At 60.3% G+C, this 55719-nt stretch carries 61 protein-coding genes and 1 pseudogene (1 of these 62 only partly in view); 22 read left to right on the top strand and 40 right to left on the bottom strand.

The window, feature by feature from the left end; translation table 11 throughout:
• The 3 genes from DSHI_RS18490 to DSHI_RS18480 form a co-directional block, all read left to right on the top strand.
• On the top strand, positions 1-359 hold the 3' portion of the coding sequence (locus DSHI_RS18490; protein WP_012187148.1) for a type IV secretory system conjugative DNA transfer family protein. The gene continues 1645 nt to the left of window position 1, outside the view; the window shows 359 of its 2004 coding nt (coding positions 1646-2004); its start codon lies off the left edge, out of view; its stop codon occupies positions 357-359.
• Positions 360-620: 261 nt separating this feature from the next.
• Positions 621-2321: an RNA-directed DNA polymerase gene (locus tag DSHI_RS18485; RefSeq protein ID WP_012187149.1), complete on the top strand. Its 1701-nt coding sequence runs from the start codon at positions 621-623 to the stop codon at positions 2319-2321.
• The gene (locus DSHI_RS18480) at positions 2314-3864 is read left to right on the top strand and encodes a DNA polymerase (RefSeq protein WP_012187150.1); all 1551 of its coding nucleotides are present in this window, start codon (positions 2314-2316) and stop codon (positions 3862-3864) included. Before DSHI_RS18485 ends, DSHI_RS18480 begins: the two co-directional genes overlap by 8 nt.
• Before the next feature lie 315 nt (positions 3865-4179).
• On the opposite strand, the gene DSHI_RS18475 is transcribed toward DSHI_RS18480, so the two are convergent.
• From DSHI_RS18475 to DSHI_RS18405, 16 genes are all read right to left on the bottom strand, one after another.
• Positions 4180-5097: a pPIWI-associating nuclease domain-containing protein gene (locus DSHI_RS18475; protein ID WP_012187151.1), complete on the bottom strand. Its 918-nt coding sequence runs from the start codon at positions 5095-5097 to the stop codon at positions 4180-4182.
• A 360-nt stretch (positions 5098-5457) separates the two neighbouring features.
• On the bottom strand, positions 5458-6534 hold the full coding sequence (locus tag DSHI_RS18470; RefSeq protein WP_012187152.1) for a TrbL/VirB6 family protein: 1077 nt from the start codon (positions 6532-6534) through the stop codon (positions 5458-5460).
• A 12-nt stretch (positions 6535-6546) separates the two neighbouring features.
• Positions 6547-6957 carry a hypothetical protein gene (locus DSHI_RS18465; protein WP_012187153.1) on the bottom strand — a complete coding sequence of 137 codons (411 nt, stop codon included), beginning with the start codon at positions 6955-6957 and terminating at the stop codon, positions 6547-6549.
• Positions 6954-7148 (bottom strand): DUF4177 domain-containing protein, encoded by a 195-nt coding sequence (locus DSHI_RS18460; protein ID WP_012187154.1) that lies wholly within the window; start codon positions 7146-7148, stop codon positions 6954-6956. The genes DSHI_RS18465 and DSHI_RS18460 overlap by 4 nt, the downstream gene beginning before the upstream one ends.
• Positions 7145-8131, bottom strand: a complete 987-nt coding sequence (locus DSHI_RS18455; protein WP_012187155.1) for an ATPase, T2SS/T4P/T4SS family — start codon at positions 8129-8131, stop codon at positions 7145-7147. The genes DSHI_RS18460 and DSHI_RS18455 overlap by 4 nt, the downstream gene beginning before the upstream one ends.
• Positions 8132-8135: 4 nt before the next feature.
• On the bottom strand, positions 8136-9515 hold the full coding sequence (locus tag DSHI_RS18450) for a TraB/TrbI/VirB10 family type IV secretion system protein (RefSeq protein WP_012187156.1): 1380 nt from the start codon (positions 9513-9515) through the stop codon (positions 8136-8138).
• Complete coding sequence (locus DSHI_RS18445; RefSeq protein ID WP_012187157.1) at positions 9512-10207, bottom strand: TrbG/VirB9 family P-type conjugative transfer protein; 696 nt, start codon at positions 10205-10207, stop codon at positions 9512-9514. The genes DSHI_RS18450 and DSHI_RS18445 overlap by 4 nt, the downstream gene beginning before the upstream one ends.
• Position 10208: 1 nt before the next feature.
• Positions 10209-10865, bottom strand: coding sequence for a VirB8 family type IV secretion system protein (locus tag DSHI_RS18440; RefSeq protein ID WP_012187158.1), 657 nt, complete (start codon positions 10863-10865; stop codon positions 10209-10211).
• Positions 10866-10879: 14 nt separating this feature from the next.
• Positions 10880-11689: a type IV secretion system protein gene (locus DSHI_RS18435; RefSeq protein ID WP_012187159.1), complete on the bottom strand. Its 810-nt coding sequence runs from the start codon at positions 11687-11689 to the stop codon at positions 10880-10882.
• The gene (locus DSHI_RS18430; protein WP_044029367.1) at positions 11689-12777 is read right to left on the bottom strand and encodes a lytic transglycosylase domain-containing protein; all 1089 of its coding nucleotides are present in this window, start codon (positions 12775-12777) and stop codon (positions 11689-11691) included. The genes DSHI_RS18435 and DSHI_RS18430 overlap by 1 nt, the downstream gene beginning before the upstream one ends.
• A gap of 55 nt (positions 12778-12832) precedes the next feature.
• Complete coding sequence (locus tag DSHI_RS22645) at positions 12833-13000, bottom strand: hypothetical protein (RefSeq protein ID WP_012187161.1); 168 nt, start codon at positions 12998-13000, stop codon at positions 12833-12835.
• On the bottom strand, positions 12997-15372 hold the full coding sequence (locus tag DSHI_RS18425) for a VirB4 family type IV secretion/conjugal transfer ATPase (RefSeq protein WP_012187162.1): 2376 nt from the start codon (positions 15370-15372) through the stop codon (positions 12997-12999). Before DSHI_RS18425 ends, DSHI_RS22645 begins: the two co-directional genes overlap by 4 nt.
• Entirely contained in the window at positions 15362-15640 is a 279-nt protein-coding gene (locus DSHI_RS18420) for a VirB3 family type IV secretion system protein (protein ID WP_008327373.1), read from the bottom strand. Before DSHI_RS18420 ends, DSHI_RS18425 begins: the two co-directional genes overlap by 11 nt.
• Complete coding sequence (locus DSHI_RS18415) at positions 15633-15926, bottom strand: TrbC/VirB2 family protein (RefSeq protein ID WP_012187163.1); 294 nt, start codon at positions 15924-15926, stop codon at positions 15633-15635. Before DSHI_RS18415 ends, DSHI_RS18420 begins: the two co-directional genes overlap by 8 nt.
• Positions 15923-16543 (bottom strand): lytic transglycosylase domain-containing protein, encoded by a 621-nt coding sequence (locus tag DSHI_RS18410; protein WP_012187164.1) that lies wholly within the window; start codon positions 16541-16543, stop codon positions 15923-15925. The genes DSHI_RS18415 and DSHI_RS18410 overlap by 4 nt, the downstream gene beginning before the upstream one ends.
• 43 nt (positions 16544-16586) lie before the next feature.
• Complete coding sequence (locus tag DSHI_RS18405; protein WP_012187165.1) at positions 16587-16940, bottom strand: hypothetical protein; 354 nt, start codon at positions 16938-16940, stop codon at positions 16587-16589.
• Positions 16941-17141: 201 nt separating this feature from the next.
• Here DSHI_RS18405 and DSHI_RS22840 point away from each other — a divergent pair, with 201 nt between their 5' ends.
• The 3 genes from DSHI_RS22840 to DSHI_RS18390 all read left to right on the top strand — a co-directional run bounded on the left by DSHI_RS22840 (position 17142) and on the right by DSHI_RS18390 (position 18181).
• Positions 17142-17402, top strand: coding sequence for a hypothetical protein (locus DSHI_RS22840; RefSeq protein ID WP_044029425.1), 261 nt, complete (start codon positions 17142-17144; stop codon positions 17400-17402).
• Between the two features lie 124 nt (positions 17403-17526).
• The gene (locus DSHI_RS18395) at positions 17527-17784 is read left to right on the top strand and encodes a helix-turn-helix domain-containing protein (protein ID WP_012187167.1); all 258 of its coding nucleotides are present in this window, start codon (positions 17527-17529) and stop codon (positions 17782-17784) included.
• A 169-nt stretch (positions 17785-17953) separates the two neighbouring features.
• Positions 17954-18181, top strand: a complete 228-nt coding sequence (locus DSHI_RS18390) for a hypothetical protein (protein ID WP_012187168.1) — start codon at positions 17954-17956, stop codon at positions 18179-18181.
• Between the two features lie 149 nt (positions 18182-18330).
• On the opposite strand, the gene DSHI_RS18385 is transcribed toward DSHI_RS18390, so the two are convergent.
• Together DSHI_RS18385 and DSHI_RS18380 are read right to left on the bottom strand one after the other, a co-directional pair.
• Positions 18331-19974 carry a N,N-dimethylformamidase beta subunit family domain-containing protein gene (locus tag DSHI_RS18385; protein ID WP_012187169.1) on the bottom strand — a complete coding sequence of 548 codons (1644 nt, stop codon included), beginning with the start codon at positions 19972-19974 and terminating at the stop codon, positions 18331-18333.
• 18 nt (positions 19975-19992) lie between these two features.
• Positions 19993-22473, bottom strand: coding sequence for a CoA transferase (locus DSHI_RS18380; RefSeq protein WP_012187170.1), 2481 nt, complete (start codon positions 22471-22473; stop codon positions 19993-19995).
• 100 nt (positions 22474-22573) lie between these two features.
• Here DSHI_RS18380 and DSHI_RS18375 point away from each other — a divergent pair, with 100 nt between their 5' ends.
• A complete protein-coding gene (locus DSHI_RS18375) occupies positions 22574-23497 on the top strand; it encodes a GlxA family transcriptional regulator (RefSeq protein WP_157865438.1) in 924 nt (307 codons plus the stop codon).
• Positions 23498-23941: 444 nt separating this feature from the next.
• Here the strand turns inward: DSHI_RS18375 and DSHI_RS18370 are convergent, their stop codons facing one another.
• The 8 genes from DSHI_RS18370 to DSHI_RS18335 all read right to left on the bottom strand — a co-directional run bounded on the left by DSHI_RS18370 (position 23942) and on the right by DSHI_RS18335 (position 30320).
• Positions 23942-25144 (bottom strand): IS91 family transposase, encoded by a 1203-nt coding sequence (locus tag DSHI_RS18370; RefSeq protein WP_012187141.1) that lies wholly within the window; start codon positions 25142-25144, stop codon positions 23942-23944.
• A 12-nt stretch (positions 25145-25156) separates the two neighbouring features.
• The gene (locus tag DSHI_RS18365; RefSeq protein ID WP_012187142.1) at positions 25157-26029 is read right to left on the bottom strand and encodes a tyrosine-type recombinase/integrase; all 873 of its coding nucleotides are present in this window, start codon (positions 26027-26029) and stop codon (positions 25157-25159) included.
• 239 nt (positions 26030-26268) lie between these two features.
• A complete protein-coding gene (locus DSHI_RS18360) occupies positions 26269-26964 on the bottom strand; it encodes a hypothetical protein (protein WP_012187172.1) in 696 nt (231 codons plus the stop codon).
• Between the two features lie 353 nt (positions 26965-27317).
• The gene (locus tag DSHI_RS18355) at positions 27318-27629 is read right to left on the bottom strand and encodes a SpoIIAA family protein (RefSeq protein ID WP_012187173.1); all 312 of its coding nucleotides are present in this window, start codon (positions 27627-27629) and stop codon (positions 27318-27320) included.
• Entirely contained in the window at positions 27601-28566 is a 966-nt protein-coding gene (locus DSHI_RS18350; RefSeq protein WP_007803480.1) for a cation diffusion facilitator family transporter, read from the bottom strand. The genes DSHI_RS18355 and DSHI_RS18350 overlap by 29 nt, the downstream gene beginning before the upstream one ends.
• Positions 28556-29119, bottom strand: a complete 564-nt coding sequence (locus tag DSHI_RS18345; RefSeq protein ID WP_007803479.1) for a transglutaminase-like domain-containing protein — start codon at positions 29117-29119, stop codon at positions 28556-28558. The genes DSHI_RS18350 and DSHI_RS18345 overlap by 11 nt, the downstream gene beginning before the upstream one ends.
• A gap of 69 nt (positions 29120-29188) precedes the next feature.
• A complete protein-coding gene (locus tag DSHI_RS18340; protein ID WP_008327361.1) occupies positions 29189-29809 on the bottom strand; it encodes a cation efflux transmembrane domain-containing protein in 621 nt (206 codons plus the stop codon).
• Between the two features lie 82 nt (positions 29810-29891).
• The gene (locus DSHI_RS18335; RefSeq protein WP_007803476.1) at positions 29892-30320 is read right to left on the bottom strand and encodes a MerR family transcriptional regulator; all 429 of its coding nucleotides are present in this window, start codon (positions 30318-30320) and stop codon (positions 29892-29894) included.
• A gap of 213 nt (positions 30321-30533) precedes the next feature.
• Here DSHI_RS18335 and DSHI_RS18330 point away from each other — a divergent pair, with 213 nt between their 5' ends.
• From DSHI_RS18330 to lnt, 10 genes are read left to right on the top strand one after another with little or no spacing between them, the layout of a single operon-like run.
• Positions 30534-31100 (top strand): SCO family protein, encoded by a 567-nt coding sequence (locus tag DSHI_RS18330; RefSeq protein WP_007803475.1) that lies wholly within the window; start codon positions 30534-30536, stop codon positions 31098-31100.
• Between the two features lie 5 nt (positions 31101-31105).
• A complete protein-coding gene (locus DSHI_RS18325) occupies positions 31106-31528 on the top strand; it encodes a disulfide bond formation protein B (RefSeq protein ID WP_007803474.1) in 423 nt (140 codons plus the stop codon).
• Positions 31525-32184: a DsbA family protein gene (locus tag DSHI_RS18320; protein WP_007803472.1), complete on the top strand. Its 660-nt coding sequence runs from the start codon at positions 31525-31527 to the stop codon at positions 32182-32184. Before DSHI_RS18325 ends, DSHI_RS18320 begins: the two co-directional genes overlap by 4 nt.
• A 22-nt stretch (positions 32185-32206) precedes the next feature.
• Positions 32207-32677 (top strand): copper chaperone PCu(A)C, encoded by a 471-nt coding sequence (locus DSHI_RS18315; protein WP_008327335.1) that lies wholly within the window; start codon positions 32207-32209, stop codon positions 32675-32677.
• Entirely contained in the window at positions 32677-33303 is a 627-nt protein-coding gene (locus tag DSHI_RS18310; protein WP_007803468.1) for an SCO family protein, read from the top strand. The genes DSHI_RS18315 and DSHI_RS18310 overlap by 1 nt, the downstream gene beginning before the upstream one ends.
• Positions 33300-34673: a M23 family metallopeptidase gene (locus tag DSHI_RS18305; RefSeq protein WP_007803467.1), complete on the top strand. Its 1374-nt coding sequence runs from the start codon at positions 33300-33302 to the stop codon at positions 34671-34673. Before DSHI_RS18310 ends, DSHI_RS18305 begins: the two co-directional genes overlap by 4 nt.
• A 3-nt stretch (positions 34674-34676) precedes the next feature.
• Positions 34677-35135 (top strand): DUF411 domain-containing protein, encoded by a 459-nt coding sequence (locus DSHI_RS18300; RefSeq protein WP_007803465.1) that lies wholly within the window; start codon positions 34677-34679, stop codon positions 35133-35135.
• Between the two features lie 22 nt (positions 35136-35157).
• A complete protein-coding gene (locus DSHI_RS18295; protein WP_007803463.1) occupies positions 35158-35940 on the top strand; it encodes a ZIP family metal transporter in 783 nt (260 codons plus the stop codon).
• Between the two features lie 4 nt (positions 35941-35944).
• A complete protein-coding gene (lspA, locus tag DSHI_RS18290) occupies positions 35945-36418 on the top strand; it encodes a signal peptidase II (RefSeq protein ID WP_007803461.1) in 474 nt (157 codons plus the stop codon).
• On the top strand, positions 36415-37986 hold the full coding sequence (lnt, locus tag DSHI_RS18285; protein WP_009807490.1) for an apolipoprotein N-acyltransferase: 1572 nt from the start codon (positions 36415-36417) through the stop codon (positions 37984-37986). Before lspA ends, lnt begins: the two co-directional genes overlap by 4 nt.
• A 261-nt stretch (positions 37987-38247) precedes the next feature.
• On the opposite strand, the gene mntR is transcribed toward lnt, so the two are convergent.
• Complete coding sequence (gene mntR, locus DSHI_RS18275) at positions 38248-38706, bottom strand: manganese-binding transcriptional regulator MntR (protein ID WP_008327326.1); 459 nt, start codon at positions 38704-38706, stop codon at positions 38248-38250.
• A 97-nt stretch (positions 38707-38803) separates the two neighbouring features.
• Here mntR and DSHI_RS18270 point away from each other — a divergent pair, with 97 nt between their 5' ends.
• Positions 38804-39079 (top strand): hypothetical protein, encoded by a 276-nt coding sequence (locus DSHI_RS18270; protein WP_012187175.1) that lies wholly within the window; start codon positions 38804-38806, stop codon positions 39077-39079.
• Here the strand turns inward: DSHI_RS18270 and DSHI_RS18265 are convergent.
• The gene (locus DSHI_RS18265; RefSeq protein ID WP_207287124.1) at positions 39073-41427 is read right to left on the bottom strand and encodes a heavy metal translocating P-type ATPase; all 2355 of its coding nucleotides are present in this window, start codon (positions 41425-41427) and stop codon (positions 39073-39075) included. The genes DSHI_RS18270 and DSHI_RS18265 overlap by 7 nt on opposite strands.
• A gap of 177 nt (positions 41428-41604) precedes the next feature.
• Here DSHI_RS18265 and DSHI_RS21895 point away from each other — a divergent pair, with 177 nt between their 5' ends.
• Complete coding sequence (locus DSHI_RS21895) at positions 41605-41892, top strand: hypothetical protein (protein WP_369817429.1); 288 nt, start codon at positions 41605-41607, stop codon at positions 41890-41892.
• 47 nt (positions 41893-41939) lie between these two features.
• Here DSHI_RS21895 and DSHI_RS18260 read toward each other — a convergent pair whose 3' ends face one another.
• From DSHI_RS18260 to DSHI_RS22410, 3 genes and pseudogenes are all read right to left on the bottom strand, one after another.
• Positions 41940-42605 (bottom strand): L,D-transpeptidase, encoded by a 666-nt coding sequence (locus DSHI_RS18260; protein WP_007803448.1) that lies wholly within the window; start codon positions 42603-42605, stop codon positions 41940-41942.
• A gap of 193 nt (positions 42606-42798) precedes the next feature.
• Positions 42799-43521, bottom strand: coding sequence for a cytochrome c biogenesis CcdA family protein (locus DSHI_RS18255; protein ID WP_007803446.1), 723 nt, complete (start codon positions 43519-43521; stop codon positions 42799-42801).
• A pseudogene (locus DSHI_RS22410) lies at positions 43509-43628 on the bottom strand (IS5/IS1182 family transposase); the annotation flags it as partial. The gene DSHI_RS18255 and the pseudogene DSHI_RS22410, both read right to left, overlap by 13 nt.
• Positions 43629-43737: 109 nt before the next feature.
• Here DSHI_RS22410 and DSHI_RS18250 point away from each other — a divergent pair.
• Positions 43738-44382, top strand: coding sequence for a hypothetical protein (locus DSHI_RS18250; protein ID WP_007803445.1), 645 nt, complete (start codon positions 43738-43740; stop codon positions 44380-44382).
• 7 nt (positions 44383-44389) lie between these two features.
• On the opposite strand, the gene DSHI_RS18245 is transcribed toward DSHI_RS18250, so the two are convergent.
• From DSHI_RS18245 to DSHI_RS18225, 5 genes are all read right to left on the bottom strand, one after another.
• On the bottom strand, positions 44390-45727 hold the full coding sequence (locus tag DSHI_RS18245) for an APC family permease (RefSeq protein ID WP_007803442.1): 1338 nt from the start codon (positions 45725-45727) through the stop codon (positions 44390-44392).
• 48 nt (positions 45728-45775) lie between these two features.
• Positions 45776-48064, bottom strand: coding sequence for a copper-transporting P-type ATPase (locus DSHI_RS18240; protein WP_222864283.1), 2289 nt, complete (start codon positions 48062-48064; stop codon positions 45776-45778).
• 135 nt (positions 48065-48199) lie between these two features.
• Positions 48200-49120: a prolipoprotein diacylglyceryl transferase gene (lgt, locus tag DSHI_RS18235; RefSeq protein ID WP_007803438.1), complete on the bottom strand. Its 921-nt coding sequence runs from the start codon at positions 49118-49120 to the stop codon at positions 48200-48202.
• A gap of 105 nt (positions 49121-49225) precedes the next feature.
• On the bottom strand, positions 49226-49612 hold the full coding sequence (locus DSHI_RS18230; RefSeq protein ID WP_007803435.1) for a DUF302 domain-containing protein: 387 nt from the start codon (positions 49610-49612) through the stop codon (positions 49226-49228).
• 140 nt (positions 49613-49752) lie between these two features.
• A complete protein-coding gene (locus DSHI_RS18225) occupies positions 49753-50361 on the bottom strand; it encodes an EF-hand domain-containing protein (protein ID WP_012187178.1) in 609 nt (202 codons plus the stop codon).
• Positions 50362-50758: 397 nt separating this feature from the next.
• Here DSHI_RS18225 and DSHI_RS23150 point away from each other — a divergent pair, with 397 nt between their 5' ends.
• On the top strand, positions 50759-51316 hold the full coding sequence (locus tag DSHI_RS23150; protein WP_012187179.1) for a hypothetical protein: 558 nt from the start codon (positions 50759-50761) through the stop codon (positions 51314-51316).
• 76 nt (positions 51317-51392) lie between these two features.
• On the opposite strand, the gene DSHI_RS18215 is transcribed toward DSHI_RS23150, so the two are convergent.
• From DSHI_RS18215 to DSHI_RS23010, 4 genes are all read right to left on the bottom strand, one after another.
• A complete protein-coding gene (locus DSHI_RS18215; RefSeq protein ID WP_012187180.1) occupies positions 51393-52058 on the bottom strand; it encodes a L,D-transpeptidase in 666 nt (221 codons plus the stop codon).
• 42 nt (positions 52059-52100) lie between these two features.
• Positions 52101-52586 (bottom strand): disulfide bond formation protein B, encoded by a 486-nt coding sequence (locus DSHI_RS18210; protein WP_008327308.1) that lies wholly within the window; start codon positions 52584-52586, stop codon positions 52101-52103.
• 140 nt (positions 52587-52726) lie between these two features.
• Positions 52727-53989, bottom strand: coding sequence for a multicopper oxidase family protein (locus tag DSHI_RS18205; RefSeq protein ID WP_007803424.1), 1263 nt, complete (start codon positions 53987-53989; stop codon positions 52727-52729).
• A gap of 125 nt (positions 53990-54114) precedes the next feature.
• Positions 54115-54696 carry a L,D-transpeptidase gene (locus DSHI_RS23010; protein WP_012187183.1) on the bottom strand — a complete coding sequence of 194 codons (582 nt, stop codon included), beginning with the start codon at positions 54694-54696 and terminating at the stop codon, positions 54115-54117.
• A gap of 179 nt (positions 54697-54875) precedes the next feature.
• Here DSHI_RS23010 and DSHI_RS18195 point away from each other — a divergent pair, with 179 nt between their 5' ends.
• Positions 54876-55712, top strand: a complete 837-nt coding sequence (locus DSHI_RS18195) for a DUF305 domain-containing protein (protein WP_012187184.1) — start codon at positions 54876-54878, stop codon at positions 55710-55712.
• Positions 55713-55719 lie beyond the last annotated feature (7 nt).

Genomic DNA, 55719 nt, shown 5'->3' with positions numbered 1-55719 from the left:
AGCCGGGGGGAGGGGGGCCGCAAGGCACGCTGCCGCTGAGCATGCGCGCCATGCCGATGACACCGCCCGCGAACGGACCAGGTGGGTCTGACGCCGTTGTGGAGACCACACGCCAAGAAGCGGGCAGTCAACCGTCAGGGCAAACCGACGTCGCCCTAAAAAAGACCGCGCCCGTCGTTCTAGCCGTTATCGCCGAGGAACAGCGACAGATGGAAATGGATTTTGGGGGCCAGGTTGCGGATGCCGAGACAGTGGGCGTGGATGATGAAGCTCAGTTGCGCTCTGCTGTCGATGGCTTGGACGACATGGAGGCGATGCTGCAGGAGGGCGATGGCGGTGAAAAGCTGGTTGCTCGATAGGGTGGCTAGCATCGCCTGTATGTCGGGGAGGACGGAAGCCGACCTCTGCTGTTGAATGGACGAACGGCAGCTATGCGCAGCTACCGGATCTGAAACCGTCAGGTGGACGAAACCAGCGAGGCTACTAAGGGCGATAGCTTGGTTGACATTGAGGTATGCGGTCTAAGCAAATCCGGCTGGCTCTTCTGCGTGGGCACGGTAGAGTAGCAAAATGCCTCCGAAAGGCGATGTGAATTTGTTTCCGAAAGAGAGCCATCGTTCGTGTCAGATTACAGTCAACAAGGTGATGACGCCGAATATACACTAAGTGCTGAATTTTGGGATAAGGGGCAAGCCCTTGGCTTTCCGATCCAGTTTGATCTCGTGCTCAAGCACCTACGACAGGACATGAGGGACGACTGGTACTTCGACTGCCTGCAATATGACGATATATTTAAGAATCCGGACGAGGCCAAACGCATCGTCCTTTCTCTACTGCAGGAATGGAACGGTGTGTACCTCGGCACCCGCAGCGTTGTCCGTAACATTCCCAAGAAAGGCTATGGGGAACGCTACGGTCTGGAAACCGATTTCTTTGATAGGTTTGTCTATCAGGCGATCTGCACCTTCCTTATTCCTTACTATGACAGTCTGCTCAGCCACCGAGTGCTAAGCTACCGCCACGACTCTGCGCCGCAGAACTCCAAATACTTGTTCAAGAACAAGATCGATCGATGGTTCACATTTGAGGGGATAACTCTTACGTTCGCCCGATCGAACCAGCATCTTCTGGTGACCGATCTCAGCAATTTTTTCGAGAACATCTCGCGAGAGCAGATCATCGCAGCCTTGGAGAAGGCTATACCAGAGATCGTGGCGACGGGCCCTGAAAAGCTCCAAATTCGCAATGCTATCCGTACGTTGGACAGGCTGCTCGAACAATGGACGTTCAGCCGCGACCATGGTCTACCACAGAACCGGGACGCATCTTCGTTTCTTTCCAACATCCTGCTCTCTTCCGTTGATCGCGAAATGGCCAAGAAGGGTTACGATTACTACAGATACGTGGACGACATCCGCGTTTTGGCCGACACGGAGATCCACGCGCGCCGCGCACTCCAGGATATTATCAGGGAGCTACGGAAGGTCGGCCTGAACATCAACGCGAGTAAGACCGAGATATTGCCGCCTAACGCTTCACTAGAGAAGTTGGTCGCCCACTTCCCTTCGCAAGACAGCGCGACCACCGCCATTAATCAGATGTGGCAATCTCGGAGCCGCAGAATTGTGACCCGTTCTGTTGAATACATCTTTGGTATCCTGACCAGCTGCATTGAAGCTGGTGACACTCAAACGCGACAGTTCCGCTTCGCGGTAAACCGCGTGGCCCAGATTGTGGAATCTGGCCTCTTCGACGTCGGCGACGCACTATCAGCTTCACTGCTCGATACGCTTTCCCGCTCGCTTTCGGAGCATGCTGTATCCACAGATCAATACTGCCGGCTTATTTCAACACTAGACCGAGATGGCCAATGCCTTCCGGCGCTGGAGGGGTTTCTGTTGGCGGAGGACCGAGCCATCCACGATTGGCAGAACTACAACATTTGGATGCTGCTTGGGTCGAAGAGACACCGATCGGATAGGTTGGTTGATCTCGCCGCTAGGAAGCTCCACGAGGACATCAGGTCCGGCGAGGCTGCTGCCATCTTAATCTGGCTGCGGTGTGTCGGTGAGACGGCACTTATCCGCGGATGCATCGAAAAGTTTAGCGAACTGCCTTATCAGAACGCCCGCTATCTCTTGATTGCCTCCTCGGTGCTTCACAAAGATGACCTCAAGCCGCTCTATGGCCTTGTGCCTATCTGCCTCAAGGGCACAGGGCCAAGAGCCGAGCGTTACACCAGCGAGGAAGGTCTTCCCTTTGCAAAACGGGAAGCGCCCGATCTGCTAAACCTTGTCGACGAGGTCAGTGAGTATGATTGACCAAGCTTGGAAACTGCTCCTCTTCTTGAAGGACTTTACTGGGCGGGGCGAAGACAGCTTCTACTGGTTTGACGACGGACAGCTGCTCGAAACTGACGCCCAGGACGTCGTCAGATTCTCCGGCGCCGTAGTCTGCCATGATTTCTGGATGATACGTGATGTGTTGTTCGATAAGACGAAAACGCTGCCAAATACGGTAATTGATCTCGACGAATTCCGGATATCCACCAGTGGAAACCCTGAAGATCGTTTGGCACGCGAGAAGCACGACGTAACCGCTGTTCTTGAACAGTATGGTGCCGAGCAGGAGGTGTGCTCCGCTTACAAGCGGATGTTCAATAAAGGCCTACCGTTCGAGCCAGGTGTCGCGTCCAAGGCGGCAGAGGCGCTTGCGAAAATGTATCTTGCCCTGCTTGAGCGCGCGAAGCTTACAGGCGAAGCGGAACGCTTCCTTACTGTTGAAGTACCGGTCTACCGGTTGCTTCAAAGCGCGATGGCCGTTGGCATCATGGTCGACAGGCAGCGATTGTCGGAGATGCGCGCCGAGGCGGAACATGACTACTTCACGTGCCTCAAGAATTACTCTGCGAAGCACGACATGCCGTTGGAAACTCCAAACAGATCGGCGCTGGAGGAAAAGCTGCGTGCGGATGGGTTCGAACTGGACGATGTTTCGATCGAGTATCTCCTCGAGTACGTGCCGCACCAACGGGACTTCGGGAGCGACACCATAGCCCTGCAGGCGGCGGACACCGCACGGCGGGTGCTGGGTTCGCTAGCCCTGTCGACCACAATCATGCGGCCAGTATTGGATGTATTTGGTTCCCGCACCTCGCGCATCCATTTGCGCAGCCCCAGTCTGCAGAACATGTCAAAGAAATATCGCGGCATCATTGCCGGTCGCGAGGGTGCTGAGTTGAGCTACGTGGACTTCGATCAGTACGAGGTCGGGATAATGGCCGCGCTCTCAAAGGATTGCGAGCTGATGAAGCTCTACGCTGCAGGTGATATGTACGATCTTTTCGCCACCACGCACCTTGGGCTTTCAGGGAACAGAAAGGCTGCCAAGCAGCTCTTTCTGTCCTACGCCTATGGGATGAGCAAGAAGGCCTTGATCGACGCAGCAGTTTCGCTAGGCGTAGATCGGACTCGGGCCAAGAATGCGTTCGGACTATTCGCGCAGTACGAGACCTGGAAGAGGTCGGTGTGGGCCGATTTCCAAGCCAACGGCCGTGTGGCGACCTTGCTCGGCAACCACTATCTACGCGAGCGCGACGGTCCGCTGACCGCTAAAGAACAGCGATCTTCTGTGAGCCAAGTCGTACAGGGGACGGCGTCCCTCATCTTCAAGAGGGCGCTGCTGGACGTTGGCAAATTAGACGACGTTACCATCGTCCTTCCGATGCACGACGCGCTACTCTTCGAACATACGTCGGCAGATACGCCCAACAAAGTTGTGACGGCATTCGAAAACGCAATGACGAACACACTGGGAGGCGGGGTGAGGGGCAAGGCGTCTGTCGGCGCTTTCGCAATGGGCTGAACGCGCACCAGTGTCGCGTCAGCCTCGGACAGTTGGCTCCTTGTGAGAGCCGTAGGCAAAACTCCGCTGTCAGATGCCATAGACTGAGACCGGTCATCCGCAGCGAATGGCGCGAACGCCAGCAAAGGGCCGACTTTGTCAGACAGGTGTGGCCGGCGTTTGTAGTGGGGCCGAAGTGCCGCAGGGCGGGTTCGAGCCCTTTCACGACGTTCGTTCAGCCCTTGCTCCACACTTAATTCGATACCGGCCAGATACAGGGAACACTTCACCGGCTCTTTCATCACCCCTTCGGGTGGATACATTTTCCGTGACAGATCAGGCCGCCATCTGCAGTGTCTGCGGGATGATATTCCAAAGGAAGGTAATGGCACCCTCCACGCGCTTTCGGATCGCCAGAAGCTGGGCATGGGTGAAGCGGCCCGAAGAGCCGTGGGTGCCATCGTTGAATACCCGGAAGAGCTGGACAACATTCTCCAGATCTTCTTCCACGAACTCTTCCAGCGTCTCGTCCTGCATGCCGTTCTGGTATAGGAAATAACGGATTTTCGCCCGGCGTGACGGTGCTCCCGAAGGGATGGTGTCACAGTCGGGCATGGCTTCCAGCACCTTCTGGTTAGGCGCGAAGCTGTCCAGAATGGTGGTAAGTAGCTCACGGGCGCTGGTGCAGAAATGCCGCGCGGCATCAGGGTTGCGCGGATTCAGTGAAAACAGCGCGCCGTGCCAGCGATCCAGCGCATCACCAGATAGCTGTTTCAGGATCGGATCAAGCTCGCTGTCCTGCAGTTCGTCCTGCCCTTCCGGATCGCTCGGATTGTCGAGCAGGGCATTCATGACACTGGCGCTGTTCGTCGCCTCACGCTCCGACAGATCAAGAATAGTGTCGTAGTTTTCAGAGTAGGCGCCGGCATCCGCACGCGCCTCAAGGCGCGAGTAGGAGTGCTGAACGGTATTCATCGAGCTACGCAGGGTGACGTAGCGCGGTTGGCTGGTGGAGCTTGACAGCTTTGCCAACTCCCTCTGTAGCTTCGCGCGGTTCTGCTGCACACGGGTGTTGTGTGCCCGCGCCGAAGAATTATAGCGGCTGACGGCTTGGTTATACTCGTTCACGACCGTGCGGACCTTCTGATTATGCGCACGAACGGCAGAATTGTAACGGTTGACAGCCTGATTGTATTTCGACTGCGCTTGGCGCAGTTGACTGCGAAATTGCGAAGGTGTGACTTTGCGCACCATAGTCGAATCCCCACCAGATAAGCTAAAATAAAAATATATCACCACTATATGTGGGAGTCACGCGACTTAAGAAAGTTAAACCGGGATGAATGCCGGCGGGGCAACCCATACCCGCCACTGGCAACGGCCCTCCCCCTGTCGGTTGCCCAGAAGATGGCAGCCAACATGGCCGAATACGTCACCCAGTCGCTATAATCTGGATGGGTTCTGAGGCCGTTTCCGCGGCACTCTGCACCAATGACCGTATTGTCCGGATCGATGACACATCTCGGCTCGACATGCTGTGGGGGGCGTCGATTGGCTGCTTCGGACAATGCCGCTGCGCGGCATTGTCGATGTTAGACTGACGGCTTTGGACCGTCACCGTCGTCCAAGCCGTCCCAGTCTCGCAAGCTGCGCCAGCATTTTTGATCCCGAGTCTGCGGATCCTGTGCCGCCTCCGGAACCCGTCTGCTCCATGCCTTGCCGCATTGGCATTTGCTGCACGCCAAAGAACTGGCGCGCTCGGATGGCCGCGTATTCTGCGCCGCTTGCGCCTCCAATTAGGTAGCGGTTGTAGGCCTGCTGGCTGCCCATGGCGGCGCGAGCGAAGTTGTATCCGCCACCGAGACCGCCGGAGAGCGCCGGCATCATGATGTTGCCGGAAATCGCGCGGACGATGAAGGGTGTTGCGATTATGAACCCCTTGGCCATGAGCACCATCATGAAGAAAGGTATGAGCGCGCCGATGTTGGAAGCCCCTTCCGGATTACCCAACTCGCCTATGAGAGCCGAGGCCACCCCGGTGACGGTCGCGAAGACCCCTGCGACCACGATAGGGTAGATCGCGAAGGAGATAAGCGCGGATAACCAGCGCGCGAAATAATCCTTGGTGACCTCGAAGAGGGTCAGGAAAATCATCACCGGGGCGATTCCGATCAGAAGCGCGATCATCAGTCGGGAGGCCACGAGGATGAAGGCGGCCAGCCCTCCGAGGATCGAGAGCAGAAGCACACCGACGATGTCGAGCATGGCGCCGGCCATCCAGTTCAGCTCGGACCCGGCAGCGTTCAGATAGTCGCCCAGCTCCGCGATCAGCCGGTCGAATTCTTCAGCGAAAGTTCCAGAGGGCCCCGGACTGCCGCCGCCGACCGAGGCCACCAGCGCGCCCGCGATACTGTCGATCCCATAGAGAATGGCAGATGAGAACGCGTTGAACTGCATCCAATTGGTCGCGAATATCCCGATGAGTCCGATCTTGACCGCGAGCCAGAAGGCTGTGTGCCCATCCATGGCCCGATATTGATAGATCATGTTGATGCCGACGAGGATCACCACCAGCGTTGTCCCCAAAACCAGGAGCGTGCCGACTGTTTCCGCAACCGCACCAAACTGGGTTTCGGCAGCGGTGTCGAGATAGGCCTGGGAGGTTTCAACGAAATAGGTGACGACGCTCATCGCGGGGCTGCCTTACCAATTGCCAGCGGCGTCGCAGATTGCCTGGGCGGCAGGGCGGGCGGCGTTGGCGCGGCGGTTGTATGCGTCCGAGAATTGCAGCATTTCCCACCGTTCGTCGCTCGCGTATCTTTCCCGAAACGTGGCCTCTGCTGCGTCCCAGGACGGGAACCGGGTCGCGCAGTCGCAGTTGCCGATCTCAACGACCCGCTCGAGATTCTGGGCGCGATAGATGTCCTGAACCAGAACCCGCTGATAGGCTTGGCGGAGCGGGATCTCCTGCATCCAGACGGGCTCGGCGGGCCGGTCTGGACAGACGTCAAAGCTGCGATCGAGGGTTGGCACTAGGTTGCGCTCGGCAACGGCGAAGGTAGGCGTCAGGCTTAGGGCCAGCGCGGCCAAGGCGAGGTGCTGCGCCTGCCTCATGCCGTGGCTCCAGCGGGTGTGGTTTCGCGCTTCAGGAAAACGGTGTGCCCGATATTGGCGAATTCCGAAGTGCTGATCGACACCACCTCCCACCCGTCTGCGCCCTTCTCGTTCAGGCTGGCCTGCATGTCGGAGAGGCTGGTCTTGCGGGTCATGGGAAAGGACAGGATATTGTATTCAAAGGTCTTCATGGGGAAATTCCAATCTCAGTTGCGCCGGGGAGGTAGAATTCGGTGATGCCGCGTTTTCCGTCATGGCGACCGGCCTGGATGATCACATCGATGGAATTCTCGATGTACTGGATCATGTCGGCATAGGTCATCGGGATTTCGGTCTTGAGTGCCGCGATCGCGAGCCGCTGCACGGCGAGTTGCGGGGTTTCGGCATGCAGTGTGGTCATGGACCCGCCATGGCCGGTGTTGATGGCTTCGAGGAAGGTCATGGCCTCCTTGCCGCGCACCTCGCCCAGGATGATCCGGTCGGGGCGCATGCGCAGCGTGGCGGTGAGAAGCACATCGGCGGACTGGAATTCTGTGTCGCGATTGGCGATGAGGGTCACGGCATTTGGCTGGGTCGGCAGAAGCTCGGCCGCTTCCTCTATGGTGACAATGCGTTCTTCGGCCGGTACGTGAGAGAGGATCTTGCGCGCGGCTACGGTTTTGCCGGTGGAGGTGCCGCCCGAGACAATCATGTTGAGTTTGTTCTCGACGCAGAAGGCAAGCGCATCATCGATCAATCCGGCAGCCACCACGGCGCGCAAGGCGCGCTTTTTTTCGACGCGCAGGTCTTCGAGCTTGCGCTCTTTGCCATAGAGAAAGTCGAGCGCAATGCCCTCGAGCGGCAGGCTCGAGAAGAACCGCAAGCTGATCGACATGGCCGAGAGCACGGCGGGCGGGGTGATGACCTGTGCCCGGATCGGGCGACCCTTATAGGTGATCGAAACCGAGACGATGGGACGGTCCTTGCTCATGGTGGTATTTGCCGAGGAGGCGATCTGGTTGCCGAGGTCTCGGACCTGAACGCCCGTCAGCCTCTGGTCCAGCGCGCGCATGAAGTGATCACCCTGGAATTCTCCCCAGCAGGTCCCGTCGGGGTTGATGCAGATCTCGATGACATCGTCGCGGGCGGCGGCGTCGATCCGGTCGAGCGAGGTTTCGAGATAGCTCAGCGACATGGGCTCAGAATATCTCCAGATCGCGGTCGACCATGACGGTGACGCGCGCGCCCTGGTCGACATAGATGACGGGGCCGATGGAGAGGTAATCGCCTATGACGCTGTCGGTCGCATCTGCCAGATCATCGCCAACGTCTTCGAGAGCGTCGGCGGCAGTCTCATCCTGGACCTCGGAGGCGGCGGCACCAGGTGCTGCCGAAATAAGCGAGATCAGGGCGGCCGACCCGAAACGCTCGGCGAAGCGTGTGTCTATGAGGCCGGTGACGCCAGAACGGCCCAGTTCATCACCTCCGAAGGAGCTGATCTGGACGGTCTGGCCCGCGGGCAGGATGATCCGGTCCCAGGCGATCGTGACGCGGCGCTGCGCGATATCGACGCCAGCGCGGTAACGCCCAATGAGACGCGATCCGCGCGGGATCAGGAGGCGCACGCCATCGACGCTGTAGACATCTTCGGACACCACGGCACGGGTCTGGCCGGGCAGGGAGCTGTCAAGGGCAGTTTCCATGACGGCTTGGATCATGGTGCCCTGGATGATGGTGTTGGAAGGATTGGCGATCACCTCGGCCTGCGTCACCGTCGAGGGCAGCGCCCCGTTCAGCACGAAATCCGTCACCTCGCCAAAAGTGCGTTCGGTCAGAGCCGTTTCATTCGCTCCGGAGGCACCGCCAAACGCGATGGTGGGCGAGGTGATGCGCCGCTCCTGGAAGGCGCGTTCCTCCGCGGCGCGGCGCTCCAGCTCGGCCATGCGCCGGGCTTCTTCCTCGCGGCGCAGTCGCTCTTGCTCGCGCGCGCGCAGCTCATCTTCCGTGGGGCCCGTTGGCGCGGGTTGGGGTCGGCTGGCCTCGAGTTGGGCCAATTCCAGATCCATGCGGAGTTGCTCAAGGCTGCGATCCCGCGCCGTCAGTTCGTCCTGAAATCGTTGCTGTGCTGCTTCCGAGGCGGCTTGTAGCGCCGCAATCTGAGCGGTCAGCGCGTCGATCGCCTCTGCGGCGGCGGTGTCTTCCTCGACGACCGCCTCGGGGGCGTTGCGCAATTCTTCGATCTGGGCCTGCAGGGCGGTGATCTGCGCCAGAAGCTCGACATTGGGCTCGACCGGATCGGGTGCGACGAACACCACTTCGGGCTCGGGCGGGGGCAAGGTCTCGATGGCGCCAAAGCCGTCCCCCTCGTTTTGGAAGACGTCCGGGGTGGCCGTCGGCAAGGCTTCCTCTTCGTCGGGCTGTGAGAGGAGATAAAGCAGGGCACCACCCGCGCCGATGACGAGGATCACGATCAGCGCGAGAAGGGGCGACCGGCGCTGCGCCGCTATGGGGGCCCGGGCACTGCCTTTCTCCAGGGCGGCGAGGCGCTTTTCCAGCTCGGTATTCTCGGTATCGCTCATGAGGCGGCCTCCGCGGGCGGGATCGCCTCGATGCAGACCACCTCTTCGCCCAGTCGCAGGACCCATTGGCGGTTCACGCCGCTGACGCGGATCACGCCGTCTTCAGGAGTTTGCGTGTTGACCGTGCGCTCGCGGCCGCCCGCGTAGCGGAAGATCGCGGGCACAGGCGCGTTTCTTGGAAACGCGAAATACGTGAACGTCCCGTCATCCCAGATGCGGGTTGGCGTGAACTCGGTCCGCGCGCTGGCACCGTAGTTGTAGTTCGGCGCTTGGGCGGCGATGGCTCGAGTCGGGCGCCCAGCGTCATCAGGATAGCGGAACTGAACCACATAGAAGGTCGGGCTGCGAACCTCCTCGACGTTGAAATAGTAGCTTCGCCTGTTCGTGTAGACCGTCACATTGGTATGGACACCGCGCGCGACGGGCTTGATCGCGAAGGCCTGGCCGCCCGGCACGCCATCGATCTCGAAGCCCTCGGTGTCGCCCGCGATGATCGAGCGGATGCTTTCGCCCTCGCCGAACTCGATGGTGGTCACATGGGTGAGCGAGACGCTGAGACGGTAGACCTGACCCTCCTGGTAGGTGGCCAAGCGCACCCGGCTGTCGTTGGGACCACCGCGCGGGATCGCTTCGGCAAAGGCAAGGCCGGGCAGCAAAACAAATATGGCAGCAACAAAGAACTTATTGATCAAACTAATTCTCCAATCTGTCGGAGCGGATGGAATATTCGAGCACGGTGAACCCAAACGGGTTGGTCCAGACCTCGTCGATGGACCGGCGGGTCTCCGGGCGGAACTCGAAGAGAAGCGTCGCAGTGAAGAGCCCGGTCTGGGTGCCGTTAATGGACGTCAGGCGCTTGCGCAGGCGGACCGTCGCGCGGTTGGTTCCGATCCGGTTGATGCTGAGGATTTCCACGTCGAGCCGGGCATTGGGGCCATAAACCGTCGGCGGGTAATTCTCGTTGGCGCTGTTCCAGATCTGGCGCAGCCCGCTCTCGGCAGCTCCGTCCGAGCGGCGCAGGACGCTGCGGATGCGCAGATCGTTGTCGAGCTGGTTATAGACCTCCCGGTCGGTCACATAGCGGAACACCTCTGCCTCGATGATCGCCTGGTTGGCGGTGACGGATGTGGCCCCAACGGACGCCTCGGGCAGGGCAAAACCAGTGGCGGGATCATAGGGGACGACCACAGGTGGCGGATCGACATCGAGGATCGAGACAGCCGCGGCACTCAGACAGCCGATGATACCGAAGACAAGGCCCATCAGGCCAAGGCGTTGCCAGAGCCGTTCGCGGCGCAGGGCACCGTAGACCAGTTCTTCCTCGATGATTTCTTGTTCACTCGCCACCATTCATGCCCCCACGATCAGTCTGCCCGTAGGTCCGGCAAGGTGAAATCCATGAAGCGCTGCTCCTCGGCGATGGTGGCGGCATCGATCACGCCGCCGGTGCCGTCACCCACGGTTTGCACGGCTTCGAGTTGCCACATGGCGACCAGCGCAATGGCCAGTTCCGCCGTCACGCGCGTGTTGAGATCGATGCTTTCCTTGAGTTCGTCCATGTCGTCGATGAGCCCGACGAGGCGGTCTACCCGCTCGAGCGATTGGCCTGCGTCTTCATAGCTGTTCTGGGCGGCGGCTGAGACGAGCGCGCCGGTTGTTGCCTGCGTTGCCACGCGGTTGGCTCCGGGATTTCCGCTGGTGGCCATTTCCGAGAGGGTGTCATCGTCAAATCCGAGATCGGCCAGGACCCGGTCCATCTGGGTTTCGATCTCGCCCGCGCCGGAGCCAGAGAGGCCAGAGAAGTCGCCGGTCTTGATGGCTTCAATGGTGGCGAGGATGTCTCCGAACTCCTGATCAAGCAGGCCGTTCAGCTCGTCCTCCATCTCGGTGCGGATGATTTCCGGCAGTTCAGCAAGGCGGGTCAGGGCTTCGTAGGTTCTTTGCAGCTCCGCGAGTTGGTCCGTGAGTGTGGCAAGCTGTTCGCGGAGCTGCGTCAGCTGCTCGTTCTGCAGGATCTCGTCTTCGATCATCTGCCGGAGCTGCTGGATGTTTTGCGCGATGTTCTGGGTATCGACGACCGGCACGCCTTGCGCTGCGGCAGGGGAGAGGGTGCCGAGATGCAGGCAAGCCCCAAGCGTTGTGGCCAAGGCCGTTCTCACGAGCAAATCTCTCATCAGTCTATCTCCCTGATCGTGAATTCCATGAATGCGCCCTCGGCCATGCGGGCGCTGGCCTGTGCCAATTCCTCGGCCGAAAGCACGCGGGTCCGTGCCGCTTGAAGACGAATACGCGCGGCGACGAGACGCACGAGTTCGGCGCGGGCATAGGTGTTGAGCGCGACGCTTTCCTGCATGTCTTCCGTCTCAGAAATCCGCTCGACGATATCCGCAATGCGCAGGGCGGCCTGCCTGATCGCAGCGGGGGAGTTGCTGCCATAGAAGGCCGCGCCATGCCCGGTGATCGAGAGGTTGGCATTGGCCAGAAGCGCCGGATCGATCGTTCCGAGCGCTTCGATCCCGCCGATGCGGCTCAGATAGAGATTGTAGCGCTCGGGGATGACCTGGACGTAGTGCTGGGTTTCGCGGAAAGGTGGGACCCCGCCATATTCAAAGACCCGGCCGGGGCCGGCATTATAGGCCGCGAGGGCGTTGATGATGTTGCCATCGAAGGTGTTGAGCTGGGTGGCGAGATAGCGCGCGCCGCCATGCACCTGCAGGTAGGGGCTGTCATAGTAATCCGGGTTGATGCCGAGATCGCTGGCCGTCCCAGGCATGATCTGGGTGAGGCCAAAGGCGCCGACCGGCGAGCGCGCGCCGATGGTAAACCGGCTTTCCTGCCAGATGAGCGCCTGTAGGAGTGCGCGCCATTGAACCGGGGAGAGGCCCGCGCGGCCAACGCCGGCAAAGCCGCTGGTTTCCTGGGCGACGCGGATGATGAGTTGCTCGATGTTCTCAGACGCATCCCCGAACATCTGCGCACCGCCGCGATTGGGATCGATCTCGCCCGTGCCATAGACGGCTTCCACGGCGCGGTCGGGATCGCCGCTGCCACTTTCCAGCCCGGAGACCATGGCCGGCAGGCCCTGACCGCCGAAGCTGCTCTGGGCATCGAGGATGCGCTGCAGGGTGGCCAATTGCTCCCGTTCGATTTCGGCGATGAGTTCTCGCACCGAGAGCTTGTCCGCTTGAATGGCGAGGTCGGCCTCTCGATCGCCGGTCTCGACGATATCGCGCGCGGTCAACCCGCTGTCATTGGTCGGCACACCTTGGGAAAAGGCGGCGCCAGGCAGCAGGCAAAGGGCCAGGATATGACGCAGCCTACACTTCAACGTCACCCTCCAGCGCGCCAAGGGGCGAGAAGTTGCAATCCGGCGCGACAGGGGCTGTCGAAGCCAGGAAGGTGAAGCAATTGGCCCGCGGTTCCTGGTACTGCGCGCAGGAGGCCAAGGCGCCGAGCGCGGCGAGAAGCAACAAAATGCGGATCATGAAAGCCTCCAGAAGTCCGGGCGGTCGCGGTAATCAGCGCCGACGAGCGCCTCGCCTTTCTCCATGCCGCCCATGATGGTGAGATTGGGCCCGAGGGCGCTCAGATCGGCATCGACGACGATCGAGCCCTGGTCATCGCGGATGAGCGCGAGGCGGCTGTCGCTGCCGGTGTTGAGAAGGACGTCGAGCTCCTTCTCCGTTAGGTTCAGCATGGCGTAGTCCGCAGGCTGCGCGCGGATATTGGGCAGCAGGATCTGCGTCGGCACCGCCTCGATGATGGTCTTGCCGGTCCGGGTGCGCTCGAGCTGGCTCGCGTATTGCGTCATCATCACGGCAACCGTGTTCTGCTTGCGCGCGGTCACCAGCCAGTTCGACAGCCGCTCGGCGAAATACGCGTTATCGAGGGCCTTCCATGCCTCGTCGATCACGATGATGGTGGGGCGGCGATCCTCGATCTCGCGTTCGACCCGGCGGAAAAGATAGGACAGGACCGCCATCCGTTCCTTGTCGGCCTCGCTGTCGAGAATGCCGGTCAGATCGAAGCCCACGACATCGCCCTTGAGCGAGAACGTGTCCTCGAGGCTCTGCCCGAAGATCCAGCCGTAGCGGCCGTCTTCGGTCCACTCGAGCAGGCGCTGGTGCAGATCGCCGCCATCATCGGTGGACACAAAAAGCGATGCGAAATCCTGCCAGTTCCGCAGGGCCGGACTGGAGGCCTGCGCGTTTTGGCGCACCACTTCCTGGATGCGGTTGGTCTGCGCAGGGGTCAGCGGCTTGTCGGCGCGGTAGAGCAGCGTGGCAAGCCAGTCCGAGAGCCAAGCGGTGCCGCGCGCATCGGTCTCTGTCCAGAGCGGATTGAGACCCGTGGGCTGGCCGGCGTTCAGGGACGCGTAGCGCCCGCCATTGGCGCGGACCGCCATCTCCATACCGAGACGGTAGTCGAAGACGAAGACCCGCGCCCCTGCGCGACGGGCTTGGGTCATCAGAAAGGCCGACAGCACTGATTTGCCCGACCCGGGCCGTCCCATGATCAGGGTATGCCCGCTGGTCGGTTCGCTGGAAGGGCTGCCCTGCTCGTGATAAGAAAACCGGTAGGCGCTCTGCTCCGGCGTGGGCAAATAGGTGACGACCCGGCCCCAGGGGGTAAGTGCTGCAGGTTTGCCGAGCTGTGTCCGGTGGAAGGCCGCAAAATCCGCGAAGTTGCGGTTGGTGACGGCGCTGGCGCGGACGCGCTTTGGCTGGTTGCCGGGGTGCTGGCTGAGGTAATGCGCCTTGGCCGCGACCCGCTCGCCAATCATCTTCACGCCTTCGGTCGCGGCGGCGTTCACGATCTCGGCGCTGAGGGTTTGCAGTTCTTCGAGCGTGTCGCAAAAGAGCGTCACGACCATGTGATGCTCGCCGAAGCTTTGGCGCTTGGCCTCGAGATCATCGGCGGCGATGTCCAGGGCTTCCAGGAGCGAGAGGGCTGCGTCCTGGCTGGCCTGCATCTGGCGCTTTTGCCGCTTGATGCGGCCCGCCATGAGGTTCGAATTGATCGGCGTGAAGGAGTGCGTCACGATCATGTCGACCGGCAGGTTCAGCATGTCGAACATGGTGCAGGAGGTGCCTTCCGAGTATTCTCCGATGGTGAAGCTCTTGCCGTAGCGGTGGCCCACGACGCCCTCGGAAAGCTCGAAATGGTCGCCGTAAAACGTCACGCGGGTATTGGCGACGTTGAAGGACAGAAAGCCGTAGGTGTTGGCCGGGTAGAGCGGCAGCTCGGTGCCCGTGTTGAGCGCGCCCAAAAATCCCACCAACTCTCCCGATCCGGCTGACAGCAGGCGCGGCTTGAGCTCGGTGAGGCCAGAGAGGAAGACGTTCACGGCCTCACCGAGGCGCTGCTGGCGTTTGCGGGTCTCTTCCTTCAGCCGGTCCGGCGCGCTGCGGCCGAGATGCGGCAGGAGGCTTTTCGGGGGCGGGCGGTGAATGACGGTGAGCGTCAGCGTCTTGTCGCGCAGCCCGCTGGTCTCGAGTTTCGCGCGCCAACGCCGGTCAACCTCGCCCGCGAAGCTGTCCTCACCAATTGGGTCCAGATCCGGTTTGATCGCCTTGGAGACCTTGTGGACGTAATAGCTGAATTCCGGCCCAAGCTGCGCGACGATGCGGGCAAAAAGCGCCGTCACCTTGTCGAGATAGGCATCGTCCATCGTGTAGCTGTTGATCCCCTCGAGCCGGATGCAGCGGAAGAGTTCGTTCACCCGTGTCCGCACGGTCTGGTCGTCGACGAGGCTCACATAGGGCAGCATATGCGCAAGCCGGGTCTCGCGCGCGTACCAGTCCGGCGTCATTGTGCGGGGGTCGAGCGCAGCATCACGTGTGTCATCACGGGGCATAGCTGTCCCCGCCATGGATGCTGCGGTTTCGCGTGGGTGGCGTCTCCTGCAGCGCTGTCATCATCACGTCGATGAAACGCGGGTCCCAATCCGCGGCCTTCCACAGCACCGGATAGAGCAGGGCGGCGACACCCAGCACCGCGATGTGCTGGACCCAGACGAACAAGAGCACCGAACCGAAGAGCCAGACCATCGCATACATGATCGGCAGGCCCAGAAGCTTGGGCGGACGCACGAGGCCGAGAAAAAGAGGCGAGCGCTCAGCCACCGGCAAAGACCGCGGCAACGATGGTGGGGGCGGCCGCGACACCGGCGATGCCCACGAGGACCCAAAGCGCTTGGCGCAGGTCGATGATGTTGAAGAACCAGCTCAAGAAAACGCCGAGGACCGCGAGTGTGGCGATGACCACACCAAGGGGTCCGGTCAGCGCATCGACAATGCCCTGTAACAAGCTCTGGATCGGGGAGAGATCGATGCTCTGTGCAAGGGCGGGCTCGGCAATGAACAGGAATAGCGCCAGCGAGGCGACAAAGAGGTTTGAAATCTGTCTCATGAATTTGATCCTTCCAATCGGGCCACAACGGCCATGACGCGGGCCACGTGGTTCTGGGTTTCTCGGTAAGGGGGAATGCCACCGTGTTGGCGCACGGCTTCCGGCCCAGCGTTGTAGGCGGCAAGCGCCAGATGCGGATCGCCGAAGCTTTCCAGCATCATCGCAAGGTAGCGAGCGGAACCGTCGAGGTTCTGTTGTGGATCGCGCGGGTCGACGCCGAGGTCGCGCGCGGTGTCGGGCATAAGCTGACCAAGGCCAATGGCGCCCGCACGGGAGACCGCATCCTGCCGATATGCGCTCTCCACTTCGATATTGGCGCGGTAGAGGCTCAGCCAGTCCGTGACGGAAAGCTCCGCGCGCCTTAGGCCGGGGTGGCTGGCATAGCGCAGGGCCGTGGTCTCTATGGCGTTTAGGACATCGGGGTGGGGCAGGGGTGCCGGCCCGACACGGGCTGCAAAGCGCATCGCTTCACGCTCTGGCACAGTTTCATCGCTGCCGAAAATCGCAAGTTCATCGGCTGCCGATCCCTGGCCGATGCCGTCATGGTAATTGCGGGCAAAGCTGTCCTGGGAGCGAGAAGGGGTCAGAGAGCCATCGCTCTCCATGACCAGTACCATCTGCGCATTTGCGGAACCCGTCAGGAACCAGAAAAGGAGAAGGCTACTTGCTGCCGCCCTTGTCGGTTGCAGCCAGCTTGTGCGTTGTCCGCTGGCCCTCCTCGAGCGGGACATCGGCATGGGAGAAGCCAATCCCAATGAGGAAGGAGACCACGCCCGTGATGGTTTTGAATTCGCGGATCTTGATGTCGTTATAGGTCGTCCGGGTGCGGGCCGTGACCAGCAGCTTCTCCACCCCCTCGTCAGAGACGACGCGCATGATCCAGACCCCGTAATAACTCGGGCCCTTCTTGTGTGCCGACTCCTGGCACAAGATTTCAGCGCTATAGCCACTTTCCACGAGTTCGCGGAAACGTGCTTCCGTAACCACATTTGGTGCTTCGATGTCCCAGTTCATGGCCCGGCTCACGCTTTCTCCAATGGCGCGACCCTAGGCATTCCCACTTGAAGCCCAGAGTTACGATAGTATATTATCAACCGCAAGATGTAATATCGCGGTTTAGCTGTAGTTTGGTCACGCAGACACTAGGCACGTCCAGCGTCCGCGAGCAAGGAGATAACCGGTTTGAAAAACCTCAGGTTGAGAAGGCTGCACATACTGCAGGCTTTACCTATTCTTCTGGTTGTCCCTGGCACGGGTTCCGCAGAATCCTGTCACGCACCCTCCCGTCCATTTGTGCCCAGTGATTCTCAGTTAGTGCGCGATTACAGAGACGTTATCCGGCAAGATTTTGAAGACTACATCAGCGACATTCAGAGCTACTTCCGCTGTCTAGATGAAGAGCGTACCCGTGCCTTTGAGGAAGCGCGCGCAGTCAGTGAAGACTACGACCGGTTTCTGCAGCTGGTAGGGGATTGATGGTTCATTCGGTCTGCTTCAGACTTGCACCCTATGGAAACTGGACGCCGATAACATCCTCAAATATCTACTTTTTAGATAACAGATTTCATCCGCTAGCGACGTCACAAAAGGTATGTGACGCGTGGCAAAGACAATCAGAAGCACGGGACAGGTGGCACTCTGCCAGGCGTTGGTCGACGCGCGCAAAAGCGCAGGCTTGGGCCAGGACGACTTGGCGGACAGGCTCAAGTGCCATCAATCTCTCGTGGCGCGCCTCGAAAGCGGCGAACGCCGGATCGACGTCGTCGAACTGGTCGTTCTGGCGCGCGCCATCGGCTTTGACCCGTTCGATGTTTTGGCGGTCGTCGAAGCCGCCACGGAGCCCGACCACAGGATTTGAAGCCAATGAATTGTTGAGAACACGGGAACCCATTTTCCCGGTCTGATGATCATTCCCTCATCGAGGACCAGTTAGCCAAAATCAACGAAGTCCGGCGCGCGGTCGTAGTGAACGCTCTGCAACCCCACGCCGCAATTCGCAGCGCCACAGTGCAGGAAGTCAGTAAACAGTGAACGAAGATAAGGGTGAGGGCGTCGCGATCGCCAATCTGATTGGGACCGATGGGTGCAGCGTTGTTGGTTGGGTGTATCGCTGGAGTACAAGTGAGCTTGCGGTGATGTGGGACGTCTGCGGGCCCAAGCCGGTATCGGAAATCCGGCCGGATCTGACTAAGGAACAGAAGCAGGAAATCGACTTCGACGGTTTGAAGCGGATCAGAAGCGGCGACAGCAAATAGGCTTCTCAGGTAGCCGCCAGTCTATACTGATGGACAGGGTCAGCCGGCATACCAGACATTGGGGCAGCACGCAGCGAATGCGGACTCTGAGCCCATTTTGACCGATGCTGCGGTTTGAACAGAGGTCCGCTTCAATCAAGACGCAGCATCTACCGTGAGCGCCCCTTCGATTTAGCAAACCTGTTCAAGACGTTGCGCGTGATCTGTTCGACTTGGTCGTCCCGCCGAATCAGACCCGCAACCCATTCACAGGTCGCGGCGGTGAAAATCTCGCCCTTGCCACGCAGCCACGAGATGATCATTCCGTTGCCGCGTTTGCAGGCGTCCAAGGTTTCGTGTGTGACCTCTCCGAAAAGCACCTGCGCTTTGAACGCCGCGTCCGCTGACCCGATATAGAGCGTTTCGCCCCAGACCCCTTGATCAGCCTCGATATTGGTGGCGAGCCCCATGGCGAGAATCTCGATTTCCGGGACGGCACCGTCCAAGCATGTGGGAAACGGCAACCCATCTTCGAAACGATAGTCCAGACCGTCGACCTCGTAGCCGAAAATCCGCGAGCGCGCGCCCAGCACGTCGCCATAACCAAGCCCGGCACCCTGAAAGGCCCAATGGTCGTCGCGATAGACCGTAAAGCCGCCAGCGCCACCACCAACACAGTTGCCAAGGCCGGCATAGACGCCACGCAGGGCGTTGACACCGAAGGTCAACGCGCCGGGGCGGTCCACAGGCGCGACCTCGAAGGCCCCCGAGACAAGGTGCTCCTGTTCCGTCCCCATCAAAGGGTCCTGATCCGCGATGTATTTGTAGCAAATCTGTGTTCGGCCTTCGTCTTCGATCCGAGTCTGCCACAGGAAGTTCCCGGCAAACCGCGCGACATGTCCCCCAGCGTCAACATAGGCATCGACAGCATCGCGCATGTCTGCGCTCCAGTATTCATCATGACCCACGAAGACGGCACAGGCATAGCGGTTCAAAAGATCCGGGTCGCGGTGCAAGTCATGCTGGGAAATCACGTCAAATCCATAGCCCTCAGCCTCCGCCCATCGCGCGAAATGACGTTCGTAACTCGCCCAGCCCGCCGAGGCGTATTTCTTGGAATAGCCATAGGCATAGGCCCACTCCATAAAAGGATAGCGCACCATCTCGCCGGGTCTGGTCGGCTGTTCACGCAGCGCGCGAGGCGCGCCCTTGGGCAGTCTGCAAAACCCCCGTGTCCATGGCCGCTGTGTAGATACGATGGGTGAAAAGGCATCGCCATTTGGCCCTGTGATGCCCTCGTAGTGATTGGAGCCGCCCCAGCAGTTATATGCCAGCCAGGTACCCGTCGCACAGACCAGCACATAGGTCGGTGGCGTGGCATCGGGCGCGCTTCTGATCAGGATGATATGGTGTTCTTCCACCATGTCATCGTCTTGCCGGACGCGAAACGTGACCAGATAACCGCCGGGCGCCCAATCATTGGGGATCGTGATTGCATAGGCTTCGGGCCAGCCGCACCCTTTGACCGAGCAATCCCGGGGCGTCGGATGGTGCTCCCCCAGCAGGCCGCTCTTGGTCAGCAACGGCACGTATTCAAGCCCGTCGCGGCCGATCTCAAACTCCCATTCGGCTGCGGTGGTTGACACATGCAGCGCGACACGATCCCCGGGGGCATAGCTCATCTCAGGGGTATAGCCCCAGATTTCCAGCACCCTGTCGTCGCGGGACGGTCCGATGTAATAGTTGTCAAGGATGTGACGCGCTTTGGCGCGGGTGCGGGGCGTGGTCGCCGGTCGGGGCTGATCCTGTGTCATATCGGGTTCTCTTCTTGCTTATTCCGGCAGGTATTTCTCCGACCAGCTGTCCGCAGCGGCCCCACCGTCGATCATGCTTTGGACTTCCGCATCTTCATAGCCAAGGCGTGCAAGGACTTCGCGCGTATCTTGGCCATATTTCGGTGCGGGCCCGGGAATGGTTATGCCGGCTTTCTCGGGCCGTACTGCATTCGGCGCGATAAGGTCGACCCACCGCCCCATCGGGTGTTGATCATGGCGTATCGCGCGAAAGGTCGCCTTGGATATATCGATCTGGCCTTCGCTTTCCCGCTGCAGGGCCGCATCGCGCGTGCCGTGGAGGGAGCCAAGTGGCGTGATCCCCACCGAGCCGCTTGCGAAGGCACGCATCCAGTCTGCAACCGGCCTTTGCGTAAACCGGTCTGCAAGTGCGACCTCCAGATCAGTGCCCTTCAGTCCCGCGAGGTCGGATACATCCGCCACCCGGGTCAGCGCCGCCTCCCGCTCTGTCGGTGCCGCAAAGAACATCCAGCCATCAGCGGCCTCATAGCACCGATAGAATGGCCCCCAGCCACGCACCGCGCGCCCGGAGGGTTCGTCAAAGGGCGCTCGTCCGTCGAAGTCATACATGAACTGCGCCTGTATCATCTCGCCTGCGGCGGCCAAAGACGCGCGGGCAATACCGCCCTTGCCAGTCTTCCTGAGCCGCTCCAGCGCCGCGCCGAGGGCGACACAGGCGCAATACCCTGTCAGTGCGTCGATGGTGCCGAAATGCGCGTGTTCCTCGGGTGTCTCCGGCCCACCGCCAAAGCGGGTCATCACACCGGTCGCCGCCTGCGCGAGGTCGTCATAGCCGAGGTGATCCGATTTCGGCCCCGGGCGCGGTCCGCCCCAGGCATCAAGCTGCACCAGAATGAGACGCGGATTGATGTCCTTCAGTCGCGCTTCGTTCAGGCCCAGTGCGTCAAGTTTTTGGTCAGTGCCGTTCATGGTGATCACATCCGCCTCGGCCACCATTCGCCAAAGAACCTCTTGCCCCTGGTCCGAGCGCAGATCGAGCAGCACGCTTTCCTTGCCGCGCTGCGCATGCAGTCCGAAGACCACCGCATTCCATGGGTCGACCGATGGCCTTACAGGCTGGACGAGCGTGACCTGCGCCCCGAAGCGCGCCAGTGTCGAACCGACGGTCGGTCCGGCAATGACATTGGTTAGGTCCAGCACCTTCAAACCGTCAAGCCAGAGGCCCTTACCGCCGCCGCCCATGGGCATTCGCGGCGACTCTGCAAGAACGGCGGTCAGTTTCTCGCGAAAGCTATCTGGCTCTGGCCCGGCGGTTTTTTCCATCGCACCCGGATCATCCGCCAGCCAAGCGACATTGCCCATCTGCCGCATCTGCCCATGGCGGGGATCGTCAAGAGCGATCACCAGCCCCGAGGCCAACGCATGGGGGTCGGCCAGCCATTCGGCTGTGCTGCGTTGCGCTGTGGCCGGGGCCTTGGCCGCACCGAACAGTTTTTCCCACTCATGCGAAGGACGGGTCAGGAATGCGGCCTTCATCGCATCCGACAGGCGCTTGCGATCGCCTGCCCCCACCGGATAGCTCCGCAAAGCCCATTCCCCGGGCCAATCTGCCTGATCGACATAGACATCGAAATCCGGCAGGTCCTTCAACAGATCGCCAAGCCCGAGAACTTCAAGCACCCTTTGGGGGTGGTTCACGATCGAGCAGGACACGATATAAAACCCGCGCCCGTCTGCACAGGTATAGGTCCGGTAGAACGGATCAAGAAATTCGGACAGCTCGGCAAAGCTCAGGTTGTTGGGCAGACCGTCACGTGCGCGCCGCTCCAGCTCCAGCTCGCGTGGGGATTTGTAGCGGTCGGGGTAGTCCTCGATCTGCTCGCAATTGTAAACCAGCCCCTCCAGCAGGGCAGACGCAAGCGGCACCTCGATGTGGTCACCTCCCATCCGGCTTCGCGCTCCCAGTGCAAAGAGGACCGACATCGCGCCGAATGCGGCACCATAAGCTGAAGCCAGTCCCAGCGGCGTAAAGGAGGGGTTGATCCCCATCAGCCGACGGTTCAACCCCATGTCGGTATACTGCCCGGTGCGTGCCGCGACCACCGCCTCCCAGGCTGCCAATCTGCCGAGCTCGGGATCGGTTGACGCGAAGCCTGGAAGCGACAGCGAAACAATATCAGCGTTCGCCTGTCTAAGCGCGTCCTGCCCAAGCCCCAGCCGCTCCATCACGCCGGGGCGGAAGTTCTCGATCACCACATCAGCGCGGCGCACCAGATCAAGTGCTGTATCGCGCCCGCTTGCAGTCTTGAGATCAAGCGTCAGTGCACGCTTGCCACGCGACAGCATGTCGAAAGCCGGGTCCTTCCACCTTGGGCCAGCTGGCGGATCGATGCGGATAACGTCGGCGCCAAGATCGGCCAGCATCATACCGACCAATGGCCCGGCCAGATAGTGCCCAAAATCAAGGACACGAACGTGGGAAAGTGGACGGTTCTGCATGGTCAAGTGATCCTGTTCCGGTGGGCTACGGCCACCACTCTAGGAAATTGTCTAGGCATGTTTCATACTCATCCTGCCAAATATGAGATCAATTCTGCCAATGCGTTCCATCCACATCTCTGTTTTGCTGTGCGATGCCTTTTCCAACATGGTGCTTGCCTGCCTGCTTGAACCGTTGCGGGTGGTGCGTGACCAAACCGGTGCAGATGTCCGCTGGAACATTCTGACGGATGGCGATCGTGCCGTGAGCAGTTCCAGCGGTCTGAGCGTTTCACCGGAAATGCCGATAACGGACGCGCTTGAGCCCGATCTGGTCATCATCATTGGTGGCGACGCCTTTCGAAACACCAAGGGCGTGACCTCCGCTCGCAGTCTTGGGCGACTGATGCAGGGTGCCACGGTGATTGCAGCTGATACCGGTGCCTGGATTCTGGCGCGGGGTGGGTTCCTGAACGCTCGGAAAGCCACGTTGCACTGGCAGCTACTTGAGGAATTTGCCGAGGAGTTTCCTAAGGTTGAGGTTCTCCCTGATCGCCATGTGCAGGATGGCCGGTTCTGGACATGCGGCAGCGCGGCAGCGGCTTTAGATCTGATGCTGCTGTTCATTCGGGAGCGGTTCGGTGCCTCCGTCGCATTTGACGCTGGTGCAATGTTCCTGCACGACAACGCCAGACGGCACGGCGCCTCCTATCCCGATCAGGCATTATCGCAAGCCGTGTCCCCAAAGCTCAAACGCGTCGTCGTGCTCATGTCGGAAGCACTCGAGACAACGCAACCTGTCCCTTCACTGGCGGAGCAGGCAAATATATCCGAACGGTCCTTGCGCCGTCTGTTCTGGACGGAATTGCAGACCACGCCGGGGCGCTACTACTTGCTTCTTCGTCTAGCCCGCGCCCGCGAGCTGCTTCGATACAGCGACATATCACTCGATCAAATCGCCTTGCGTTGCGGGTTTGCCAATGCGACCACCCTGACACGTAGTCTGCGCAAAAATTTCTCATCCGATCCGCTTCGGGATCGTTAGACAAATCCGTGACCATTCCAGCCTACGCTTTCGCAAAACACGCCAAAAGCGTGAACGACGCATTTTCGAGCTCCGCTAAGCGTGACTTTCTCAAATCGGTATCTGCCAAAGCGGCCATTGGAAAGCTCGCCTCAAATGGCGGCTTCGTCTAAGGTTTGTGGCTGCTGTCAGCGTGAGCTGCAGCGGCGACAAATCTGACAAGGAGGAAAGCGCGGGCGGATCTCGGAGCTATGGGGATTGAGCGTTACGGCTGCATCGCCTGAGGAGCAGAGCGAACCACATTGTGATGACAGGCCGCGCAGATAAGTCGGTTTTCCCAACAGGACACGGCCGACCAGTGCTCCGTCCTGCCGCTACTGGCCTGGTGCAACGCGGGGTCTGGTGAGGTGGCCGCACTGACTGGTCCGGTGTTTGCACAGGAAAGCGCCGGGTTTTTGCGTCGTATCATGCGGCGTTCTCCCGTGGCGGTGCGCGGGATCTGGGTGTTTGGCCCCGTGTGAAGGTCTCGATGACGATCATGGCGCCGTCGCACTTTGGGCAAGGCTGATGGGCATCAAGACCTGCGGGGTTGTCACTTTCCCCCTCGACTGGCGTTTGGCCGGGTTTTGGTTCTGTATTGAGCAAACGCCTGATCTCCGCGATCCGGTCACGACGGATTCCATTGGCCAGGAACCCTGTGTGGCGGATGCGATGGAAGCCAGATGGCAGGACATGGATCAGGAACCGCCGGATGAACTCGCCCGTGGGCAGGCGCATGACCTTCATCCGGTCGCCGCGCTTGATGCGGTAGTCTTTCCATCGGAACGCGACGGTCTCGGCATCCGCGCTGACGAGGCGGTGGTTCGAGATCGCGACCCGGTGGGTGTATCGGCTCAGATAGGCCAGCACCGCCTCTGGCCCGCCGAAGGGTGGCTTGGCATAAACAACCCAGCTGGCTTTGCGCAGCGGCGCGAGATGGGAGGCGAAGGCATCGGGATCGGCCAGTCCGGCCAGTTCCCCGAAGAAGGCCAGCTTGCCCGTTTGGTGCAGTCTGATCAGCCCTTCGAGGAACAAACGCCGGAACAGCTGCGACAGGACCTTCACCGGCAGGAAGAACCCCGGGCGACAGGCGACCCAGCGGGACCCGTCCGGCGACAGCCCGCCACCCGGCACAATGACATGCACATGCGGGTGGTGCGTCATCGCCGAGCCCCAGGTATGCAAGACCGAGGTCATACCGATCCGCGCACCAAGGTGTTTTGGATCGGCCGCAATGGTCAGCAGAGTCTGCGCGGATGCCTTGAACAACAGACCATAGACCTCCGCCTTGTTCTGGAAGGCAATGTCCGCAATCTGGGCCGGCAGCGTGAACACCACATGGAAGTATTCAACCGGCAGAAGGTCTTCGATGCGCGCCTGCATCCAGTCTTTTGCGGTTGCTCCCTGACACTTCGGGCAGTGCCGATTGCGGCAGGAGTTGTATGCAATGTGCTGGTGATCGCACTCTGTGCAGGCAGCGACATGCCCGCCGAGAGCGGCGGTGCGGCAGTTCTCAATCGCGGACATGACCTTCAACTGTGGAAGGTTCAGGTGTCCGGCATGTTCGCGGCGATAGGCCGGCCCATGATCGCGGAAGATATCCGCGACCTCCAGTCTGGGACGAGGCATCGGATCCGGGGTCTATCCGGCACCGGCCTCCCGTCGCACCAGCAGGTCGAGCGGGCTGGTCACATCCCGGATCGTCTTGATCGCCACCTTGGTATAAATCGTTGTGGTCTCCAGCTTGGCATGGCCCAGCAGCACCTGGATCACCCTGATATCCGTCCCTCCCTCCAGCAGATGCGTGGCAAAGCTGTGTCGCAGCGTATGGGGCGAGACCCGCTTCTTGATCTCTGCAAAATCACAGGCCACTCCGAAGGCCCGGTTGAACTGCCGCGTCGAGATCGGGTCGACCCGGTTGCGGCCCGGGAACAACCAGCCCGCTGGCCGTGCTTCGCGGTAATAATCGCGCAGCAGCACAAGCAGGCTCGGCGACAGCATCACGTGGCGATCCTTGCGGCCCTTGCCTTGGTCGATGCGGATCAGCATCCGGTCGCTGTCGATGTCGCCGATCTTGAGATGTGTGACCTCGCTCGCTCGGAGCCCGCCACCGTAGGCCACGCTGAAGGCAGCCCGGTATCTCAGCCCCGGTCCAGGTGCCGCTTCGAGAATGCGGGTGACCTCCTCGGCGCTGAGCACAACCGGGATCTTCTTCGCCGCCCTCTGATACCGCATGTGCCGCTTCATCTCCGGACGCGGGCAGGTGGTCGCGTAGAAGAAACTCAGAACCGTCAGCCGGTTGTTGAAGGTCGGTGCGCCGACGCCCTTCTCCTTCATGTCCAGCTGGAACGCGCGCAATTCCTCGGGTGTCGCGCTATCCGGCGAATGCCCCAGAAACCCTGTAAAATCGCGCATCGCCCGCAAATACATCGTCTGGGTTTTTGGCTGCAGCCCCTTGATCCGCATATCTTCAATAAAACGGCGGCGCAGCGGTGGGATATGTTGCTCTGACATTGAAACCTCCTGTCGTCAGATTGAGAAGGCCTCAATCGTCCGACAGGTTGGTCAGTTCGCAAAATCCATGCAGTTCACATCAGCACGCAACACCCACCACAAGCACCAATACCGCGAGAGCGGTTTCGTCCTTGTCCGCTCTCCCGACCTTGCTACCGACAGCAGCGAATGGCCGCTACTTGAGTAACTCAGCATGCTCAAATTTCCGCAGCTTGATGGCACCGCTGTTATTGTCAGCGCTAGTAGTTCACCTGTTCGAAGCCATAGTTGCCCTCATAGTCACGCCACTCGACGAATACGGATCGGTGATAAATGCCGGGGCAATGCTCGCCCCAGCGTTCAAGACCTACGTGAGCCGAAGGAAGGGCAGTGACCGAAGACCTCTGCCAAGAGAAATCGCCTTGGGTCCCGTAAGTGCCGAGGACCACGGTCGCGCTGCGATTGCAGTCACCGTCACGACCGGATTCGTGCTGACGGGCATAGCGAACATCAAAGACGCGGATGGACCGCACAAAGTTGAACTCAGGTCCGCTGATATCGATGTCCGCGCGATCCTGAACAAGCCGGAGTGCCTGGTCGGTGGGAACGAGATCATGGACTTGCAAGGATTGGAGCGGTCGACGGCTGTCCGTCTGGTAAAATGCTTCAAAGATGCGGCCAGCGCTGCTGAATGGCCGATCGCTCTCATAGGAAGCGCCCATGGGACAGCGCCAGATCTGCAGCGGCGGTTCCACCGGCCAGGGCGTAATCCGCCGGATGAATTCGGCGCGAGCTCGTGCGCAAGGCACGGAAGCAGGCCAGCCACCAGACAAGCATAAGAGGATCGCGCAATCGATTGGGTATGTCTGCGCGCGCGCAGGTGTCGGCAGCAAAAAACTTGTCGCAGTCAAAGCGACAGCGAGCGAGGGAAGGAGTTTCTTAGGTAAATGTCGCATTCTGCGGAACCCTCTGTGACAAGGCTCAGCATACATACGATAATATACTATCGCAACACTAAGTACAAAGACGCATAATTGAGTTTATGTTAACCAACTGGCGCCCTGAGCCGCTAAAACATTACGATTTGATAATGCCCCGGCAAGGGCAGTGCCACCGTACCAAAGTTACTCCTTTGCGAAAGGAGCGACCATGTTCAGAACTTTCGGATTGCTCTTGGGTCTCGCAACTGCTGTAGTTCTTTTGTTTATGGTTTCGAACAGATGCTGTCTTCTGCGAAGGCATCTGATTGAAAGCTACTCTACCTTTCACTTGCCCAGGCGATTGCCGCCTTCATTTCCGCCGGGTCGAACTAACGGAGTTCTGCCGTGGTCAGCACGTCGGCGAACCTGGTTCCCCACTCCAACAAAGCCCCTTCGCCCACCACAGCGACGCGGCGGAAGTCATTCCTATGGGCTGTGTCGATTTTCAGAACTTCGAGCAGAGCGGACGGCCCATCGTAGCCTTCGAACCTCGTGAGATCGAGAACCAGGCCGGGCTTACTTGTCTCTTGCAGGCGCTCATGAAGCAGGGCGTGCATCCGTTTCAGGTCGCTTTCGCTGAGCTTGCCCTCGCAGGCGAGGCCAATCGTGTCGTCATGAGCTGTCAGTGTCTCGGTGAACATGGTTTTCCTCCTCTTTTTCCGGTTTGCCGTGACCGTAAAGGTCAGCGTTTTCGTGTGCGCGGTCTTCGTGCTCAAATTCCAGACTCGAATGACCGATGCTGAAATCGTCCTTCAGCCGGTCCTTGATCGCGGCCTTGATCTTTTCGATTTGACCCCAGCCGTCCGCTGTCAGCACGACGTGGCAGTCCAGAGCCGCCTCGTGCTCCTGCATCTGCCACAGATGCACGTGATGAACGTCCGCGACACCATCCACACCCCGCATCGCCTGAACGACGGTTTCATTATCGATGTCCGGTGGACTGCCGAGCATCAGCGTCCGAATCGGACCGCCGATCTCGGTAAATGCGAGGTAGAGGATGTAGAGAGCGATGCCGATGGTGATCGCCGGGTCGACCCACCGCATGTTGTAGAGGAGGATGAGCGAGCCGCCGATGATGACCGCCACGGAGGCCAAAGCGTCCGATAGGTTGTGCAGGAAGAGCGCACGGATGTTCACGCTGCCTTTCTGCATCGAATAGGTGAGCAGCGCCGTCAACGTGTCGACGACCAGTGCCACACCGCCCAGGATCACCACCGTCCAGCCCTGTACCTCTGGTGGGTCGATCATGCGCATGCCACCCTCGTAGATCAGGTAGAAGCCGATCAGGATAAGTGTCGTGTAGTTGATGAGCGCTGCGACGATTTCTACCCGCCCATAGCCGAAGGTCATGCGCTTGTCCGCCGGGCGGCGAGCGATCTTACGCGCGAAGAAGGCGATCACCAGCGACGCCATGTCCGAGAAATTGTGGAGGGCATCCGCGATCAGCGCGAGGCTGCCGGAAAGGATCCCGCCGACGATCTGCGCGACCGTCAGGAGGCCGTTGGCCCAGATGGCGATGGAGACGCGACGATCACCGGATTGAGGATCGATGTGGGCGTGGCCGTGATCATGCGGCACGGTTCGTCTCCTCATGGCGGTGGTTCGGCCGATCGAATCCGGGGACCGGCGGCAAGATTCCGCGGCGGATGCGGCGAACCCTGGCATTCATCCAGTGACGGATGACGTGGCGATAGAGCAAGTCGCGCACAAATCCGAAGTTCTGGCGGTGATTGACCCATCCGTCGCCCAAGTCCACCTCTACCCAGGAGTGGAGGATTTCGGACGGCGCGAGGGGATAGACGAGTTCCGGAACGACGCCTCTCTGAAGCGCCTTGTGGATTGTGAACCCGTGCAGTCGGCAGCGAACTCCCACGCCACGCAGCAGGGCCATGAGGAGCGTGCCCTTGGTGTTGCACTGCCCGTGGCCATCTGCGAGGACCTCGGACGCCGGAATGTCGTCGGCGCGGTTGTAGCCGAAGGTAATCTCGTTCCTGACGAAATCGTAGATGGCCCCAATTCGGTCGTCGCTGGGAAGGTCTGCCCAGCCGCGCTCCTCGATCAGTTTTGCAATTGAGGTCGCGTCAAAATCCAGCAGCCGGGTTTTGGCCAAATGAGGGTCGGCGGGGTTCACGGGATACCTCCTCGAATCGTTCACGAGAATATGTAGTTGCTACAGTCACTGTAGCTTCAAGCCCCGATTTCAGGCCGAGTCCTTGGTTACCTGATCGTCATTGTGCACCGCCTTGTGGTGTTCACCATGCGCGTCTCTCAGGATTCCGACGCCACCCCAGGCCGCGATGCCGGCGACAATCACGCCCACGACAAGGTCCGGCCAATTCGTTCCGAGCCAGGCTACGAGCCCGCCTGCGACGACGATTCCGAGATTGGCCGCGAAGTCGTTCCAGCTGAACGTATTCGCCGCTCGGATGTTTACGTCTGGATCGCGAAGCCGTGCCAGCAGCCAGACGCAAAGTGCGTTGATGGCCGCCGCTACCAGCGCCATGACAATCATGATCGTGCCAAGAGGATCCGATCCGCCGACGTAGCGGCGCCACGCGTCATACAGGATTCCAAGGGCGAAGAGGATCAGCAGGCCGCCCGAAACGTTCGCCGCTCCGCGCTTCCACTTGGCGGAGCGGGACAGCGCGAAGAGGCTGATCGCGTAGACGAAACTGTCCGACAGATTGTCGAGGCCATTGGCGATAAGCGCGCTTGACTCGCCGAATGCGCCCGAGGCGAAGAAAGCGACTGCCAGCCCGATGTTGAGACCCAGCACGATCCAGAGTGTGCGTCTTTCCGTTGCGTTTCTCTGCTCCGCCATGCCGGGTATCCAAATTAGTGAATTGCCAATGAGTAACTAACACCGGGCTTTTTGCGTTCCGATCAAAGGTCGTCGAAATTGCTCAGGCGCCGATCTCTTCATGGTCGGTCAGGCATTCGGAATGGTCGCGCAGTACCTCGAGCACACGGCAATCAGAAGTCTGTCCGCCGCTGCACTCATGCACCATCCGCTTCAATTCCGTCCGCAGCGCCTCGAGCCGCGCCAATCGTTGCTCGACCTGTTTGAGTTGCCGACGGGCTATTGCATCCGCCTCAGCGCAGGACTTTCCCGGATGATCGCTGAGATCGAGGAGCTCACGGATCGCGTCCAACGAGAACCCCAGTTGCCGTGCGTGCCGGACGAATGACAAGCGGTCGAGTTCGGCGTCGCCATAGCGTCGTTGGCCCCCCTCGGTCCTGCCGGGCTCAGGCATAAGTCCGATCTGCTCGTAATACCGGATGGTCTGCACCTTTGTTCCGGTCTTCTTCGCCAGCGTCCCAATCGTCAGCATTTCCGCTCCCCACATTACCTACAGTGGGTGTAGCTTTATGCGGTGCGCATCACAAGCTTCACCCGAGTTTCACAGATCGGTGATTGTTGGCCGATCGATGACAATCACGCTTGAACCTACAGTAGCTAGAGGATGTAAACGCACACAAAATATAGAATCAGGTTCGGGCGGAGCGGCGTGAGGCTTTCAGGTCTTCAGAAGGTATTGTGGGTGTTGGCGGGCGCGGCGGCGTTCGTTTTCATCTGGCTGTTGCTATGGTCCGACTACCGTGCCGATCTTGCCCGCACCGAGAGTGAACCACCGTTTCTTGCTGATTTCGAACTGACCGATCATCGCGGCATGGTCCAAACGGACGAAGATTTCGCAGGGCGCTGGATGCTGGTCTTCTTTGGCTTCACCAATTGCCCCGACGTCTGTCCGACAACACTGTCCGAAGTCGCGGCCGTGATGGAGGGCCTGGGCGATGAGGCAGCAATGGTTCAGCCGATTTTCATAACGATTGATCCGGAGCGGGATACGCCGACTGCACTTGCCGAGTATGTGCCCCTGTTCGACGCAGGGATCATCGGGCTGACCGGTACACCGGAGCAGATCGCCGCGACATCCGAAACCTTTCCGATATTCTTTGAGCGGATCGAGCAGGCGACTGCGCCGGGCGGATACACGATGGGTCACACGTCGCATCTTTTCCTTTTCGACACGCAAGCAGGCTTCGCGGACTCCTGGCCCTACGGCACGCCCGCCGAAGAGATCCTCGCCGATCTGAGACAGAGGATCTGATCGTCATGACCCGACTTTCCGGAGAGACGGCCCTTGGCCTGGCCTGGATCATCGCGCTCACCGCGTCGCTTGCCGTGCTCTTCATCGGCGAGGTTCTGGGGCAGACACCTTGCGTGCTCTGCTGGTTCCAGCGTGCCTTCATGTTCCCCTTGGCCATCATCCTCGGGCTTGGGCTGTGGTGGCAGGATCGGCGCGTGGGTCGCTACGGGATCGCGCTGGCTTTGGGCGGTGCCGCCGTCGCGCTTTGGCACTTGGGCCTCTATGTCGGCGTTATCCCCGAGCGTATCCAGCCCTGCACGGCGACCGGCCCATCCTGTACCGACGACAATCAACTGGTCTTCGGCATTCCGATTCCTTTGATGGCGCTCGTCGCCTTCGCGATGATCGGTCTGCTGTCGGCTCTCTCACTGAAGGAAACACAAAAATGAAACGACGCGGCCTCATCCTGTCCGTTCTCGCGCTCGGGGTCGCCGGTTTCGGCGGTGCCGCCTGGTATGCCACCCGCCCCGACCCGATTGCCGCGTCCGATCCCATCGACCCTGAAATGGCCGACGCGCTGATCCGACCCTATTCCCCGATCCTCGGGCCCGAGGATGCGCCCGTAACCATCGTTGAATTCTTCGACCCGGCCTGCGAGGCATGCCGCGCTTTCTATCCGGTCGTCGAGGATATCATGGCGGAGCACGGAGACGCGGTGCGCGTTGTAATCCGCTATACGCCTTTTCACGGCGAGGCGTCGGTAGAAGCGATCCGTGTGCTCGAGGCGGCGCGCATGCAGGACGTGTTTGAACCTGTGCTCGAGGCAGTCTTGCGAGAGCAGCCCAGATGGGCGTCTCACGGGACCCCGGCACCCGGATTGATCCTTGAGATTGCAGCAAGCGGAGGTCTGGATGTCGAAGCTGCCCGGACACAGATGCTGGCCCCCGGTGTTGTGGCGGTGCTCAACCAGGACCGCGCCGATGTCGAGACAGTCGGGGTCCGCCAAACGCCCACGTTCTTCGTGAACGGCAAGCCTCTCGATCCGTTCGGTGAGGCCGAATTGCAGAGGCTGGTGGCAGTGGAAGTTGCGGCAAGCCAAAGCTGATTTGCGGAGGCAGGAGAAACGAGTGGTGAAGAAGTTGAGATATACCAATGCATTGGCCGTGCTTTTGACGGTTGCAGGGCTGTCGGCCCCCGCACTGGCCGGTTCGGAGGATGTCGTGGTCGAGAATGCGTGGTCCCGCGCCTCGATCGGCGTCAACAGGCCAGGTGCCGCCTATATGACCGTGCGCAACACGGGTGAAGACGCCGTTACGCTGACCGGACTTGCGACACCGCTGGCAATGATGCCCGAGATCCATGAGTCGAAAACCAACTCCGATGGCGTCAGTTCCATGGCGCCTGCAGGCGAGATCACGATTGAGCCCGGCCAAAGCGTGGCATTGGAGCCGGGCGGGTTGCACGCCATGCTCATGAAGCTGCAAGAGCCGATGACCGAAGGCGAGAATTTCCCGCTGACACTGACCTTCTCGGATGGCGGCAAGGTGACGGTCGAGGTCCCAATCCTCGGAATCGCCGCGCGTGGACCGGAGGGCTGATGCAACGTCGGCAGCTCCTTCTATACGGCGCAGCCGGTGCCGGCGTTCTTGGCCTGACGCTCTTCGTGGGCTGGTGGCGGGTGGACGGGCCCGGTGCGCCTGAACCAAAAGGGCAGCGGCCCCTGCCCCTATCGGCGATGGAGTTCCGGCTGACCGACCACGAGGAAAATGAGGTAGGGCCTGGCAACCTGATCGGTCGTCCCACAATGGTGTTTTTCGGGTTCACCTACTGCCCGGACGTCTGCCCGACGACCCTATCGGATATTTCCGGCTGGCTTGAGGAACTGGGCGACGAAGCATCAGAGATGAACGTGGTCTTCATCACGGTCGACCCGGAGCGGGACACGGTCGAGGCCATGGCCGAATATGTCGGCTATTTTCATCCGGTCATTCGTGGCTGGACGGGGCCGGAAGACCAAATTGCCCGCGCTGCAGAAGGGTTTCGTGCCTCATTTGAGCGCGTCCCGACTGAGGGCGGCGGCTATACGATGAACCATACGGCAAGCGTATTCCTGTTCGATGCCGAGGGTGAGCTCGTCACCATGATCGACTATCACGAGCAAAGAGAATTCGCGGTGCCGAAGATCCAGCGCGCACTGACAGAAGACGTAGAGGGGGCAACATGAAGATAAGAACTGTCTTGGCGGCCGTTGCGGTCGCAGGCGCATTTTCGGTGACCGCCATCGCCATCTCTGGCGTTCTGTCCAAAGAACCGGTGCCCCCTGCGATTGCTGAAGCGACCCTCTGGACTCCCAATCCGCTTGCGCCGCCTCGGATTACCGAAACCAATTCGGTCCGCCCTACACTCGCCCAGGCGGATATCGCATTCGAGTTCAGACCCCGGCCGCTCCTGACCGTTTCCCCCGCTGATACCTCCTTGCCATCTATCGAGCCCCCGCTGGTCACCTGGTCGCGGGAGATTGCGTCCGGCGAGACGCTTGATGCGGTCCTTTCCGATGCGGGGCTGGATGCTTCGGATCGCGCCGAAATCGCCTTGGCGATTGGCACGGAATACGATCTGCGCCGTCTGCGTCCGGGTCACATCATTACGGTGGTTTCCACAACGGACGACAACCCGCGTCGTGTAGAGCTCGCCGTCGAAGACGGTGTCCGGATAGAGGCGGTCTTCGGCGAACAGCTTGCCGCCCGCGTGTTGGACCCGGATCCCGAATTGGTGACTTTCGCCGGCGAGGCGGTGATCGAGAGCTCGATTTTCGCCGCCCTGAACACGGCAGACATCCCCGCCCGTTTTGCGGTGGACCTGGCGCAGATGCTGGGCGGCACCGTGGATTTCCGTCGTGATCTTGCGGGTGGCGAGACGATGCGCCTCCTTTGGCGCGAGGCCCGAGACGGGAACAAGAGGATTGGTCAGCCCGAGCTTGCCTTTGCCGCACTGGATATCGATGGCTCGGTCTATGAAATCGTCTGGCCGAACGACGGCAGCGGCCAAGCGACGATCTATGTCGACGGAGAAGTCCTGCGCGTGTTTGCGCAACCGGTCGAAGGTGCACGGCTGAGTTCTGTGTTCGGGCGCCGCACCCATCCGGTCTACGGCAATGTACGGATGCACACAGGAGTCGACTTCGCGGCGGCGCGCGGCACGCCGGTACAGGCGACGGCGCCGGGCCGCGTTAGCTTCATCGGCCGACGCGGTGGGTATGGCCGGGTCGTCGAGATCGCTCATGGCTCCGACACCCTGACGCGCTATGCGCATCTGAGCGCCGTACCGGACGGGCTCACACAAGGGCAACGCGTGATGGCCGGAGATATGATCGGGCGGGTCGGTGCGACGGGTACCGCGACAGGCCCCAACCTACATTACGAAGTGCTGGTGGACGGTCGCCCAACCGACCCTCTCTCTGACGACCGATTGGCAGAGGCGGCCGAGCGTGAAGCGGACGACACGGCCGCGCTTGAGCGACTGCGTGAGGCGCGTTCACTTCTTGCTGAGAGGCTCGCCAGCGAATTTGCACAGACGACAACCGAAAGGCTTTGATCCATGAAACGATTTACTCCCGCCCTTGCCATCGCATTTGCCTTGCTTCCTGCGGCGCAGGCCGTCGCAGAGGCGATTCAGATCGACGTCCGGAAGACAAACGGCTGCGGCTGTTGCCTGTCCTGGATGAAGCACCTCGAGGAGAATGGCTTCGCGCCGATGGGCGAGGACATGTTCGGAGGATCTCTTGTGCGCTTCAAACTCGACAATGGCGTGCCGCAGCGCATGGTCTCCTGCCATACGGCTTTGGTCGACGGCTATGTGATCGAGGGCCACGTGCCGGCGGCTGACATCCAACGCCTGCTGGAGGACCGGCCAGACGCGGTAGGCCTGGCGGTGCCGGGAATGCCCTACGGGTCGCCCGGCATGGGACCGGAGGACGACCGGGAGGCTTACGATGTCTTCCTGATCCACGAAGACGGATCGACCGAGGTCTACACCAGCTACTCGGCTCCTGACTGAACTCGCGGCAGAACCTTAACAATTGGAACCCCTCTCCCCCATAGCGCTTGGCTTTCTTGGAAGCCTGGCCGCCGGATCGCTGACCGCGGTCGGGGCGGTCCCCGTTCTTTTTGGGCGCATCCCGTCCCGGGCCACGCGCGATCTGCTGCTTGGCTTCGCGGCGGGTGTCATGCTCGCGGCTTCGTTCTTCTCGCTGATCATCCCGGCTCTCGACGCAGCTGAAGGACAGTTCGACAACGGTGCTCTCCCGGCGGCCATCGTATGTGTTGCGATCCTGCTTGGCATGGGCGCGATCGCTCTGATGAACGAACGGCTACCGCATGAACATTTCAAGACGGGGCGGGAAGGTCCCGACGCCGCATCGCTGCGGCGCGTCTGGCTTTTCATCATCGCGATCACTATCCACAATTTTCCCGAAGGGCTTGCCGTCGGCGTCGGGTTCGGGGCTGACGGTTTGTCGGGCGGGTTGCCACTTGCGATCGGTATTGGATTACAGAATGCCCCCGAAGGTCTGGCGGTGGCGGTTTCGTTGCTCGGCGAGGGCTATTCCAGGCTTCGCGCCTGGGGCATCGCCGCTCTGACCGGTCTCGTCGAGCCCGTCGGTGGACTTCTCGGCGCAGGGATTATCAGTCTTTCGCAACCGCTGCTGCCCTGGGGTCTCGCCTTCGCAGCAGGTGCGATGCTCTACGTCATCAGCCACGAGATCATTCCGGAAACCCACCGATCCGGCCATCAGAACAGGGCGACGCTCGGCCTCGCCGTTGGTCTTGTGATCATGTTGTTCCTCGACGTCTGGCTGGGATAAGCTGATGAGAACTTGCCTCTTCGTCGGTCTGCTTGCTGCGCTGATCGCCTTTCTTGTCGATCAGGCAACGAAGGCAATCGTTGTGTCCAATGCGACTGTTCTTAGTTCCGGCGTATCGGTCTTTCCCGGCTTCAATCTCATCTACCTGCGCAATGACGGAGTGACCTTCGGGCTTCTCGGCGGCGCGCCGTGGTGGAGCCTTGTCTTACTGGCGCTTGGCATCTGCGTCTGGCTGGCGTTCATGCTGGTCCGTACCAGCAGCCGGGTCGAGGCCATTGCCTATGGTGCGATCATCGGCGGTGCACTCGGCAATATTCTGGACCGCCTGCGCTATCGTGCGGTGACGGATTTCCTCGATTTCTACATCGGGACGGCGCACTGGCCTGCCTTCAACATGGCCGATGTTTTTGTGGTTGGCGGCGTGATGCTGCTGCTCATTGCGCCGTGGGTTGGCGCTCGACTTCAGACCGATTCATGAAGCCGGGATTGCCGCAGTTCGTTAGTGAGGACCTGAACCTGTTCCAGCGCATGGGTCTTGCCCTTGCTGCCGGCGGATTGACGGTTTTGACTCTTCCGCCGTTTTCTTGGCTCATCGCGGTCCCTGTCGCCTTCTCCGTGCTCTTTATCGTTCTCCGGAACATCTCAACCTCGCGCGCTTTCCTTGTCGGTTGGGCTTTCGGACTGGGCCAATTCGGGATTGGAATTTCCTGGATCGCCGAGAGCTTTTACGTCGATGCCGAACGTTTCGGCGCACTGGCGATTCCGGCGGTCGCGGGTCTGTCCGCCGGACTTGCCATCTTCCCGGGCATGGCGGCGATGCTTTTTGCCGCCATCATGCAGCGCCGAGCTGTCGGCGGCATTGCGGCGGGCCTGCTGTTTGCAACCTGCTGGGTGGCCACGGAATGGCTGCGGGGTCATGTCCTGACAGGGTTTCCCTGGAACCTTGCCGCTTATGCCCTTGTCGACTATGCCGCCCTGCGCCAACCCGCCGCCTGGGTCGGAAGCTACGGTTTGGGCTTTCTCACGGTCTTCATCGGCATATTGCCAGGTGTGTTGACTGTGGCGGCGCCAAAGAGACGCGCGCCTGTTCTCGTGCTCTTCGCCGTTGCTGTGGCGGGTTTCTGGGTTGGCGGTGCGCTTCGGTCAGGGCAGGACGTGCCGCCGACAGACGTTGCTTTGCGCATCGTCCAAGGCAATGTGCCACAAGTCGAGAAGTGGGTACCGGGCAGCCGCCAGCGAACCTTGGAAAAATACCTGGGCTTGTCCGCGCAACCCGGACGTTTCGATTTGCTGCTTTGGCCGGAAACGGCCTTCCCCGGCTTTCTGGACGAAGATGCTGCGGCACGCGCGCGGATATCTGCAGCTTTGCCAGACGGCAGGATCCTACTGACAGGTGCGCCTGACCGAGTGGAGGGCGATGGGGGAACCAGATATTTCAACACGGTTCAGGCCTATGACGGCAGCGGCGAGGTTCTGACGGGGTATGCAAAACATCATCTTGTTCCGTTCGGGGAATATGTGCCCCTGAAAGGCTGGCTGCCCATCGAGCGGCTGACCGAAGGGTTGGGCGATTTCACGCCGGGACCAGGGCCGCGCACGCTGGCGATCCCTGGCGCGCCTCTGGTCGCGGTGGCGATCTGTTACGAGATCATCTTTCCGGGCCACGTGGTCGATGACCTTTTCCGCCCCGACTGGATATTCAACGCCACAAATGATGCCTGGTTCGGAACCAGCATCGGACCCGAGCAGCACCTCGCCTCCGCGCGGATGCGCGCGGTCGAGGAGGGACTTCCCGTGGTCCGGGCGGCCAACACTGGGATATCCGCGATCATCGACGCCAATGGAAATGTCGTCGCGCGTCTTGATACCGGGGAAACAGGCACCATTGATGCCGGCCTGCCGGGCGCGCGTACTCCAACGCCCTATGCGCGGTTCGGCGACTGGACCTTGTTGGTTCTTGTTTTTGGGTGCTGGGTCTTCGGCTGGCTGGCCAGTTTGCTCGGACGAGATCCCGATGCGCGGCATTTTGGAACGGAGGTATCCTGATGCTTGTGATCGTGAGCGCTATCGGAGGCGCGATCTGGGGTGGCTATCTGGCACGACGGAGGAGGGGGAATCACCTGGATATCCTCCAATATGCGGTAGCGTCTGCGATCGCCTTCGGACTTGTCGCCCTGTTTGCAACCATCGTGCTGTCGCGGGTTCTCGGCTAGCGAGCTTCGAAATTGCGCAAACGTGTCAGCGGCTTGAAGACCTGATAGCTCGAGGTCCCGATAGAGAATCGCGCGAATGTGCATCTAGGCGAGCTCATTTCTGATTGAGCCGTCGCTCGAACGCCTCCAATGTCGTCCCGCTGACGTGATGCTCGATCCCTTCCGCATCGCGTTCCGCGGTCTCTTCGTCGATTCCCAGGCTCAGAAGAAAGGCGACGACGACCCTGTGGCGGCGTCGACAGATCTCCGCGAGGTCCTGCCCGGCATCGGTGAGGAATATCGCGCGGTATGGCTCCCGCCGGACCAGACCAGCAGCCTTGAGCCGCGAGATGTTCTTGGTCACGGTCGGCGGCTTCACGCCAAGCCGCTCGGCGATCTCGACCGGTCTGGCCTCCCCGCGCGTCTCGATCAGTTCCGCGATCAGTTCGACGTAATCCTCCGCCATCTCGCTTTCATGTGCCTGACGCACGGTCGCAAAGCCATCGGCCTGCGCCTCGGGAGCCCGGTCGACCGCTTCGAATGGCTCACGCCCTTGTGATTGTAGCTTTGTCATACTCGGGACTTTGCAGCGAAACAGCGGGATTGACAACTTGTTTGCTTCGGGTAGATAAGTTAGCCATGTCTAACTTTTTACTTTGGAGGCCGTGGTGATGCGAAATATTATGAGAGTGCTGCTCGCCACACTCGCAAGTGCGCTCCTCCTGTCCGGACCTGTCGCCGCGACGCCGGCCAAGGAGGCGCCTTGGCTTCCCGAGGCAGCGGCCTACCGTCTGACGCTCTTTCTTGGAAATCTCGAGCCTCTGCCCTGGGACGACATCGAGACCGCCTGGACGGAACCCTACCGGGGTTCGGAATTCTCTGTCGGGGCGCTGGCGTGGCTGGACCGCAAAAGCGATATCGAGCTACCGAAACCGCCGGATCAATGACCGTGCGCCAGTGCTCCTTTCGCCATCTGCTCGCCCACCGGTTCTCCGCCTGAAGGCCCGGCCTCAACCTGATGGCCGTTCAGGAGCCGAAGTGCGTTGGCGACCACCAGCAGAGACACGCCTACATCCGCAGCAATGGCGCCCCACATTGAGGCCATACCGAACGCGGTCAGCCCGACGAACAGCGCCTTGGTCGCCAGCGATATGCCGATATTCTGGTGGATGATCGTCATGGCACGGCGCGAATGGCCGATAAGCCAGGGTACCTTGCCGATGTCGTCGGTCATCAGCGCGATGTCGGCCGTCTCGATCGCGGCATCCGATCCGACAGCGCCCATGGCGATGGCATAATGCGCCCGCGCCATGGCCGGTGCGTCATTCACACCGTCGCCGATCATCGCCACCATGTCGTGGCTTTCGACGAGTTCCTCAATGGCCGTCACCTTGTCTTCTGGCAAAAGTTCGGCGCGCACCTCGTCGATGCCGACTTCGGCTGCCACCGCGCGCGCGGTGCGTTCGTTGTCGCCCGTCAACATCACGATGGTCTTCACACCCTGCGCATGCAGACGCGCAACGATCCCCTTTGCATCTGGGCGGATGCGGTCGCGAAGCTCCAGTACGCCGGTCACGCCGGTCTCGTCACCCACGGCAACGAGGGTGCTCCCTGCCCCTTCGATCCGATCCCGCAGATCCGCCGGAATGGCATTGCCGAACCCCTTCTCTTCGGCGAAGCGATCCGAGCCGAGCCAGATAGCGCGCCCGTCGGCGCGTCCTTCCAGACCGCGCCCGGGCACGGTACGGGTGTCCTCTGCGGCAGACACGGAAACACCATCGGCTTCGGCGCGCGAGAGGATGGCGCGTGCCAGCGGGTGTGAAGACCGCGCCTCCAGGCTTGCTGCCAGCGCCATGAGATCGCGTGCGGAAACGCCGACCAGTGGGTGAACCGCCGCCACCTCAGGCTCGCCCATGGTGATCGTCCCGGTCTTGTCCATCGCCAGTGCCGTGGTCCGCCCCGGCGCCTCGACATAGGCGCCGCCCTTGATGAGCACCCCCGCCCGTGCCGACGCGGTCAGCGCTGCCACGATGGAGACCGGCGTAGAAATGACCAGCGCGCAAGGACATGCGATGACCAGAAGGACCAGAGCATTGTAGAACCAGTAGTCCCAGGCGCCGCCGAGCAGCAGTGGCGGCACCAGCGCGATGGCGATCGCCAAAGCCATCACGATGGGTGTGTAGATGCGCGCGAACTTGGCCACCCACTGTTCGACCGGCGCGCGGCGGGCATGGGCATCGCCCACCATGCGAATGATTTTCGCGAGCACCGTGTCCGAGGCGGCCTTCGTCGCCCGCACCGTCAGTGTGCCCTCGCCGTTGATCGTGCCGGCATAGACCTCGTCGCCTGGTTCCTTGGGCACTAGCGCGCTTTCCCCAGTAATTGGGGCCTGATCGACGGCCCCTGCCCCGTCCACGACCTCACCGTCGAGGGGGATCCGGTCGCCGCCGCGCACGATAAACCTTGCATTGACTGCCACGGCCGCGGCCGGAACGTCGGATTCAGATCCGTCGTCGTAAAGAACCCGCGCCGTTGGCGGCGCCAGATCGAGGAGCGCGGAAACCGCATTACGCGCCCGCCCCACGCTCCAGCTCTCAAGATAAAGCGAAAGCGAGAAGAAGAAGGCGACCGTCGCGGCCTCAAAAAACTCGCCGAGGCCGATGGCGCCCGCGACGGCCACCACCATGAGCAGGTTCATGTCGGGGCTAAGCCTCCGCGCCGAAGACCAGGCCTTGGGCGCGACAAGCCAGACGCCAAAAAGAATCGCGACGGCGAAGATCCCTGCTTCCACCATAGGCATAGGCACCTCGCCATGGCCCGCAAAGAGCCCGAGCGCGCCGCCCATGCCGGTCTCGACAATGTGAAAAAGGAATCCCGCCGCCCAGAAGCCGCCGCTCAACGAGGTAAAGCGCTTCTGACGTGCCAGATGCGCCGCCTGGTCCTCTGCTGCGTTGTCGGCATCCCATGGCTTGGCGCTCATGCCGGTCGTTGCGACCAACTGCGTGACTTCGTCGTCTGGTATCCTCTCGGCGCTATCGAGGATGGTCATTCGCCCGTTGATCACGTCGAATGCCAGGTGTTCGGTTCCGCCCACTTTCGGCCCGACAACCCGGTTCAGGATCGCCACCTCTTCGGCGCAATCGAGCCCGGAGACCTGAAAGCTCCTTCCGCCAGACGGCGCTGGCGCCGTGGACGCGACGTCCTTGCTGGCGTCGCAACAGGAGTTGCCTCTTGGGTCAGAATGCTCTTGATCACCCGGATGGCCGTGATCGTTGCGGTTGCCGTCGGAAGACATGGATTGACCTCAGGATTCATTGATTCCACATTGACATAGCCCCTACAGTAACTAGAGCTTCAAGGGCAACAAGTGGATATTCGTCCAGCAAGAAAGGCGCCCTGCGGAGGCTTGAAGCTAGCCGCCCCCTTGAAACGACGCGGTTGGAGCAACGCTTGCCGGTACGAAGCGATCAGAATGAGTGAGGTAGACATGCAGAAACGAAACGCGCCGATTATCGCAGCGACATTGGTGCTTGCTGGCTGCGCGGTGCCAACGCTGGACGACGGCGGCGCTCGCAACGAAGTGGGAAGTGTTCCCGAGGCCGTCATTGCCCTTGCTGCGCCTGGTCAGGATCTCACCACGGCGCGGCTTCGTCCCGAGGATGGCTGTTATTGGTATGAACACAGCGGTCCGGTGGAAAACACCTTGGTTCCGCTACGCTCGGCAGGTGGCAACCCCATCTGCACTTCGCGCCAGTCCTGATCAGCCCATAGATGCGTCAAGCCCACGCGTAACACATGATGCGCCAGTCAACTTCTCGGGGTGACGCTGTCTTCCGCCGAGTACAGGAATGCCGTCGAGCCAATCTCGACGTTGGGATAGAGATCATTGATGTGTGCCATGACCATTCGGACGCAGCCGGAACTCGCACGGCCGCCAATGCTTCTTGGATACGGTGTCCCGTGAATCCTTAGATAGGTGTCTCGGTCGCCGACGAAGAGATAGAGGGCTCGCGATCCGAGCGCGTTTTCAGGTCCGGGTTCCATACCGTCAGCGATATCGGCGTAGAGCTCTGGGTCGCGGTCGATCATGTTTTGTGTCGGCTGCCAATGCGGCCACCTGACCTTGCGCTTGATCGTATAGGTGCCCGGTTCGTAAAGTTTACCGCGCGCGATCGCCACGCCATAGCGCATCGCCGTGCCGCCTTCTTCGATGTGGTAGAGATAGCGCGCAACAGCATCGACATGGATATCACCGGGTACAAGTCCGTCCTTCGCGAGGACCCGCTGTGGCAGGAAGCGAGGGTGAAGGCCCCAAGGGTTGGACGTGGCCGGGTCGTAGCCGGGAGGTGTAACCTGTGCGTCCCAAGCTGCCTTCTGCGCATCGGTAGGCCACGTGTCTGCAAGGAGCGGGCTGGATATCGATGCCGAAAACAGCGCGGTGGTCGTCTGGATGAAATGTCGTCTTGTCAGCATATAGATTGCTCCGTTCACGCATTGGACGGCAAACCGAACCTTACCCCGAACGCAGTGTTGTTCGCCCGGGAAGGAGTGAGGCGTTATTGGCAACTTGCTCCATGGTGCCGTTCTTTGTCGGTGGCTTAACTCCTAAAGCTACTAGAGGTTCAAGAAAATTTTCTGTTATCAATAGACGCTGCTACTAATGGAGCTATCCGATCCGTCCCAGAACCGGAAATACGTCGAGCATCCAGTATGACAGCGCGCTCAACTGCCCTGTCATCATCGCCAGCCCCATCAAGATCATCACTATGCCCGCAAGCTGGTGGAGGCGGCGGCCAACCCGGCCGATGGCCCGCAACCGTCCCGCGATCTGGTCGGTGAATCCGGCCACGATCAGAAACGGTATTCCAAGGCCGGCGGAATAGACGGCAAGCAGCATGATACCTTCGCCCATCGTGGCACTCGCCGCACTGGCTGTCAGGATCGCGCCGAGGATCGGGCCGATGCACGGAGTCCAGCCGAAACCGAAGGCAAGACCGAGGACATAGGACGCAGCGGGTTGGCCCCCGGGGATGTTGAGATTGAATCGGAAGTCGCGTTCCATGACCGAAACACGCGCGGCTCCTATCATGAAGAGCCCGAAGAAAATGATGATGCCGCCCCCAACGAGGTTGAGTTCATACCGCCACCGAAGCAGGGCCTGACCCATTGCAGTCGCGGATGCGCCAAGTCCCATGAAGATGGTGGAGAAGCCGAGGACAAAACACAGGCTCAGCCAGACCGCGCGCGACGGCGAAGCGCCGACCACCCCGCCCTCAGCGGCTGTGCGCCCGGTTACGTAGGAGACATAACCTGGCACAAGAGGTAGCACGCAGGGGGACAGAAATGATATCGTGCCGGCTAGGAGGGCGGCGGTGAGGGCGCGCGCCAAGTGATGTCTTCGTCGACCCAGATCAGCAGGGACCCCCGCTTGCGCAGCGATGCGTTGTAGCTGGACCAGTTGGTCGTACGATAGCGGGCGGGAGATGGGTTGCTCATGGAATGCGGCTAACAGCATGGGTTCGCGAAGGGAATCCTGAGGCGTCAGACTTGTGCAACAACGCCCCGTATCATCGACCTAGTGGTGCCCACATGGCAGGCTATTTCAATGGATAGATTTTTCTCTATCAGTATGCCCGCGGCTCAGTTTGTTAGAAATGTCCTGCTGTTCAGCTTCGCTGCATTACTGCCGGTCCTGTTGTTCTACGTCTTACTGGCTCCGGGCTTTGCTCCGGCTCTTGCTGCCGGCGGACCGGCACTCATGCGCTTACTAAGGCAGGTTGCGACCAACGGTTTGCCCGTGGTTTTTGCCGTCAACTATGTCAGTTTTTTCCTTTTCGCTATGACAAAGCAACCAAAGGCGGGCTCAAGAGACACGGCGTTTTTCGTGCTGGTCGATGTCTTGCTCAGAGCCCTTCTCTTTCCAGGTCTCCACGTGCTGATATACGTTCTATCTGCCGACTGGTTCGGGTCATTCGGCGGCAATCGTTCAACCGCTTTGGCGGTTGTATCCCCGACTCTTGCGCGTTCGGCGTTTTTCGAGAACATCTCCGGCGTTTACCTCTATGCGACTATGATAAGCGCGTTGCCGCTCTACGTCTCGGCTTTCGGGCGGTCGGAATTTCTTGGACCGGTTGTACGTCGCTTGCCCATGAACACGGGCGTGATGCTGCTTGCCCTGGCTGCGTTTGCCTTGTCGGTCGGGCTGATCACGATCGGCGCACAAGGCATCGCATCTCTTCAGGCCAGGTGATGGCAGGCTAATCACCGTGGGCGTGGGCGGGGGCGGGGGCGACTTGCGGTGCCACCCATTGCGACAAGTAAACGCGCTCGAAGGCGAACACAGCGATCATCCCGACAGCGGCGTAGAGAACGATCATCGGGTCGCTTTGAAGCTTCATCACGGTGAAAGCTGCCAGTACTATCGCATCGAGCGCCAGGGCAGTCAAAAGCACGATACCGAAGGCGCCGACGTCTGCTCGACGATAGCGGAACACGCCCCAATGTATGATCATGTCCATGACGAGGTAAAAGAAAGCACCGAGGGATGCGATCCGGCCTAAATCAAAGAGCACGGCCAACGTCGCGGCGATGACGACAGTATAGACCAGGGTGTGGCGTTGGATGGGACCTGGCATACCGAAGTGGCTGTGCGGGATCATTTCCATGTCGGTCAGCATCGCCAGCATACGCGACACCGCGAAGACGCTGGCCAGAACGCCGGACGCCGTTGCGACAGCGGCCAGGATCACCGTGAGTATGAAGCCGGTTTGTCCAAGGGCGGGCTGCGCCGCTTGTGCCAGCGAATAGTCACGCGCTGAGATGATCTCCTCGATCGTGAGACTCGAACCGACCCCGTAGGCGACCAACAGGTAGACGACGACGCAGATTCCGATAGAGAACATGATCGCTCGGCCAACATTGCGATTTGGTTCAGTGATCTCGGCTCCGCTGTTGGTGATCGTGGTGAATCCCTTGAACGCAAGGATGGCCAGCGCCGTAGAGGCGATGAACCCCGTGAGCCCGTAGGATTGTGAGGTCTCGGACGCCGCGGCGAACGCAAAACCACTGGACCACAGGGCCGCGATGCCAAACAGAGCTATGCCTCCGATCTTGATCGCGGCCATGATCAACGAGAACAGCCCGACCGAGCGGTTTCCGGCCATGTTCACCAAAAAGGCGAAAACGATCACGGCCACAGCCAGAGCGGGGACCAATGGGCCACCTTCGATATCGAAAGGGCGCAGGACATAGGTGGCGAAGGTTCGCGCGACGAGGCTTTCCGCGATCACCATGCTGAGCGCCATCAGCAGTGCGGCCCCGCCCGCGATGGCTCCGGGGCCATAGCATTTCTGCAGGATCATGGCGATGCCACCCGAGGACGGCCATTTGTTCGACATCCTGATGTAGCTGTAGGCGCTGAAGCTTGTGACGACCGCGCCGGCGATGAATGCAAGCGGGAAAAGCGGGCCGGCGAGCTGCGCGATTTGCCCCGTCAACGCAAAGATTCCAGCGCCGATCATCACGCCTGTCCCCATCGCAACGGCTCCGCCCAGACTGATGGAATTTTCGCGGTACGTTTCTTTTTCGCTCTGCATAAATGGCCCCCTTTTAATTTTGGTTCATCCGAACGCTGTTGCGCGCTTCTAGATACGAACGCCGCGAAGGCGCAGCGAATTGAGCACCACCGAGATTGACGACGCGCTCATGGCGAAGGCAGCAAACATCGGACTGATGAGGATGCCAAAGAAGGGAAACAGAACTCCCGCCGCGACCGGCACGCCGGAGGCGTTGTAGATCAGCGCGAAGAACAGGTTCTGGCGGATGTTGCGCATCGTGGCCCGGGCGAGCCGCCGCGCACGCACGATACCATCAAGGTTGCCCTTGACCAGCGTGACGCCCGCGCTTTCGATGGCCACATCGGCGCCGGTGCCCATGGCGATGCCGACATCGGCCTGCGCGAGCGCGGGGGCGTCGTTGACGCCATCCCCGGCCATGGCGACCTTGTGGCCCGCCTCTTGCAACTCAAGGATGATCCGCGCCTTGTCCTCCGGCAGCACGTCGGCCCGGATCTCATCGATTCCGAGCCGCGTGCCGATGGCCTTGGCCGTGCGTTCGTTGTCGCCGGTCGCCATGATGACGCGGAACCCCAGTTCATGCAGATCCTCGATGGCTTCTGGCGTGGTCTCCTTCACTGGGTCGGCGACAGCAACTAGACCGGCGATCTCGCCATCCAGCACAACGAACATGACCGTCTCGCCTTCGTCGCGGCGGGCATTGGCCTTGGCGGTCAACGCGCCCGCCTCGAGCCCCAATTCGCGGATCATCGCCAAATTGCCGAGCGCGACCGCTTTGCCGTCAACGACCCCCTTGACGCCCTTGCCAGTGACCGCCTCGAAGTCCCGTGCCTCGTCCATTTTGACATCTCGCTCCTCCGCACCCCTGACGATCGCTTCGGCCAAGGGGTGCTCCGATCCGCGCTCAAGCGATGCGGCGAGACGCAAGACCTCGGCTTCGTCGTGGCCGGGTTGCGGGAGTACGTCGACAAGCCGCGGCTTGCCTTCGGTCAACGTGCCGGTCTTGTCGACGATCAGGGTATCGACTTTCTCGAACCGCTCCAGCGCCTCGGCGTTCTTGATCAGCACCCCTGCCTGAGCGCCCCGTCCTGTCGCTGTCATGATCGACATCGGTGTCGCCAGGCCAAGCGCACAAGGACAGGCGATGATCAGAACCGCCACCGCCGAAATCAATGCGTAGGAAAGCGCAGGCGCGGGCCCCCAGATCGCCCAGGCGATGAAGGACAGGACCGCGATACCGATGACGGCCGGAACGAAATATCCCGCCACCTTGTCGGCGTATTTCTGGATCGGGGCGCGCGAGCGCTGCGCGTTCGACACCATCTCGACAATTTGAGCCAGCATCGTGTCGGACCCGACACGCGTCGCCTCCATCACCAGACTGCCGGTGCCATTGATCGTCGCGCCGGTCAGCGGGTCGCCCTCGGTCTTCTCGACCGGCACGGGTTCACCGGAGATCATGCTTTCGTCGACCGAGGACCGGCCGTCCAGAACCACGCCATCGACCGGCACCTTGTCACCGGGCCGCACGCGCAGCCGGTCCCCGACTTGCACGTCCTCCAGCGGGATTTCCTCCTCGGATCCGTCGTCCCGGATGACCCGCGCGGTCTTTGCCGCCATGTCGAGAAGCGCGCGGATCGCCTTGCCGGTCCCCTCGCGGGCGCGTAGTTCCATCACCTGGCCGAGCAGCACCAGCGTCACGATCACCGCCGCCGCCTCGAAATAGACGCCGACATGGCCTTCGGAGTCTCGGAACCCATCAGGGAATATGTCCGGTGCGAGAACGGCAACGACGCTGAAGAGCCAGGCGGCAAGAACGCCCATGCCGATCAGGGAGAACATGTTGAGGTTCAATGTGCGGAACGAAATCCATCCGCGTTCCAGAAACGGCCAGCCGCACCACAAGACCACTGGCGTTGCCAGGATCAATTCGATCCATTGTGTGGTGCTTTCGCCAAAAAAAGTCCGGACTGCGGGGAAACCGACGAATGGCCCCATCGTGAGGACAAGGAGCGGGATCGTCAGGACTGTGCCGACCCAGAACCGCCGTGTGAAATCCACCAGTTCGGGATTTGGACCTTCATCGCCCGGCACACCGGATTCCAGTTCCAATCCCATACCACAGATCGGACACGCGCCCGGATCAGGCTGCCGCACCTGAGGGTGCATCGGGCAGGTGAAAATGGGACCATCATGTCCTGTAGGAACCAGATCATATCGGCCATCGGCCGGCGTGGCACCCGCGTGGTGTTCGTGATGATCATGTGCTGAATGGACCTCGAGCTCCGATTCCGGCACGAGGTGCATCCCGCATTTCGGACAGTTGCCGGGCTCGTCCTGCCGCACCTCAGGGTGCATGGGGCAAACGAATACCGAAGAAGCTGCTGTGGTTTCAGAACTGTCGGGAGTGCTCATTTTGCGGTCCTTTCCGAGAATGCTTCTCTTGCCTAGGGCTTCCATCCGCGGGAGGGTCAAGAGAGATCAGTACGGCGATTACATTGCGGCTCTGCGGGGTGGCGCTGTCCGGCCCCGTTCCCGCCGGGCGAACACGATCAACGCCAGCCCGACCAGCGCCATTGGCATGGAGAGCAACTGGCCCATGGTCAAACCCCACTCACCAAAATGAAGCGCATGGCCGATCGGGTTGTCCGCCGTCACAAATTGTTGGTCCGGTTGCCGGAACATCTCGACGAAACTTCGGGCAAGACCATAGCCGGTCAGAAACACGCCAGCCAAGGCACCGGGCATTTTCAGCCAGCCCCGGCCCCAAGCGAGATAAATGAGCAGTATTCCAAGAATGAGCCCCTCCAATACCGCCTCGTACAGCTGGGACGGGTGTCGGGCGCAGAGGCCGCTAACCCCTGGGCAGGCCTGCGCGACTTCGCCGGGAAAGATCACCGCCCAGGGAACGTCCGTTGGACGCCCCCACAACTCATTGTTGGTGAAGTTCGCCAGCCTTCCAAGAAACAAGCCTGGTGGTGTTGCCAAAGCCAGCAAGTCGCCAGTGCTGAGCAATGACGCGTTCTGTCTAAGGCAGAACAGCAAGGCCGCGATGACAACTCCCGCGAACCCCCCGTGGAAAGACATGCCGCCTTGCCAGACCATCAGAATTTCCAAGGGATTGGCGAGATAATATGCGGGCTGGTAGAACAGTACAAAGCCCAGGCGACCACCAGCAATCACGCCGATGATGATCCACGTCAGAAGATCTTCGATCTGCGTTCGGTCAAGCGGCGGTCCAGCTGACGTCCAGAGCGCGGGACGGCTTATGGCACTCGAACAAATGCGCCAGCCAATCAGGATACCGAAGATATAGGCTAGCGCGTACCAGCGGAGTGCGAATGTGACCCCCCCGATGTCGAAGGAGAAGAGGTCGGTTCCAATATCCGGAAATGGCAATCCCGCTGGCAGCACTGGGTGAGTTCCTCATCAGGAATTTACGTGGGGATTAGATGGCATTGATCGAGCACCGCTAAAGGCGCTCGATCTGCGACAGGGCATCCAACGCCCATCCCGCCATCACGCGGTGTCGAGGGCGTCCCGAAGGAGATCGCGGACTTCGCCGGCGACCGCGTCCAGGTCTTGGTTCTGCACCGCCTGCATCGAAGCGACAGGATCGACCGCGCTGACCTCGGTGTCGCCGTCCAGTTGCCGCAGGATAACATTGCAGGGAAGCATCGCACCGATGCGAGGCTCGATCTCGATGGCTTTGTGCGCCATGCCCGGATTACAGGCCCCCAAGATGCGGTAAGGCGGCATGTCCGCATCAAGTTTCTTTTTCATCGTCGCTTTGACGTCAATCTCAGTCAGAACGCCGAAGCCCTTGTCTGCCAAAGCATCCCGAACACGCATCTCTGCGTCATCGATTTTGGTGTCTTTCAGGACGCGATCATAGGTATAGGCCATGGGAATTTTCCTTTCCGTGTCTCTATTTGTTGGCATACCGAGGCTAAACGGTTCAGGTCGCGGTTCGGTTCAATGTCCCGACCGCGAATGGTTTTGGGGTTGTGAGGACGGGTGCCGGAAAAAAACCGGCACCCATTGGCTCAGTTGTCCTGCATCATGGAGCCGTTGCCCATGCCCTGACCGTTGCCAGGCCGCGCAGGCGCATCTGCCATATTCGACCGCATCATCTGCATCCGCTCCATCCTATCGGCAGGAGCGGCCATCTCTTCCGGCGTCACCGCGCCGTCGCCATCGGCATCGAGGTGTTGGAAGCGATCCACCATCATTTCGCGGATCATCGCGCTGTGGAGAGCTTCAAACTCGGTAATCGAGAGGCTTCCATCCCCGTCGCTGTCAAACTCGGAAAGCTTGGCCTGCAGCTGCGTGCGCATTTCTTCCGGCGTCGTTGTGCCGTCTCCATCAGTGTCGAACATTTGCATCATGCCGCCAGCCATGCCTGGGCTCATCATACCACTGCCCATGCCTGCGCCCATCATGCCTGCGCCCATCATGTTTCCGTGCATGCGCTTCATCATGTCCATCATTCCGCCCATGTTCCCCATCATACCGGGACCACCGTTCTGCATCATGCCTGGTCCGCTCTGGGCGCCAAATTGTCCCCCACGCCCGTGGTTGGCGTCCGCGAATGCGGCACCGCCAAGGGCGGTTGCAGCCAGGGTCATTGCAGCGAGTAAAGTGTTGCGTTTCATTTCGATCACCTCGTGTCAGTGTTGCGATACCCAGCATATGGGGGGCACCTGCAGATGCGGAATGCCACGCGAGCCGGTGTTTTGTATCGCGAGGTCACAAAGGCGGGGTCTGTTACAAATTGCGACAAATCAATTCGGGGCGAACGCTCCTCTTCATCTGAAACATGCGATATCCAGAAAAAAAGGTGTCGAGGATCCGTATACCAACCGAAACCGAACCCATGTTTCGGTAGAGGTGAAATCCGGAAGAGTTGATGTCGAGATTGCTAGAGGCCCTGAATATCCCGAAAATTCAATCATTCAACCCATGGCAGGAGGCTGCAGGGTGCTCTTTTTGAACCGCATTTTCTCAGTTCTAACCTTGGTAATTTTGGCGGGGTGCGGTGCAGGAAACGACATGCGCCCGGATGCTTCAGCCGAAGTCATCAGTAGCGCATCCTACCGTCACGATGGACCGGCCGCGCTGACGTTGTACACCATGATCAACAACAGGTCCGGGGCGGGTGCGCATAGCAGCGTCATGATTAATGGGTCGCAGCGTGTTATCTTCGATCCGGCAGGAACGGTCCGGCTGAGCGCTGTACCGGAACGGGGAGATGTGCTTTATGGCATTACTCCACAAGTGGCCGATTTTTATGCGCGGGCTCATGCTCGCGAGACCTACCATGTCGTCATACAAGAGATCGATGTGTCTCCCGAAGTCGCGGAGCAGGCTTTGCGCCTTGCAATTGCCAGCGGCCCAGCCGCTTCCGGTTTTTGTAGTGCCAGTACCTCCGCGGTACTCAGACAATTACCAGGATTTGAATCCATCGGACGCACATTTTTTCCAAAGCGCCTGATGGCGGATTTTGGCAAGTTGCCGGGCGTGCGAACCACAAAGCTGTTCGAGAACGATGAGGACGACAAATCCGTAGCGATCGCACAGTTCGAAAGTTCACTTGCGACACAGCCGTGAGTGTTCGTCCAACAATTCATTGGAAGATGTCCCTGCACGACGCAGTCCTCGGCGTGTGAGCCAAAGATGCAATAGGTTAGCTTCGAGCGGTAACGCTGTCTTCGGCCGAGTAAAGGAACGCCGTCGATCCGACAGCGACATTCGGATAGAGATCATTGATGTGGGCCATCACCATGCGCACGCATCCCGAACTGGCCCGGCCGCCAATGCTGCGAGGGCTCGGCGTTCCGTGAATTCGAAGGTACGTATCCCGATCTCCGACGAATAGATACAAAGCCCTGCTGCCCAAGGCATTGTTGGGGCCGGGCTCCATACCGTCGGCAAACCGCTCGTAAGCCTCCGGATCGCGTTCGATCATTGACTGCGTTGGCGTCCAGTGCGGCCATTCGACCTTTCGGCGGATCGTATAGGTGCCGGGTTCATAGAGATCGCCCTTGGCAATCGCCACCCCGTATCGCATCGCGGTGCCACCTTCCTCGATATGGTACAGATAGCGCGCGATCGCATCGACGTGAATGTCACCCGGGCGCAAACCGTCATTCGCCAAAACGCGTTGCGGCAGCAGCCTGGGATGCAGCCCCCATGGGTTGGTTGTTGCCGGGTCATAGTTGGCGGGCGTGATCTGCGCATCCCAAGCTGCTTTTTCGGCTGTTGACGGCCAGGTCTTAGCGAATGCTGGCGAACTCAGAGACGCTGAAAACAGCGAGCCGGAAAGTGCAAGGAAGTGTCGTCTTGTAACCATGAAGCGAAGCCCTTTGTTTGTTTTCGATGAATGCGGGACGATTCAAGAAACGTCCGCGACCCCATGCCACCGAACCTTTTGATGTCTTGCGATCGCGACCAACCAGAGGCAAGCAAGGACACCGCTTAGGATCGCGTTCCAACTGGCCATGGACAACGTCAGAAATTCCCAGACAACCTCACTGCACAGAACAAGATTGGACGTATTTGAACTGGCAGAGGGCAGCAATTCCGATACCGACATTTGGGAAACATCGAGGCCGGATCCCGTGCAAGAAGTCGGTCCCTCCCACCAGCCGCGCTCGACACCGGTATGAAACACTCCCAACGCGGATGTGCTGAGTACCGACAGGGCACCGATTATCAGGATTGGCAAAATCGGCAGAGCAAAGAGCAACAGAGCGCCCATTCCAATGGCGATTGCGTGTGGGTAGCGTTGCCAGATGCACATTGCGCACGGCGCGTACCCAAGAGCCTGGAAAACGAAGGCCCCCAACAGCAAGGCGGCTGATCCTGCCGCCGCAGTCATGCCGAGAGATTTTGGTGTCAGGGTCAATGAACGCTCCCATTGGCAGTCGATGGACCTGTTTCTCGCTTGTCAGGTTACGTAGACGGCGAAAGGCCTGTTATCATTCAGAGATTTGTAACGGTATGTATCCGTCTCGACCCTCAGCCGACTCTGATCCACGTTGCCATACCGTCGGCTTGGTGGCTCAACATGTGGCAATGCAGCATCCACGATCCCGGATTGTCCAGGACGACGAGAATATCCCGCGTCTCGCCGGTATCCAGATAGGTCGAGTCCCGGTATGGACCGGCTTCACCCGCCGCATCGAGTTCCCAGAAATGGTGGCCATGCAGATGCATGACGTGTGGGAACCCGGTTTCGTTGCGGATCGAAATGCGCGCGGTCGTCCCCTGCGCGGCGGATAGGAAAGGCCTTCGAGGCAGGCCGGATACGTCATTGAGCGCCCATGTCCCTGTGCCGTTGTGGGACGCGCTTCCCGCACCTCCCTGGAGCACCAGCTCCGCGGTTTGGCCGGGGTCTTTCGGGGCGGGCATTCGGTTGGCGGGCAATGCGGTGATGGGCGCTTTCGCGGGCTCACGGGAACCGGAAACAGCGATTTCGCCAAGGCTCAACGTCTGTTCTCCAAAGCTGTCGTCGAATCTAATAGGCCCGGTCGCATCACCAATCACATCGCATCTTTGCCCCGGAGCGAGAAGGATCGGTTCGAGCGTCCGAGGATGCGCCAGAGGCATGCCATCCAGTGCAACGATCTTGCCTATCAAACCATCCAGGCCGACACGGTACACCCTGTCGATAGAGGGATTTATGAGACGCAGTCGCAGACGGTCGCCTCGTTTCACAGTCTTGCCGGTTCCATTGAAAACAAGTGCCGTGACCGTATTGCCGATACGGCCCTCGGTTGCGAAGTGGGCCGGGTTGAACGCTTCGTCGTACTGCCCGGACTGATCCAGCAAGACATCGAAGAACTGAACAACGATGTCATGGTCGACAGCCGGCGCATTTTGCTCCTCGACGATGAAGGCGCCGAAAAGACCGCGGCTGACCTGATCGTAAGACAGGTAATGCGAGTGATACCAATACGTGCCGGCATCCGGGACGCCGAATTGATAACGATACGAGTCGCCCGGAATGACCACATCCTGAGTGAGGACGTTGACACCATCCATCCGATTTGGAACCCGCAACCCATGCCAGTGAACGAGAGCGCCCTCCTCCAATCGGTTATCGAGGGTAATGCGGGCGGTTTGTCCTTGTCGCATTCTGACTTCTGGGCCCGGCAGACCACCGTTGAAGCCCAACATCGACACGTCGTACCCAGCAAGGTGCGCCTTGATCGATTGGGGCGCGAGGATCAACTCGTGTGTCGCTGCTGGCAAGCGGGTACCAGCCAGCGCAACGGTCATCCCGCCAAGGAAAGACCTCCGGCTCAAAGACAATTCCGTCACCTCATGAATGATAGACTGGCTTTCGCCAACTGCCGCACTTGTGCCATTTCCGGAAGAGGAACTTCAAGGCGACAGAACACTCCTCACGCCGTTGTCACTTTGGGATACAGGAAGACGCGGGCGCCGATTTCAACGCGTTCGTACAGATCCTTCACATGTTCATTCGTCAACCGCGCGCATCCATTCGACACGGCAGACCCAATTGTCTCCGGGGCGTTCGTTCCATGAATGCGAAGATAGGTATCGCGTCCCTCGGCATCGTAGAGATAGAGCGCGCGGGCCCCGAGCGGGTTGTTTGGCCCGCCTTTCAGTCCATCCTTGTACTTTGCGTATTTGCGTGGCTCGCGCCGGATCATGGCGTTCGTTGGCCGCCACCATGGCCATTTGGCCTTGCGCGCTACCGTGAACTCTCCGGGTTCGTACAAACCTTTGCGCCCTACCCCGACCCCGTAGCGGATCGCCATCCCGTCCTCGAGCATGAAATAAAGGAAAAAATCGTCGGGAACGACGTGGACATCGCCTTTAACCCAGTCACCACGACGGGTGTTTACCAATTGTGGTTCGAACCGTTCGGGCAATTTGACTTTGTGGGCCCAGGCAGTTGTGGGCAGAAAGCAACCCATCGCTCCGGCACAAATCAATTCTCGTCTCGTGAAATTCTGCATGGCGCGATCTCCTCGGACCCATGAAAATTCAGTGCGCGTCAGGGGCAAAGAAAAGAAGCCGTGAACCGGGGCAAACGACGCGCCTTTGTTGCCTTGAAACTACGAAAATTCGTGCTTTTGGAACTCTCCAGCGCTGGAATGTTGTTGTTTTACAGAGAACTGCAAGGAGGTGACTGGAAATGCACTACTCACGATTCTTTATGATGATCGGAACATCGACCGTGGTCATGTTCGTTCTGATGTACCTGAACACCTATCTTTGGGGCCATATCTTCTTTTCGGAGACACGCCTTTACATGGCCATCCTGATGGGGGCGACCATGGCCGTGATCATGTTGGCGTACATGTTGTCCATGTATCAGAACACCAAAGCCAACATCGCGATTTTCGTTGGCGCAATAGTCCTTTTCGCGGCGAGCCTCTGGCTGGTTCGCGGGCAATTCACGGTGCAGGACAGGTCCTACATGCGCGCCATGATCCCGCACCACTCGATCGCCATCATGACGTCGACTCGTGCCGAGATCACCGACCCGCGCGTCCGGGGGCTCGCAGACGACATTATCTATGCGCAGGACAAGGAAATCGCCGAAATGCGCTACCTTATTGCTGACATTGGAGCAAACGGCGAAGCATCGGCCACGCGAAGCGAAACGCCGGCGCAGGTTGTGGATGCGCAACAGGCGCTTCAAACGGAGGTCGTGTCGAAGGTCGATCCTGAGTTTCTGACGGAAGACGAAATCGCTGCGGTGTTCCCGAATGGCGGAAATTGCCGCTTTGCTTACACCTCGGACAGTCCGGCTGTACTGGTGACTGGTGAAACCGGCGAAGGGTCTGCCGCCGCAATGAAGATCAGCGGTGATCTGGTGCGCCTGAATGCGCAGGGCGAAAATGCATTTTCTGAAGGCCCGCTGTCGGCCGAGATCGCAGAGACGAACGGTGACCTGACCGATCTGATCGTCAGCGCGGGAACCGACTACGAAGCCGGGTTCCGTGGTCAACTTACGTGCAGCGGATAAGGAGGAA

The organism is Dinoroseobacter shibae DFL 12 = DSM 16493 (genome assembly GCF_000018145.1).
Taxonomy (GTDB): Bacteria; Pseudomonadota; Alphaproteobacteria; order Rhodobacterales; family Rhodobacteraceae; genus Dinoroseobacter; species Dinoroseobacter shibae.
This window is presented reverse-complemented; position numbering and strand designations above follow the sequence as displayed.

Coding starts and splice junctions, on each gene's coding strand:
- DSHI_RS18480 (WP_012187150.1), top strand. CDS start 2,314: ATGATTGACCAAGCTTGGAAACTGCTCCTCTTCTTGAAGGACTTTACT.
- DSHI_RS18475 (WP_012187151.1), bottom strand. CDS start 5,097: ATGGTGCGCAAAGTCACACCTTCGCAATTTCGCAGTCAACTGCGCCAA.
- DSHI_RS18470 (WP_012187152.1), bottom strand. CDS start 6,534: ATGAGCGTCGTCACCTATTTCGTTGAAACCTCCCAGGCCTATCTCGAC.
- DSHI_RS18465 (WP_012187153.1), bottom strand. CDS start 6,957: ATGAGGCAGGCGCAGCACCTCGCCTTGGCCGCGCTGGCCCTAAGCCTG.
- DSHI_RS18460 (WP_012187154.1), bottom strand. CDS start 7,148: ATGAAGACCTTTGAATACAATATCCTGTCCTTTCCCATGACCCGCAAG.
- DSHI_RS18455 (WP_012187155.1), bottom strand. CDS start 8,131: ATGTCGCTGAGCTATCTCGAAACCTCGCTCGACCGGATCGACGCCGCC.
- DSHI_RS18450 (WP_012187156.1), bottom strand. CDS start 9,515: ATGAGCGATACCGAGAATACCGAGCTGGAAAAGCGCCTCGCCGCCCTG.
- DSHI_RS18440 (WP_012187158.1), bottom strand. CDS start 10,865: ATGGTGGCGAGTGAACAAGAAATCATCGAGGAAGAACTGGTCTACGGT.
- DSHI_RS18435 (WP_012187159.1), bottom strand. CDS start 11,689: ATGAGAGATTTGCTCGTGAGAACGGCCTTGGCCACAACGCTTGGGGCT.
- DSHI_RS22645 (WP_012187161.1), bottom strand. CDS start 13,000: ATGATCCGCATTTTGTTGCTTCTCGCCGCGCTCGGCGCCTTGGCCTCC.
- DSHI_RS18425 (WP_012187162.1), bottom strand. CDS start 15,372: ATGCCCCGTGATGACACACGTGATGCTGCGCTCGACCCCCGCACAATG.
- DSHI_RS18415 (WP_012187163.1), bottom strand. CDS start 15,926: ATGAGACAGATTTCAAACCTCTTTGTCGCCTCGCTGGCGCTATTCCTG.
- DSHI_RS18410 (WP_012187164.1), bottom strand. CDS start 16,543: ATGGTACTGGTCATGGAGAGCGATGGCTCTCTGACCCCTTCTCGCTCC.
- DSHI_RS18405 (WP_012187165.1), bottom strand. CDS start 16,940: ATGAACTGGGACATCGAAGCACCAAATGTGGTTACGGAAGCACGTTTC.
- DSHI_RS18385 (WP_012187169.1), bottom strand. CDS start 19,974: ATGACACAGGATCAGCCCCGACCGGCGACCACGCCCCGCACCCGCGCC.
- DSHI_RS18380 (WP_012187170.1), bottom strand. CDS start 22,473: ATGCAGAACCGTCCACTTTCCCACGTTCGTGTCCTTGATTTTGGGCAC.
- DSHI_RS18375 (WP_157865438.1), top strand. CDS start 22,574: ATGCGTTCCATCCACATCTCTGTTTTGCTGTGCGATGCCTTTTCCAAC.
- DSHI_RS18370 (WP_012187141.1), bottom strand. CDS start 25,144: ATGCCTCGTCCCAGACTGGAGGTCGCGGATATCTTCCGCGATCATGGG.
- DSHI_RS18365 (WP_012187142.1), bottom strand. CDS start 26,029: ATGTCAGAGCAACATATCCCACCGCTGCGCCGCCGTTTTATTGAAGAT.
- DSHI_RS18360 (WP_012187172.1), bottom strand. CDS start 26,964: ATGCGACATTTACCTAAGAAACTCCTTCCCTCGCTCGCTGTCGCTTTG.
- DSHI_RS18355 (WP_012187173.1), bottom strand. CDS start 27,629: ATGTTCACCGAGACACTGACAGCTCATGACGACACGATTGGCCTCGCC.
- DSHI_RS18340 (WP_008327361.1), bottom strand. CDS start 29,809: ATGGCGGAGCAGAGAAACGCAACGGAAAGACGCACACTCTGGATCGTG.
- DSHI_RS18335 (WP_007803476.1), bottom strand. CDS start 30,320: ATGCTGACGATTGGGACGCTGGCGAAGAAGACCGGAACAAAGGTGCAG.
- DSHI_RS18325 (WP_007803474.1), top strand. CDS start 31,106: ATGACCCGACTTTCCGGAGAGACGGCCCTTGGCCTGGCCTGGATCATC.
- DSHI_RS18320 (WP_007803472.1), top strand. CDS start 31,525: ATGAAACGACGCGGCCTCATCCTGTCCGTTCTCGCGCTCGGGGTCGCC.
- DSHI_RS18310 (WP_007803468.1), top strand. CDS start 32,677: ATGCAACGTCGGCAGCTCCTTCTATACGGCGCAGCCGGTGCCGGCGTT.
- DSHI_RS18305 (WP_007803467.1), top strand. CDS start 33,300: ATGAAGATAAGAACTGTCTTGGCGGCCGTTGCGGTCGCAGGCGCATTT.
- DSHI_RS18300 (WP_007803465.1), top strand. CDS start 34,677: ATGAAACGATTTACTCCCGCCCTTGCCATCGCATTTGCCTTGCTTCCT.
- lspA (WP_007803461.1), top strand. CDS start 35,945: ATGAGAACTTGCCTCTTCGTCGGTCTGCTTGCTGCGCTGATCGCCTTT.
- lnt (WP_009807490.1), top strand. CDS start 36,415: ATGAAGCCGGGATTGCCGCAGTTCGTTAGTGAGGACCTGAACCTGTTC.
- mntR (WP_008327326.1), bottom strand. CDS start 38,706: ATGACAAAGCTACAATCACAAGGGCGTGAGCCATTCGAAGCGGTCGAC.
- DSHI_RS18270 (WP_012187175.1), top strand. CDS start 38,804: ATGCGAAATATTATGAGAGTGCTGCTCGCCACACTCGCAAGTGCGCTC.
- DSHI_RS18265 (WP_207287124.1), bottom strand. CDS start 41,427: ATGTCTTCCGACGGCAACCGCAACGATCACGGCCATCCGGGTGATCAA.
- DSHI_RS21895 (WP_369817429.1), top strand. CDS start 41,605: ATGAGTGAGGTAGACATGCAGAAACGAAACGCGCCGATTATCGCAGCG.
- DSHI_RS18260 (WP_007803448.1), bottom strand. CDS start 42,605: ATGCTGACAAGACGACATTTCATCCAGACGACCACCGCGCTGTTTTCG.
- DSHI_RS18250 (WP_007803445.1), top strand. CDS start 43,738: ATGGATAGATTTTTCTCTATCAGTATGCCCGCGGCTCAGTTTGTTAGA.
- DSHI_RS18245 (WP_007803442.1), bottom strand. CDS start 45,727: ATGCAGAGCGAAAAAGAAACGTACCGCGAAAATTCCATCAGTCTGGGC.
- DSHI_RS18240 (WP_222864283.1), bottom strand. CDS start 48,064: ATGCACCCTGAGGTGCGGCAGGACGAGCCCGGCAACTGTCCGAAATGC.
- DSHI_RS18230 (WP_007803435.1), bottom strand. CDS start 49,612: ATGGCCTATACCTATGATCGCGTCCTGAAAGACACCAAAATCGATGAC.
- DSHI_RS18225 (WP_012187178.1), bottom strand. CDS start 50,361: ATGAAACGCAACACTTTACTCGCTGCAATGACCCTGGCTGCAACCGCC.
- DSHI_RS23150 (WP_012187179.1), top strand. CDS start 50,759: ATGCGCCCGGATGCTTCAGCCGAAGTCATCAGTAGCGCATCCTACCGT.
- DSHI_RS18215 (WP_012187180.1), bottom strand. CDS start 52,058: ATGGTTACAAGACGACACTTCCTTGCACTTTCCGGCTCGCTGTTTTCA.
- DSHI_RS18210 (WP_008327308.1), bottom strand. CDS start 52,586: ATGACTGCGGCGGCAGGATCAGCCGCCTTGCTGTTGGGGGCCTTCGTT.
- DSHI_RS18205 (WP_007803424.1), bottom strand. CDS start 53,989: ATGACCGTTGCGCTGGCTGGTACCCGCTTGCCAGCAGCGACACACGAG.
- DSHI_RS23010 (WP_012187183.1), bottom strand. CDS start 54,696: ATGCAGAATTTCACGAGACGAGAATTGATTTGTGCCGGAGCGATGGGT.
- DSHI_RS18195 (WP_012187184.1), top strand. CDS start 54,876: ATGCACTACTCACGATTCTTTATGATGATCGGAACATCGACCGTGGTC.